Consider the following 57671-nt stretch of genomic DNA (forward strand, 5'->3'; position numbering starts at 1 on the left):
GCCGGTCGCCGGGGCGGTGCCCATGCAGCCGATCATCGGCCGCGGTGCGAACACGTGCCGGTCGGTCACGTGCACCCCCTCGTCGTCGATGGGCACGCGGCGCGTGAACATCTCGTCGCCCATCACGTGCTGCAGTGCGCCCGACCCGGGCAATGCGACGGACCAGCCGTGCGCCACGAGCCGGATCTCGTGCACGGTCACGGCGAGCGCGTCGCCGGGCATCGCACCTTCGACGTAGACGGGGCCGGTGACGGGGTTGATCGGCACCGACAGCTTCGCGAGGTCGCGGTGCTCGTGCAGCTCGGCGTAGACGGCGTCACTGGTCTCGAAGCCGATGCGCTCGCCCGTGCCGGGGGTGATCCGCAGGGCGGGCTCGACGTCGGCGGTGAAGCCGGGGCGCCCATGCTCCTTGCCCAGGAAGTGGTCGACACCGTCGACACGTCCCGCCGAGGAGGCGCGGGTCGGGTCGCCCGCGCCCCCGCCGGCCCCCGAGGCGGTCGCCTCCACCCCGCTCATGCGTCGTGCCGTTCGGAGTCGGCGGCGGGTGCGGCCGTGGCCGGCGTCGCACCGTGGTCGGCACCGGACGGGATGACCGGCGCCGCGCCTCCTCGGCTCCGGTAGTAGAGGAACACGCCTGCGCCGAGCACGAGCCAGACGAGTCCGCCGATCTTGGCCTCGGGGGCGGCGTTCACGAGCACGTAGCCGATGATGAGGAACCCGATGACGGGCACGACGAGGTGCAGCAGCCAGTTGCGCGACTTCCTCTTGACGACGTAGTGCACGACGACCGAGACGTGCAGCAGCATGAAGCCGAACAGGGCGCCGAAGTTCACCAGTGACGCGATGAGGTCGATCTGTCCGACGAAGAACAGCACGAGCACGGCCGACAGCGCCGAGACGAGCAGGATGGCGGCCTGCGGCACCTGGCGGCTGTTGATGGTGGACAGGAACGCGGGCAGCTGACGGTCGCGGCTCATCGAGAAGAGCAGACGCGAGGTGGCGGCCTGCGCGGCCATCGCGTTGGCGATGCCGATCGCGAGCACGTTGACGACCAGGAACGCCGTCGACCAGCCGCTGCTCGACGCCGCCTCGACCAGCGAGAAGAACGCGTTGCCGACCTCGTCCTTCCCGAAGGAGTCGCGACCGGCGGCGAGGGCGCTGGCGAGCCAGGTCTGCACGACGAAGAGCGTGGCGACGATCACCAGGGCGATGATCATGGCCTTGCCCGCTCCGCCGCGCTTGCCGGTGCTCTCCTCCGACAGCGTCGAGATGCCGTCGAAGCCCAGGAAGCTCAGCACCGCGATCGACAGCGCCGACGCGAGGAGCGGCGCGGTGACCTTGCTGGAGTCCCAGATCGGGTCGGCGGTGAACTCGGCGCCGGGGATCGTGCCGTCGTTCAGCGCGATGACCGCGATGATGACGAAGATCACGACGAAGACGACCTCGATGGCCAGGAACACCCGGTTCATCAGCTTGATCGAGCTGATGCCGAGCAGGTTGATCGCGGTGTTGATCGCGACGAAGATCAGCGCCCACATCCACCGGGCGCTCCCGGGGAAGATCCCGATCATCGACTCGGCGGCGAAGACGTAGAGCAGCGTCGGCACGAGCAGGTAGTCGAGCAGGATCGCCCAGCCGGCGAAGAACCCGGCGATGGGGTGGATGCCGCGACCGACGTACGAGAACACCGAACCGGCCAGCGGGATCGACTTCGCCATCTGCGCGTAGGCGAGCGCCGTGAAGATCATCGCGATGAGGCCGATCAGGTAGACCAGCGGCACCATGCCCGACGACGCGTTGTAGACGGTGCCGAAGATGGCCCAGGGCGCGATCGGCACCATGAAGATCAGGCCGTAGATGAGCAGATCGACGGTCGTGACCGACCGCTTCAGCTCCTGCTTGTAGCCGTACTGCTCGAGTTGCTGCTGGTTGCTCAGCTCGCCGCCGGGGGCGCCGGTCGTCGTTCCAGTGGACATGGTGTGCTCTCTCGCTCGGGTGGGATGCGGGGGTGGAGCCGGGGAGGTGCGGGTCGGGTCGGTCAGGAGGCGCGGGCCGGGAAGCGCGGCGCGGGAGGCGCGGTGCCGGTCAGGCCGCGTCGTGCGCCGCGAGGAACTGGCCGACGACGGCTCGGAACTCCTCGGGCTGCTCGAGGTGCGAGCAGTGGCTCGCGCCGGCGAAGACGTGCGAGCGCACGTCGGCGATGCCGTCGACGAACGGCTGCCAGGTGGCCGGGGTCGCCTCGTCGTGCTCGCCGGCGACCACGAGGGTGGGGGCGGTGACGCGGGGTAGCCGGTCGACGATGCTCCAGTCGCGCATCGTGCCGATGACGTGGAACTCGTTGGGCCCGTTCATCGTGTGATAGACGGTGGGCTCGGCCTCCATCTGCGCCTCGCTGTCGACGAAGTCCTGAGGCATGGGGACGACGCGGCAGACGTGCCGCTCGTAGAACACCTGCGTCGCGGCGAGGTACTCCGGGTCCGTGGTGGTGCCCGCATCCTCGTGACGCTCCAGCGCCTCCTGCACGTCGACCGGCAGCAGCGCCCGCAGCTCGGCCGCGCCCTCGACCCAGAGCTGCATGGAGGCGGGCGAGTTGCAGATCGCGAGACCCGCGAGACCCGCGGGCTGGCGCACGGCGATCTCGGCGCCGAGCATGCCTCCCCACGACTGGCCGAGCACGTGGAACCGCTCGAACCCGAGGTGCGCGACGACCGCGTCGAACTCGGCGACGAACAGGGCGGGGCTCCAGGTCTCGACGGGGGCGTCGGGGCGGTGGCTGCTGCGGCCGCAGCCGAACTGGTCGTAGTGCACGACGGTGCGACCGGTCTCGTCGGCGAGCGCCGCGAGGTTGCGGAGGTAGTCGTGGGCCATGCCCGGGCCGCCGTGCAGCACGATCAGGGGCAGCGCGCCCGGCGTCGGGCGGTCGGGGGTCGTGACCTGGTACCAGGTGACGCCGTCGCGGAACGGGAGGGTGGAGGAGGTGCTCGTCGACATGCGGGACAGTGTGCGTCACGTAAAGGTCTCGCGCCTAGACCTTTGCCGATGACTTAACGTGGGTGTAACAAACGCCGCTCGGGAGGGTCGACGCATGACGCCACGCGAGGCCGCCGACGCCGGGGCGCCCGGGGCGTCCGGGGCGTCCGACAGCGCCCCCTCCGCCCCCGCCGGCGCCCTCGCCGCGCCCGTCGAGTCGTCGAGCCGCGTCGACGACGTGACCGACCGGCTGGTGACCGCCATCGCGACCGGCGAGTACCTGCCCGGCCAGCGCCTCCCTCCCGAGCGCGACCTCGCCGCATCGCTGCGCGCCGGGCGCATGACCGTCCGGGCCGCGCTCGCCCGACTCGTCGAGCAGGGCATGATCGAGACCCAGCGCGGGCGCGGTGGCGGGTCGTTCGTCCGCGAGCAGCACACGACGTCGTCCGACGCCATCGCGCAGCGGACCCTCGGGGCGCGCTGGGCGGACCTCAGCGACACGAGCGAGGCGATCGGGCGACTGCACGGGACGATCGCCGAGGCCGCCGCCGAGAACCACACGCCCGCCGACGCCGCCGAGCTGCGCGAGCGCCTCGAGGGCTACCGCGAAGCCGAGTCGGGCCGGGCGTCGCAGCGGGCCGACGCCCTGCTGCACGTGGCGATCGCCGAGGCGGCGCACAACACGACGCTGCGCGAGGTCCTCTTCGCCCTGGAGGCGCGGGTCAGCATCGCGGCGCCGGCCCACCTCTGGGGCGGCCCCGACGGCATGCGCGAGATGGAGCTGCGGGCGCTCGGCGATCACGAGGCGCTGGTCGACGCGATCTGCGGCGGTCGGGCGACGGAGGCGGCGGGCATCGCGCGCGAGCACGTCAAGATCGACCTCGAGCTGCTCGAGCGGGTGCTGCACCGCCGCGACTGACGCCCGCCTCTCGCGGGCTCGCAGCGTCGAGTGAGGGTGTGCGGCGCCGCCGAGCGGGTGGGTAAGGCCCTTCTCGGCGGCGACCGCCACGGACGGCGAGTGCCCGTCGATCCGAACTCACGACCTCGCGGGGGTTCGAGGGTCGTGCAGATCGTCGGGCGGGCGTCACGCAGGGGGAGGACATCCGGTTCGGGCCGGATATCCGCGTGGCTACACCGCCGTCGGTTCAGAAGATAGCAGTCGATACTCACGAGTATCGAGTCCCCCTTATGGGGGACGAGACGTGCGACGAACCTGCCCTCGTGACTTGACACGCCTATTCGTTTCGCCATAGAAATAATCCATGCGACGACGCGACGACGACTCGACCCCTGCCCTGCACCTCCGGCTCGGCGGCACGAGCGTCGTGCTCGACGTCCCCCGTGGCGCCTTGCCCGGCTTCGTCTACTGGGGCCCCGATCTCGGCGACATCTCGGAGGAGGCGCTGGTCGGCCTGGTCGCAGCGGCCCGCCCCCAGCGCGTCTCGGGTGGTCTCGACCACCCCGCGCGCCTGACGGTGCTGCCGCTCGAGCACGAGGGCTGGCAGGGCACTCCGGGCCTGATCGGCAGTCGCGCGGGTGCGGCGTTCGCTCCGGCCTTCACCGTCACCGAGACCGCCACCGACACCGACGCCGACGCCGCCTCCGTCGGCGCGGCGCCCACCGTCACCGCGCTCACCATCACCGCCGACGACGACGACGCGGGCCTCCGTCTGGGCGTCGATCTGCGGCTCGACGAGCACGGCCTGCTGCACCAGACCCTCCGCCTGACGAACACCGGCGACGACGTCTACGACCTGCACGAGCTCGCCGCGAGCTTCCCGCTGCCGCACAACGCCAGCGAAGTGCTCGACACCACGGGTCGGCACCTGCGCGAGCGCACCCCCCAGCGCCACGCGCTGACCGTCGGGCGCTACGACCGCGAGAGCCGCCGCGGTCGCCCCGGGGCCGACGCCACCCTCGTGCTCGCCGCCGGCACCCCCGGCTTCGGCTTCGAGCGCGGTCTCGTCCACGCCGTCCACCTCGCCTGGAGCGGCAACCACCGTGTCGGCGTCGAGAAGACGATCGCCGGCGCGGTCGTCACCCGGGTGTCCGAGCTGCTCGCCCCCGGCGAGGTCCGACTCGGCCCGGGCGAGAGCTACGAGACCCCCGAGGCGCTCGGCTCGTGGGGCGACGGGCTGACCGAGCTCTCGGGTCGGTACCACCGCCTCCTGCGCTCCCGTCCGCAGCATCCGTCGTCGACGCGGCCCGTCACCCTAAACACCTGGGAGGCCGTCTACTTCGACCACGACCTCGCCCGCCTGAGCGCCCTGGCCGACGCCGGGGCGCGGGTCGGCGCCGAGCGCTTCGTGCTCGACGACGGCTGGTTCCGCGGTCGCCGCGACGACACGTCGGCGCTCGGCGACTGGTACGTCGACGACGAGGTCTGGCCCGACGGCCTCGCCCCGATCATCGAGCACGTCACCGGACTCGGTCTGCAGTTCGGCCTGTGGGTCGAGCCCGAGATGGTCAGCCCCGACTCCGACCTGGCCCGTGCGCACCCCGAGTGGATCCTCGGGCCGGGCCCGCGCCTCCCGATGTCCGGGCGCCAGCAGCAGGTGCTCGACCTGTCGAACCCCGACGTGTCGGCCTACCTGCTCGAGCGCCTCGACTCGCTGCTGCGCGAGAACGACATCGCCTACCTGAAGTGGGATCACAACCGGGACCTGATGGAGGCGGGGGCCGGGTCGCCCGCGCACCCCGCGGTCCACGAGAACGTCGTCGCGCTGTACGCACTGCTCGACGAGCTGCGCCGCCGGCACCCTGCGGTCGAGATCGAGAGCTGCGCATCGGGTGGAGCGCGGGTCGACCTCGGGATCCTCGCCCGGACCGATCGGATCTGGGCGAGCGACTGCATCGACCCGATCGAGCGCCTGACGATCCAGAAGTACACGAACCTGCTGGTGCCCTACGAGCTGATGGGCGCCCATGTCAGCGGCCCCAGGTCGCACTCGACCGGACGCCGCCACGACCTGTCGCTGCGCGCGGGCGTCGCGCTGCCCGGGCACTTCGGCATCGAGTGGGACATCTCGAGCCTCGACCCCGAGGTCGAGGCGGAGCTGACGAGCTGGGTGGCGACCCACAAGCGCCACCGCGAGCTGCTGCACCACGGCACCGCCGTGCACGCCGACCTGCCCGACGCGTCGATGGACCTGCGCGGCGTCGTGTCGCCCGACCGGCGGCATGCGCTCTACACGTTCACGCAGGTGACGGCGAGCGCCAGCTACCCGCCCGGGCCGATGACCCTGCCCGGCCTCGACGACGAGCGGATGTACCGCGTCGCGCTGGCCGAGCCGACCGGAGCCCTCGGCGGGCCCGGGCAGTCGGCGCTGACGTGGGCCGTCGAGGGCGTGGTCGTGCCGGGGCGCGCCCTCCGCCTCGGCGGGGTGCAGGCGCCGGTGCTGTTCCCCGAGAGCCTCGTGCTGCTGGAGGTCACAGCCGTCTGACCCCGTGCGCACCCCTTCGTCGCCCTTTCGGAGGACATCACCTGAACCCCTGATCATGAGCCGGTTTCATCATCCCGCGACACGCCGCAGCAGCCGCACCCCGCGCTTGACACTTAGGTGAGCCTTACCTAACCTGGGCGGCGCCGTCAGAGAGCCTGGCGGCGTCCACGCACCACCGGGAGCCCCGTGTCCGATCTGCTGAACGCCTCCACCGCCGATGCCTACGCCGCCGAGACGACCGCCGTCGTCGACCGTCTCGCGCACCGCTTCCGCACGACCCGGCAGCCCTTCTCGGGCGAGAGCCGCGCCGAGCTGCAGAGCCGCGTCGACGCGGTCGACCTCGACGCCCCCGGCACCGGCACGGCCGACGCCCTCCGCGAGGTCGACGAGCTCTTCGCCGCGAACGCCGTCTGGTTCCACGACCCGGCCTACCAGTCGCATCTCAACTGCCCGGTCGCGATCCCCGCGGTCGCCGCCGAGGCGGTGCTCGCCGCGATCAACCCGTCGGTCGACACCTACGACCAGTCCGCCGTCGGCACCCTGATCGAGCGCCGACTCGTCGACTGGACCGCGGGCCGCATCGGCTTCGACCCGGCGACCCGAGACGGCGTCTTCACCTCGGGGGGCACGCAGTCGAACCTGCACGCGCTCCTCCTCGCCCGTGAGCGCGCCACCGCGACGGCCCGAGCCGAGGCCCGAGCCGAGGAGGCGCGGGTCCAGCAGCAGGAGGCCCCCGGCCGCCGCTCCGCCCCGCGCTCCCCGTCGCTGCACGATCTGCTGGCCCGCATGGTCGTGATCGCCACGGCCGAGAGCCACTTCAGCGTGCAGAAGTCGACGCGTCTGCTCGGTCTCGGCGACGACGCCGTGGTCACCGTCCCCACCGATGGAGCCGGGCGGATGCGCCCCGACGCCCTCGACGTCACGGTCGATGCGCTCGTGCAGGCCGGGCATCTGCCGATCGCCGTCGTCGCGACGGCCGGCACCACCGACCGCGGCTGCATCGACCCGCTCGCGGCCATCGCCGACGTCTGCGACCGCACCGGCGTCTGGCTGCACGTCGACGCCGCCTACGGCGGGGGCCTGCTGGTGTCGCCCACCCGTCGGCGGCTGCTCGACGGCATCGAGCGCGCCCGCTCGGTGACGGTCGACTTCCACAAGACGTTCTTCCAGCCGGTGTCGTCGAGCGCGATCGTCGTGCGAGACGGCCGCGACCTCGACCCGGTCGCCTGGCACGCCGACTACCTCAACCCGCTCGCCGACCCCGAGCCGAACCAGGTCGCGAAGTCTCTGCAGACCACCCGTCGCTTCGACGCGCTGAAGCTCTGGGCGACCCTCCGTGCCCTCGGCGCCGACGAGGTCGGCGCGCTGGTCGATCGCGTCGTCGACCTGGCCGCCGAGGTGCACGGGGTCCTCCGCGACGACGACGAGTTCGATCTGCTCGCCGAGACCCAGCTCAGCACGGTGCTGTTCCGCTGGCAGCCGTCGCACGTCGACGACGAGACCGCCGACCGGCTCGTGCCGCTCGTCCGTCGGGTGCTGTTCGAGTCGGGTCGGGCCGTCGCCGCCAAGACCGTCGTCGACGGGCGCCCCTGCCTCAAGCTGACGCTGCTGGATCCCGAGTCGCGTCTCACCGACGTGACGGACGTGCTCGACCTGATCCGCGCCTCCTCGGCCGCCCTGCTCGAGAGCGACGACCTCGCCGCCACCGCGCCGACCACCGAGGGGTCGGCCCGATGACCGCCGCACGCACCGCCGACCGAGCACAGGCCGACGCCGCACGCACCCCCGACCACGTCCACGACCTCGTCGGCATCGGCATCGGCCCCTTCGGTCTCGGTCTCGCCGCGCTCACCGATCCGCTCGACGATCTCGACGCGGTCTTCGTCGACGCCGCCGACGGGTTCCGCTGGCATCCCGGGATGATGATCGAGGGCGCGACGATCCAGGTGCCGTTCCTGGCCGATCTCGTGACGATGGCCGATCCGACCTCGCGCTTCTCGTTCCTGGCGTTCCTCAAGGCGACCGGCCGCCTCTACGCGTTCTACATCCGCGAGAGCTTCTACCCGCTGCGTGCCGAGTACGACGCCTACTGCCGCTGGGTCGCCGATCAGCTCGACACCCTGCGCTGGGGGCGGCGCGTCACCGCGGTCACCGAGCTCGACGACGGCACCCTGCTGGTCGAGGCCGAGCGCACCGCGACCGGAGAGCGCGAGGCGTGGCGCACCCGGCACGTCGTGCTCGGCATCGGCACCGAGCCGCGCCTCCCCGACGCCGTCCGCGGGCTGGAGGGCCCCGTCGTGCACAGCGCCGGCTACCTCCGCGAGCGCGAGCGGCTGCGCGACGCCGACTCGGTCACGATCGTCGGCAGCGGGCAGTCCGCCGCCGAGATCTACCGCGACCTCCTCGACACGACCCGAGGAGGCGCGGCGTCCGCGCCGCAGACCGGTCACCGCCTCGACTGGGTCACCCGCTCGCCCCGGTTCTTCCCGATGGAGTACACGAAGCTCACGCTCGAGCTGACCAGCCCCGAGTACACCGACCACTTCCACGCCCTGCCGGCCGACGAGCGCGAGCGGCTGGGTCGCGAGCAGCGCAGCCTCTACAAGGGCATCAGCGGCGAGCTGGTCGACGACATCCACGAGACGCTCTACCGGCTCACCCTCGACGGCCCGCTCGACACGACCCTGCTGACCGAGACCGAGCTCGTCGCCGCCGAGTGGCACGCCGACCGCGAGGTCTTCACCCTGACCCTGCGGCACGCCCAGCTCGGCACGACGACCCTGCGCGAGACCGCCGCGCTCGTGCTCGCGACGGGGTACGCGCCGCGCGTGCCGGGGTTCCTTGATCCGCTCGGCGACCGGGTGGCCCGCGACGGGCGGGGCCGCCTCGCCGTCGCCCGCGACTACTCGATCGACGCCAGCGGCGCCGGTCGCCTCCTCGTCATGAACGCCGAGGAGCACACGCACGGCCTCACCGCCCCCGACCTCGGCTTCGCGGCCTGGCGCGCCTCGAGCATCATCGAGTCGATCACCGGTCGCGAGGTCTACGCCGTCGAACGCCGCACGGTCTTCCAGACCTTCGGCCTGCCCACCGGGGAGGTCGCCCGATGAGCGCCCTCACCGCCCCGCCCGTCGTCGCCGAGGAGGCGCGGGTCGCGCCGTTCTCGCACCGCGCCTCCTGCGGTCTGGTCACCCTCGAGCCGTTCGACCCCGAGCCGTTCGCCGTGCCGCTGCGTCGCTGGCTGTCGCACCCGGCGTCGGAGTCGTGGGGCATGGTCGGGGTCAGCACCGACGAGGTGCGCCGGTACGTCGCCGCGGTGACCGCCGACCCGCACCAGGACGCCTGGCTCGGCCGCGTCGACGGCGAGCCGATGTTCTTCGTCGAGACCTACGATCCGGCCCACGTGCTGCTGACCGAGGTGCATGACGCCGAGCCGGGCGATGTGGGGATGCACCTGCTCGTCGCACCGGCGCCGCCGCCCGAGCAGCGGGTGCCGGGTCTCACGTCGGCGATCATGGCGACGGTGGTGCGCTTCGTCTTCGAGCGGCTCGACGCGCGGCGCATCGTGGTGGAGCCCGACGTCGAGAACATCCGCATCGCCGCCAAGAACGACGAGGTCGGATTCCGCGCGGTCGGCGACGTCGATCTGCCCGACAAGCGCGCACGGCTGTCGGTGCTCACCCGCGACGACGCCGCGGCCGCCCACCTCGCACCCGGGCCGATGGGCTGGGCCCACCGGCATCTGGTCGCCAAGTCGCTGTCGGAGTTCTCGCACGAGCGACTCGTCGCCCCGCACGACGAGGGCGGCGGGTGGTGGTCGCTGACCGTCGAGGGGGTGGGCGGCCCCGGCGACCCGACCCGCGCCTCCTCGGTGGGGGCGGCGTCGACGCGCCCGGTCGTCGTCTACCGGTTCCGCGCCCGGGTGCACGAGCTCGAGCACTGGGTGGTCGACGAGCCGAGCGTCGCGCGCGAGATCGACGGAGCACCCGCCGAGCTCGACGCGCTCGAGCTGATCGCCGAGCTGCAGAGCGTGCTGGGGCTGCCCGACGAGCTGATGGCCGTCTACCTCGAGGAGCTCTCGTCGACGCTCACGAGCGCGGCCGCGAAGCGCCTGCAGGGCGGCCCCACGGCCGAGCAGCTGACCACGGCCGACTTCCAGACCATCGAGGCGGCGATGACGGAGGGCCACCCGGCGTTCGTCGCCGCGAACGGCCGGATCGGCTTCGGGCTCGACGAGTTCCGCGCCTACGCCCCCGAGACCGCGGCCCCGATCCGCCTCGTCTGGCTGGCCGCCCGCCGGTCGGGCACGCATCTCGCGCTCGGCGACGGGCTCGACGAGCAGACGCTGCTCGGCGCCGAGCTCGGCGAGCGGACCCTCGCGCGGTTCGCCGCGACCCTGGCCGCCAAGGGCCTCGATCCGGTCGACTACCACTACCTGCCGGTGCACCCGTGGCAGTGGCAGCACCGCGTCGCGATCACGTTCGCGCCCGACGTCGCCCGGCGCGACCTCGTGCTGCTCGGCGAAGGCGACGACGACTACCAGGCGCAGCAGTCGATCCGCACGCTCGCGAACCGGTCGCACCCCGAGCGGGCCTACGTGAAGACGGCGCTGGCGATCCAGAACATGGGGTTCCTCCGGGGGCTGTCGCCCGCCTACATGCGGCCGACGCCCGCGATCAACGACTGGGTGCACGGGCTCGTCGCCGACGATGCGACCCTGCAGGAGGCGCGGTTCCGGATCCTGAGGGAGCGCGCCTCCGTCGGCTACACCGGCGACGCCTACCACCGCACCACGACCCCGTCGCCGCAGCGCAAGATGATCGCGGCGCTCTGGCGGGAGAGCCCGGTGCCGCTGACCGCCCCGGGCGAGAGGCTCATGACGATGGCGGGGCTGCTGCACCGCGATGCGGCGGGCGGGCTGCTGGCGTCGGCGCTCGTCCGGGCGTCGGGGATGCGCGCCGCGGACTGGGTGCGCTCGTATCTGCACGCGTACCTGCGACCGGTCGTGCACTGCCTCCGCGCCCACGAGCTGGCGTTCATGCCGCACGGCGAGAATCTCATCCTGGTGCTCGAGAGGCACGTGCCGACGGCGGTGTTCATGAAGGACATCGGCGAGGAGGTCGTGCTGCTGGCTCCCCGCGACGTGCCGCCCCTGGTCGAGCGCATCGTGCAGCCCGTCGACGACCGCGAGAAGGCGCTGGCCGTGTTCACCGACGTCTTCGACGGGGTGTTCCGCTACCTAGCGGCGGCCCTCGACGACGACGGGGTGCTGCCGGCCCGCGAGTTCTGGCGGCTCGTCGCGGAGTGCGTCGACCGGCACGCCGACGAGCACCCGGCGCTGGCCGACGCGCTCGACCTGCGCGTCGACCGGTTCGACCACTCGTGCCTCAACCGGCTGCAGCTGCGCGACGCCCGGCAGATGGTCGATCTGGCGGCGCAGTCGTCGTCGCTGATCTACGCGGGCACGCTGGCGAACCCGATCGCTCGGTGAGGCGGGGCGGGTGCGGAGGCGGGGCGCGGTGAGGTGGGGGCGGCGCCCGGGTCGACGCATAGGGGTCGTGATGTTATAGCCTGACGGGATGCACGTCTCCGCCGCACACCCTCGTCGCGCCGACATCCAGGGGCTCCGGGCGGTGGCCGTCATCGCGGTGCTCCTGTACCACTTCGGGGTGCCCGGGCTCTCGGGCGGGTACGCGGGGGTCGACGTGTTCTTCGTCGTCTCGGGGTTCCTCATCACCGGCAATCTGCTGCGCGAGCACGCCCGGACGGGCCGGGTGTCGCTCGCGAAGTTCTGGTCGCGGCGGGTGGCCCGGCTCGCGCCGCCGGCTCTGCTGGTGGTCGCGGCCACGGTCGCCGCGTGCGTCGTCTGGATGCCGCCGCTGCTCTGGCGGTCGACCGCCCGCGAGGCGCTCCTGGCGACCGTCGGGGTCGCGAACATCGACTTCGCCCGCTCGGGCACCCGGTACCTGAGCGCGAGCGAGCCCTCGGTCTTCCAGCACTTCTGGTCGCTCGGCGTCGAAGAGCAGTTCTACCTGGTCTGGCCCCTGGCGCTCGTCGCCGTGCTCGCGGTGGCGGGGCGGCGCCTGCTCGCCGTCGTCCTGGGGGTGGCGACCGCCGCCTCCTTCGTGCTCTGCCTCTGGCTGGTCACGGTGTCGCAGCCCTGGGCCTTCTTCGCGCTGCCGTCGCGCGCGTGGGAGCTCGGGGCCGGGGCGCTGCTCGCCGTCGGCGCCGGACGGCTGGGCGGGGTGCCCCGGTTGGGCGGGATGCCCCGACTGGGCGCGGTACCCCGGTTGGGCGGGGTGCCCCGGTTGCTCGCGACGGTCACGGGGTGGCTCGGGCTCGCCGCGATCGCCTCGGCCGTCGTGCTGCTCGACGAGTCGACGGTGTTCCCCGGGGCGGCGGCGCTGCTGCCGGTGCTGGGCACGGCCGCGGTGATCGCCGCGGGCTCGGTCGGGGCGGGCTCGGTCGCCGCCGCGGACTCGGACGCGGCGGACTCGGTCGCGGCGGATCGTCTGCCGATGGTCTCGAGCGTGCTCTCGTGGCGGCCGCTGACCAGGGTCGGCGACATCTCCTATCCGCTCTATCTATGGCACTGGCCGCTGCTCGTCGTCCCGACTCTCGCGCTCGGACGCGACATCCGCCCGGGCGAGGTCGTCGCGGCCGCGGTCTGCTCCGTCGTCCTGGCGGCGCTCACCCACGTCACCCTCGAGAACCGTCTGACTCCCCGCCTGGCGACCCGCCGCCCACGGACCATCGCCGTCGCGGGCCTGACCACCGCCGCCCTGGTCGCCGGAGTCTCGGGTGCGGCTCTGGCGGACCCGGTGCTGTCCACGGACGTCGTGCTGGCCTCCCCGACGGCCGACGACGTCCGGGCCGGGCCGGTCGCGGCGACGGTCGTGCCCGCCGATCTCTCCCCCGGGCTCGCGGACGTCGACGAGTCGATCCCGACGATCTACGCCGACGGCTGCCACGCCGACTACCAGGTCGTCGCGGCGCTCGGCTGCTCGTTCGGCGACCCCGACGGGCCGACGACGGCCCTGGTCGGCGACTCGCACGCCGCGCAGTGGTTCACGCCGCTGCGCGACCGGGTCGAGCGACGGGGCGAAGAGCTGATCGTGCACACGAAGCTGGCGTGCCCGGTGGTCGAGCTCGTGCTCGAGCATCCGCACGCCGCCCGCGACTACACCGAGTGCGCGAGCTGGCGGGACGACGTCGTGGCGACGCTCGTCGAAGAGCCCGTCGACACGGTCGTGGTCTCGCACGCCGTCAGCGGGTACCGGCTGGTCGCGCGGTCGCCCGACGACTTCGAACGCGAGTGGGCGACGGGGCTCGAACGGTTCGTCGACGCCCTCCCCGACTCGACGCGCGTCGTCGTGCTGGGCGACGTCCCGCGGTGGCCCGATCGCCCCCCGCTCTGCCTCTCGTCCCATCTCGACGACGTCGCCGCCTGTTCGGCACCGGTGGAGGCGCTCGTCGACGCGCCGGCGACGGCGGCGGACCGGGGTGCGGCCGAGCGGTCGCGGGTTCGCTACGTCCCGACGCTCGACTGGATGTGCACCGAGACGTGCTCGCCCGTGGTCTGGAACTCGCTCGCCTTCCGCGACACGAACCACCTCACCGACGGCTTCGCGCGAGTGCTCGGGCCCCGACTCGACGAGGTGCTCGACGCCGCCCGCTGAGAGAGCGGATGCGCTCGCCCGTCCACTCTCGCCCACCACGGGATCGAGTGGTCAGAACATGCTCTTCCTCTCGCGTCGAAGAGCATCTTCCGACCACTCGATCGCGCGACGGGGCGCGAGAGCGCTAGAGCCAGCGCTTCCAGCGGAACGCCCCGAACAGCCCGCCCGCGATGGCGACCATCAGACCCAACGCGAACGGGTACCCCCAGGCCCAGTGCAGCTCGGGCATGACGTCGAAGTTCATGCCGTAGATCGCGCCGACCAGCGTCGGGGCGAACAGGATCGCGGCCCACGCCGAGATGCGCTTCGTGACCTCGTTCGAGTCCTGGGCGACGAGGGTGGCGTTCAGCGCCAGCGCGTTCTGCAGCACGGCACGGAACGTGTCGGCGCGGTCGACGACGCGGATCACGTGGTCCTGCACGTCGCGCAGTCGGCGCTCGAGCTCGGTGCCGACCCGGTACTTCTCGCCGCCGCGCAGCAGCCCGTCGAGCATCGCGATCAGCGGGCGCGACGCCTTCTGGAAGTCGGCGACCTCGCCGAACAGCTCGTAGATGCGCCGCGAGACGCCCGGCTCGCCGGCGAACAGCTGCTGCTCGATCTCGTCGATGTCGTTCTCGAGGCCGTCGATGACGGGCTTGTAGGCGTCGACGACGGCGTCGAGCAGTGCCCACAGCATGGCCTGCGGCCCGGCGCCGAGCAGGTCGGGCTTCGATCGCAGGCGGGCGACCCCGCGGCTGACGTGGCGGGCGTCGATGTGCGACACGTGGTTGATGCCGACGAAGAAGTTCTCGCCGACGAAGCCGTGGATCTCGCCGAACGCCACGGTCTCCTCGTCGTCGAGGTAGACCGCCGGGCGGACGACGACGAAGAGCGTCGCCCCGTACCGCTCGAGCTTGGCGCGCTGATGCCCAGACCCGGCGTCCTCGATGGCGAGCTCGTGCAGGTCGAACTGGCGGGCCAGCGAGTCGAGCTCGGCGGCGTCCGGCTCCGAGAGGACGACCCATGCCGTGCCGCCGGTGTCGGCGAGTGCGGCGTACGTGTCGTCGAGCGTCTCGGGCGAGACGTGCAGGCGGCCGTCGACGTAGACGTCGTTGATCTGAAGGGGCATGCGTCGAGTCTCGCAGGGTGGGGCGAGGCGGCGCGTCAGTGCCCGGCGGCGAACCGGGACTGCACGGTCGCGGCCGTCTGGGCCGAGTTGTTGTAGATCGTGGTGCCGTCGACCTGCCCTGCGAAGAACGCGCTGGTCGGGGCTCCCGTGTAGTTGCCGAGCGGGCCGTAGCCGACACGCCAGAAACCCGTCGCGCTCTGCGCCGTGCGCGACGTCGAGTCGCTGGCGACGGCGGTGCCGTCGACGTACACGACCGCACCCGTGCTGCTCGAGAGGGTGGCGACGACGTGGTGCCAGGCGCCGTCGTTGTACGCGGCGGGGGTCGTCAGCGTCTTGACCGTCGAGGTCGTGGGGCGGACGCCGAAGGCGATCCTGCCCGCGTTCGTCACGAACAGCGCGCGGTCGGCGCTGGTGGCCGTGCCGGTCTGGTTGGGCGTGAACGAGGCGAGCGCACCGCCACGGGTCGAGGTCGTCTTGAACCAGGTCTCGACGGTGAACGACGCCTGACCGGTGAGGTTCACGGCCGTGGTGACCTGGCCGGCCGATCCGTCGAGCAGCAGCGAGGGGCTGTCGTTCCTCGCGCACGAGCCGGTCACGAACGAGGCACCCGAGGTCAGCGTGCCGACACGGGCGAAGGTGCTGCCGTCGGTGGTGGTCGTGCCCGAGAGCTCGTTGTACGGGAACCCGTACGAGGTCTCGCTGCTGTACGACTCCTTGAGGCAGTCGTAGCTGCTGCCCGCGGTGTAGCTCGAGGTCGGGTTCGCGACGGGCGCCGAGTACGCGGCACCGGCGCCGCCGCCGACCACGAGGGTGAGGGCGAGACCCGAGGCCGCACCCACGACGGCGAGCGCACCGGCGGCACCGCGCAGTCGGCGGAGACGACGCTCGCGGCGGCGGACGGCCCGACGGGTCGCCGCAGAAGAGGACGCGGCAGGCACGGAGGCGCCGACCGGGTGCACGGCCACCGAGGAGGCGCTGGTGGCGGACCCGGAAGCCGGGAACCACCTGCGGGTGGCCGTGATCGACGGGACCCGCGCCTCCTTGGCGTCACGGTGCAGGTCGCGGTCGAGACGCGAGGCTCCGACGAGCAGGAGCAGCAGGCTGCCGACGACGATCAGGTGACCGTACTGCCCGCCGGCCGCCCAGACGAACGGCATGCCGAGGTACGGCACGCGGAGGAACCCCACGCCGACGACGGCGCTCCGAGCGATCGGGGTCGAGTCGGCCGCCGGGTTGGCGTCGCCCTTCGTGACGATCTCGGCACCCGTGCCGTTCTCGAGGTAGCGGTGCAGACGCAGGTGGTCGGCCTTGTCGGGGTCGTCGAACAGCAGCACCTGGCCGCGGTGGATGTCGGTCTCGGCGACCGGCTTGGCCACGACGATGTCGCCGGGGCTGATGCGGGGCTCCATGCTGCCGGTCATCACGGTGGTGGGGGTCCAGCCGATGATGGCGGGGCCGGCGGCCCAGAGCAGCAGGCCGATCAGCGTGCCGAGCACGGTGCGCGCCAGCGTCGCGAGCAGGAGTCGGACCCAGTGCGGCCACGAGCCGGAGGCGCCCCGGGGGACCGTCATCGACGCGGCCGCCGCGGCCCGGGAGGGGCGCAGCTTCAGGTCGATCGAGGTCACGGGGCGCCTCTCTCGGCGGGACTGTCGGGTGGGGGTGGTGGTGCGGTGGTGCGGTGGTGCGGGTGGAGCGGATGGTGCAGGAGGTGCGGTGCGGGTGGAACGGTGCGGGTAGCGGTGGTGCCGGAGCGGGTCGTGCCTGGTGCGGGTGGTGCGTGTGGTGCTGCGGCGCGGCGGTTCGGGCCGCCGCGCTCGGGGTGGTGCTGCGGCGCGGCGGTTCGGGCCGCCGCGCTCGGGGTGGTCTCGGCGGTTCGGGCCGCCGTGACCGGAGTGGCCTCGGCGGTTCGGGCCGCCGTGGCCGGGGTCGATCCGACCGGTTCGGGGTGTCGGATCGTGTGCCCCGCCGTCGACCTACCCGGGGGGGGGGAGGTCGGTCGGCGGCGGGAGCCTGACGAGCTCGGGAGAGCTCGGAGATCAGCTGTTCTGGGCTTCCCAGGTCAGGCCGAGGGCCGCGGTGCCGCCCTGGGTGCTGTTGGGGGCCGACGGGCTGACCGTGTAGGTCACCTGGTAGACGCGGGTCTCGGCGGCGGTGCCGGTGGGGGCCCAGTTGCCGACTCCGTTGGAGAAGTTGGTCGACGAGGTGCCGAACGCGGCGAGCGTGCCCGAGTAGAGCGACGAACCGGCGGCCGAGGGGGTGAAGCCGGCGCAGGTGCCGAAGCCGCCGCCCGTGCCCTGGACGACGCTCAGCGTGATGTTCGAGGCGAGGTTGTTGGTGGTGCTGGCGTTCGTGCCGTAGAGCTTGACGGTCGAGGCGAGCGATCCGGACGACGTGACGGCGATGCAGTTGCTGCCCGTCGAGCCCGGCTTCAGGTTCGAGGCGGTGAACAGCGCGGTGTTGCTGTCGTCGTCGGTGAGGGCGACGCTGCCCGCGGTCCAGTTGCTGGTGGGGTTGACGGTGGTCGACGAGAAGGCCGAGTACGAGGCCTGCGAGACGACGACGCCGCTGGCGACGAGGGCGGCGGGGATGGCGATCCAGGCGGCGAGGCGGGTCATGCGGGGGGTGGGACGGGACATCGTGTGCTCCAAGTGGTCAGCGGGAAGTGTCGGTGTGAGTCGGGGTGGGATGTGCTCGGAATCCGAGTAATACGAGATTCGAGTAGTTCGTTACCCGAGTTGTTCGCTTCCCAAGTGGTACGACAATCAAGATACTTGCGCATCAAAGCGTGTGCAAGTCGCGTGCCGACCCCAGAGCGGGGGGTATCTTGATGAGTGAGATACTTGACCTCCGTACCAACGACCCGACGAGCGGCGCACGACCATGACCGATGTCTCTCCCCAGCCCGAGCGCGGCTCGACGCCGCCGCGCGACGACGACGGCCGGGTCGACGTGACCGCAGCCGTCCGCGCCTTCAGTCGACTCGAGCAGAGCAACACCGCGGTGATCAAGCTCGTGGCGGCCCAGCTCGGTCTCGGCGTCACCGACATCCGCGCCCTCGTGTTCCTCGCGAGCACCGATGAGGTCACGCCCAAGATGGTCACCGAGTACGTCGATCTCTCGACAGGCGCGACCACGAGCCTCATCGACCGGCTCGACACGGGCGGTTACGTGCGACGTGTCGCGCACCCCACCGACCGGCGCAGCACCGTCCTCGAGCTGGCGCCGCGGGGCGAGAAGGCCATCGCCGACGTCGCGCAGGTCTACCGGCTCGCCTTCCGCGAGGCGATCGACCCCCACTTCCTCGAGTTCTACGCGACCGTGACGAACGCCCTCGCCGACTCGCTGCGCAACCGCGCGAGCACCGGGCTCGACGAACTGCACTGACCGCGGTCCGCCCTCGGCTCGTAGCCTGGGGCGATGACTCCGTCCGACGTCCTCATCGAAGCCTTCGACCGCCTCCCCGCAATCGCCCGTGAGGCGGTGACCGGGCTCACCGTCGACGACCTGGCGTGGCGCCCCGACGCGGAGGCGAACTCGATCGCCTGGCTCGTCTGGCACACCGCCCGCGGGCAGGACGTCCAGATCGCCGACCTCGCCGCGGGCGAGCAGGTCTGGGCGGTCGACGGCTGGGTCGACGCCTTCGCGCTGCCCTTCGCGCCCGGCGAGATGGGCTACGGGCAGAGCGCAGCCGAGGCGGGCGAGGTCCGTGTCGAGGCCGAGCTGCTGGTGGGCTACCTCGAGGCGGTGACGCTGCGGACCCGCGGCTACCTCGAGGGCCTCGACGCCGCGTCGTACACCGACGTGGTCGACGACCAGTGGGATCCCCCCGTCACCGCCGGAGCCCGCCTCGTCAGCATCCTCGGCGACTGCAGCCAGCACATCGGGCAGGCCTCGTACGTGCGCGGCCTCCTCGACCGCCGCTGACCCGGCCCCCGTGGCTCCGGCCCCAGGGTGCGGCGGGTTCCCGTCATCCCGGGCGGGTCAGCGCTGACCCGCCGCCGATGACGCGGACCCGCCGCAGGGGGCGCCGTGACGCAGAAGAGCCGAGGAGGCGCGGGTACCTGCCCCGCGCCTCCTCGGCTCCGTGCGCTCCTCTTACGCCTGCGCGGCGGCGAGCTGGTCGATCAGACGGTCGCCGGGGCGCGTCTCGATCATCTCGGCCTCGATCTCGGCACGATCGAGCAGCTCCTCCATGCGGCGACGGCGCGGACGCGTGATGAGCGTCACGACGGTGCCCTGCTTGCCCGCGCGACCCGTGCGACCGGAGCGGTGCATGTAGGTCTTGTACTCGTCGGGCATGTCCGCCTGAACGACGAGGCTGATGTCGTCGACGTGGATGCCGCGGGCGGCGACGTCGGTCGCGACGAGCACGTTGACCCGGCCGCTCGTGAGCATCTGCAGGTTGCGCGTGCGGCGGGCCTGGTTCAGGTCGCCGTGCAGGCTCGTCGAGCGGATGCCCGCGTCTTCGAGCTGGTCGGCGAGCTGCTCGGCGAAGGCGCGCGTTCGGGCGAAGACCAGGGTCTTGCCCTCGCCCGAGGCGAGCTGCTCGATGACGGCCGTCTTGTCGCGCTGCTCGATGACGAGCACGCGGTGGTCGATGGTGGCGCTGGCCTGGTCCTCGCCGGCGACCTCGTGCACGGCGGGGTTCACCAGGAACTCGTCGACGAGCTTCGCGACGCCCTTGTCGAGCGTGGCGCTGAAGAGCAGCTTCTGAGCGCGGGTGCCGTCGCGCTTGACCGTGGCGGTCTCGCGGATGATGCGCTGCACCGGCTCGAGGAACCCGAGGTCGCACATGTGGTCGGCCTCGTCGAGCACCGTGATGACGACCTCGCTGAGGTCGAGTCGGCCCTGGTCGATGAGGTCCTCGATGCGGCCGGGCGTGCCGATGATGATGTCGACGCCGCGGTTGATCGCACCGACCTGACGGGCCTGGGGCACACCGCCGTAGACCTGCGTGGTGAAGAGGCCGACCGAGCGGGCGATGGGCTGCACGGTGCGGTCGATCTGCATCGCGAGCTCGCGCGTCGGGGCGAGGATGAGCGCGCGGGGCTTGCGACCCGGCTTGCGACCCTTGGCGCCGTTGTTCTCCATCAGCTTCTCGACGAGCGGGGCGCCGAAGGCGATGGTCTTGCCCGAGCCGGTGCGACCGCGGCCGAGGACGTCGCGGCCCTTCAGCACGTCGGGGATCGTCGCCGCCTGGATGGCGAACGGCGCCGCGGCGCCCATCGACGCGAGCTGGCGCTCGATGTTGTCGCCGAGACCGAGGTCGCCGAAGCTCACACCCTCGACGTCGGCCGCCGTGACGACCTCGGCCTGCAGCTTCTCGAGCTTGACGTCGTCTTCGGGCGAGTAGTGCGGGCCCGCCGCGGAGTTCCGCTTGGGGTAGAAGTCGCTGGGACGCTCGGAGCGCGAGTCGCGGTCGGCGCGGTCGAACGAGCGCGGGGCGCGATCGGTGCGCGTGGGGCGGTCGCCGCGGTCGTTGCGCGTGGGGCGGTCGCTGCGGTCGTACGAACGAGGAGCGCGATCGTCGCGAGCCGGGCGGTCGCTACGGTCGTACGAGCGGGGTGCGCGATCGTCGCGGTCGTACGAACGGGGGGCGCGATCGTCACGCGCCGGTCGGTCGCTGCGGGTCGGACGGTCGTACGAACGGGGTGCACGATCGTCGCGGGCGGGGCGGTCGCCGCGGTCGTACGAACGGGGCGCTCGATCGTCGCGAGCCGGGCGGTCGTCGCGGTCGTACGAGCGGGGGGCGCGGTCGTAGCCGCGCGAGGGGCGGTTGTCGCGCCCGGCGCGGGCGGCCTCCTTGCCCCCGTCACGGCCCCAGCCGCGGGCGGCGTCGCGTCCGCCGTCACGACCGCGCTCACCGTTGCGGGCGTCGTGGTCGCGGGGGGCGAAGCGGCTGTTGCCGGTCTTCTCGCGGGGCTCCCAGTTGGGGCGGCCGGCGCCGGCGCCGCGGGGGGCGTCGCCGAGTCGTTCGGCGCGGGAGTCGGCGTTCCAGCGCTGCTTGCGCTCGGGGGCGCCGGCCTCGTCGGCGCGGTGGCCGCGGTGCTTGGGGCTCTTCGAGCCGGTGCCGCGCGAGTCGTTGCTCTTGCCGCGCGAGGGGGTCTTGTCGTAAGGGGGCATGGGTTTCTTTCCGGGCTTGCGGATGACGCGAAGAAATACCCGGGCAGCCGTTGACCAGGACCGTTCACCATCGTGAATTCATCCCGTCGAGATCCGACGGGAATCCGGCCCACAAGACTTACAAACCCTCATGCGCACCCCCGTCGTGACGAGCGGGTGGTGCAGTCGCGCCACAGGCGCGGTGTCTTGAGCCGACCGGTCTACGATACCCGACCCGCGCCTCCGGCAAAAGCCCCCTCTACGCGCCGCCGCGCGCCCCGTTTCGAGAAGACGGGCCCCGTGGGTCAAGACACCGTGCGCCCGCAGCGCGTCTCCCCCGCACCAGGGCGGTGGCGGTGCTTCGCGGCCCACTCCGGGCGACTCCGTCGCCACCGGACGCCCCCGCACGCCCACCCCCGCCGAACACGCCCGCAAACACCGAACCGCCCACCCTGACCCCACACACAACGCGCCCCCACCCGCCGAGCGCATCTCCTCCACACCACAGCAACGGCGCTTCGCGGCCCACTCCGGGCGACTCCGTCGCCACCGGACGCCCCCACACGCCCACCCCCGCCGAACACGCCCGCAAACGCCGAACCGCCCACCCCGACCCCACACACAACGCGCCCCACCCGCCGAGCGCATCTCCCCCGCACCAGGGCTGTGGCGGCGCTTCGCGGCCCACTCCGGGCGACTCCGTCGCCACCGGGCGCCCCCACACGCCCACCCCCGCCGAACACGCCCGCAAACGCCGAACCGCCCACCCCGACCCCACACACAACGCGCCCCACCCGCCGAGCGCATCTCCCCCGCACCACAGCAACGGCGCTTCGCGGCCCACTCCGGGCGACTCCGTCGCCACCGGGCGCCCCCGCACGCCCACCCCCGCCGAACACGCCCGCAAACACCGAACCGCCCACCCCAGCGCAGGCGCCTGCGCCTGCGCCCCAGGGCCTGCGTAACTGCACCTACCCCGCGCGCCGCTCCGCCCGGCGCTCGCGCGCACCCTCGACCAGGAAGTACAGCACCGGCAGCACGACCAGCGTCAGCACGGTCGACGACACGAGCCCGCCGATGACGACGATGGCGAGCGGCTGCGAGATGAAGCCGCCGTGCCCCGTGATGCCGAGCGCCATGGGCAGCAGCGCGAAGATCGTCGCGGTCGCCGTCATGAGGATGGGTCGCAGTCGGCGCGACGCGCCTTCGAGCAGCGCCTCGCGCACCCGCAGCCCTCGGGTGCGGTACTGGTTCACGAGGTCGATCAGCACGATCGCGTTGGTGACCACGATGCCCACCAGCATCAGCACGCCGATCAGCGATGCGACGCCCAGCGGGATCCCCGAGGCGATCTGCAGCAGGATCGCACCGGTCGCCGCGAACGGGATCGACACCAGCAGGAGGAACGGCTGCAGCAGGCTGCGGAAGGTCGCCACCATCACGATGTAGACGATGAGGATGGCGATCAGCACGGCCAGACCCAGCTGAGAGAACGCGTTCGCCTGGTCGGCCGTGACGCCGCCGATCTCGGTGTCGGCGCCGGTCGGCAGGTCGATGCCGTCGAGGGCGTCGGTCACCTCGGTGCTGGCCGTCGAGAGGTCGTCGCCCGACGGGGTGACGGTGACGGTCGCCGTGCGGACTGCGTCGGAGGTGGTGACCGAGGTCGGCCCGGTCGTCTCGTCGATCGTGGCGATCGAGTCGAGTCGCACGGGGCCGGTCGGGCCGGGCAGCTCGACGGCGCGGAGCTCGTCGAGACTCGCCGGCGGCGTCGGGGCGACGGTGTAGACGTCGATCGAGCTGTTGTCGATCTCGATCGAGCCGACCTGCAGCGGCTGCACGGCCTGCGACACGATCGCGCCGACGGCGACCTCGCTCAGTCCGAGCGCCGCCGCCTCGTCGCGGTCGATCTGCACGCCGATGATGGGCTGCGCCGAGGCGAGGTTCGAGCTGGCCTCGGCGGTGCCGGGCAGTTCGCGCACGGTCGACAGCACGCTGTCGGTCGCCGTCTGGAGCGTGTCGGGGTCGGGTGCGGAGACGTCGATGGTGATGTCGTTGCTCGTGCCGAACCCGCTCGAGGCGGTCACCTCGATGTCCCCGACGTCGCCGAGCCCGTCGAGACGGTCGCGTACGTCCGTCTGGACGACGTCCTGGTCGGCGCTCTCGTCGGTCGTGATCGAGTAGGTGACGGTGCTGTCGCCCGAGCCGCCGAAGAAGCTGGCGATCGACGTGCCGCTCGAGCCGATGGTCAACTGCACGGTCTCGATGCCGTCGACGCCCTCGAGGGCCTCCTCGACCTGCGTCGCCGCGTCGGACTGCGCGTCGAGACTCGTCGCCGGGGCGAGGGTCTGGGTGACGCTGAAGGTGTTCTGCCCGCTGGCGCCCAGGAAGTTCGTCTTCATGAACGGCACCGCGGCGGCCGTGCCGCCGAGCACCAGCACGGCGACCAGGATCGTGACGACGGGTCGGCGCAGCGTGCCGCGCAGCACCGGCACGTAGATGCGGCGCAGTCGGTCGAGCGGGGCCCCGGCGGTGGGGTCGGAGGCGCGGGTCGTCAGCTCTTCGGCGGGCGCACCTCCCGAGACGGCGCCGTCGGAGCCGTCCGCACCGGCACCCGCAGCCGCGGCACCCCGGGCGCTCCCCGCGTGCTTGTGCGCCTTCGGCGCCCGGAGGAACCAGTACGCCAGCACCGGCACGATCGTCAGCGCGACGAACAGCGACGCGATGAGGGCGATCGTGACCGTCAGGGCGAACGGCCTGAACAGCTCGCCGGTGATGTTGCCCACGAAGGCGAGCGGCAGGAACACGACGACGGTGGTCACGGTCGACGCGGTGATGGCGCCGGCGACCTCGCGCACGCCGGTCGTGATGGCCTGGAGGCGGTCGGCACCCGAGGTCAGGTGCCGCTTGATGTTCTCGATGACGACGATGGAGTCGTCGACCACGCGCCCGATGGCGATGGTCAGGGCGCCGAGCGTGAGGATGTTCAGCGTGTAGCCCGACGCCTGCAACCCGATGAACGTGATGAGCACGCTGGTCGGGATGCTGATCGCCGTGACGATCGTCGAGCGGATCGACAGCAGGAACACCAGGATGACGATCACCGCGAAGGCGAGACCGAGCAGCCCCTCTTCGGCGAGCGCGTCGATCGACTGCTGGATGAAGGGCGCCTGGTCGAAGACGACGGTGAGGTCGACGTCGTCGCCGAGGTCGGTGGCGAGTGCGGGGATGGCGTCGCGGACCGTCTCGGAGACGTCGACCGTGTTGGCGTCGAGCGTCTTCGTCACCGCGACCGTCAGGGCGGGCTCGCCGTTCACCCGGCTGATCGAGGTGACCGGGGCCGAGGTGAGCGCCACGTCGGCGACGTCGTCGATCGTGACGGCGGAGCTGCCGCCGAGCAGGGGCAGCGCGGCGATCTGGTCGGCGCCCGTCAGTCGCGACCCGGCCTGGATCGACAGCGTCTGGCCGTCCTGGGTGATGGTGCCGCCGGGGATCAGCTGCCCGTTGGCGTCGAGCGCGTCCTGGAACGCCTGCGTCGTGAGGCCTGCTGCGGCGAGCGCGTCGCGGTCGGGCGTGATGGTGACGCGCTGACCCGCGTCGCCGAAGACGGAGGCCTCGCGGACGCCGTCGAGCTTCTGCAGGTCGGGGACGGTCGTGTCCGACAGGCGGTCGACGAGCTGCTGCGCCTCGGAGTCGTCGTACCCGGTGACGGCGATCTGGATGATCGGCAGGTCGTCGAGGCTGCCGGTGACGACCTGGGTGTCGACGGCGTCGGGCAGGCTCAGACGGTTGACGGCCGACTGGATCTTCTGCTCGGCGTTGTCGAGGTCGGTGCCGTAGGTGAACTCGGCCGAGACGGTGCTGGTCGAGGTGCTCGAGGTCGCGGTCGTGCCCTCGAGACCCGGGATGATCTGCACCGCCTGCTCGATGGGGGTCGAGACGTCGTCGTTCACGACCTCGGGGGTGGCCCCCGGGTACGAGCTGACGATGGCGATCTGCGGGAACTGGACGTTGGGCGCCAGCTCCTGCTTGAGCGACGTGAGCGCGACCCCGCCGAACACGGCGACGACGATGGTGACGAGGGCGATCAGCGCGCGGTTGCGGAGGCTGAAGACGGACAGCAGATGCACGGGACTCCGGTGGTGACGAGGAGAGCGGAGGAGGCGCGGTGCACGACGTCCACCGCGCCTCCTATTGTCACCACTCTCTCTGGGAACTGGCGGCCCTCTCTCATGCCCTGTGGAGAACCCGCCGAGGAGGCGCGGGTCGGCCCCCTCAGACCACCTCGGCCAGCAGCGGCGAGGCCGGCCCCTGCACGCCGTCGATGCCGTCCCAGGCGGCGCGCAGGGCGGTGAGCGCCCGGTCGGTCTCGTCGTCGCCGTACGAGAACGGCACGCGGAGGAACCGCTCGAACGCCCCGTCGACGCCGAACACGGGGCCGGCGGCGAGCAGCAGCCCCTCGCGCCGGGCGGCGAGGGTCAGCTGCGAGCTGACGGGGGCGCCGAGCCCCACCCAGGTGCTGAGCCCGCCCGCGGGCGACGGGACGTCCCACGAGGGGAACGCGGTGCGGAGGCCGGTCACGACGCGGTCGCGACCCCGTCTCAGGTGGGCGGCCCGCGCCTCCAGCACGCCGTCGAGGTCGGCGAGCAGCTCGGCGACGACCAGCTGCTCGAGCACGGGCGTGCCGAGGTCGCCGGCCGAGCGGGCGCGGACGAGGCGGTCGACGAGGGGGAGGTCGGCGCGGATCCAGCCGATCCGCAGCCCGCCCCAGAGCGACTTGCCCACCGACCCGATCGAGACGGCGGGCCCGTATGCCGCCATCGGCGACGGCCGACCGGCCGCCGCGCCGGCACCCGCGCCCCCGTCGATCGCCAGCTCCGCCATCGTCTCGTCGACGATCACGACGGTCCCCTCCGCCGCGGCCGCGTCCAGCACCCGCGCGCGCTGATCGGCCGGCATGGTCGCGCCCGTCGGGTTGTGGAAGTCGGGCATGAGGTACGCGACCGGCGGGCTCGTGCGCCGCAGCGTCTGCATCAGCGCCGCCTCGTCCCACCCGTCGCCGACGGTCACGCTGACCGGGACCAGCCGAGCGCCGGCGACCCGGAGCGCCTCGAACGCGTGCGGGTACCCGGGCGCCTCGACGACGGCGCGGTCGCCGCGGCCGACCAGCACCCGCGCGAGCAGGGCGATGGCGTGCTGCGCGCCGAGGGTGACGACGATCTGGTCGGCGCTCGTCTCGAGCCCGCGGCGCCGGTACCGTTCGGCGATCGCCTCGCGCAGCACGGGTCGGCCGATCTTGTCGTAGCCCGAGTCGCCGAGGTAGGCGCCCAGTCGTCCGGCCGCGCGCTGGGCCGCCTCGGCGATGCCGTCGGCCGCGGGCAGGGCGGCCTTCGTCAGGTCGAGCAGCCCCTCGGTCGAGGCCGGTCGGGGCAGAGCGACGCGGGTCGGCAGCCGCACGACGCTGCCGCTCCCCCGCACGCTGTCGATGTGTCCGCCGTCGCGCAGCGTCGCGTAGGCGGCCGTGACCGTCGTGCGACTGACCCCGAGGTGGGTGCTGAGATCGCGTTCCGACGGCAGGCGGGTGCCGACCGGCAGTCGTCCGTCGAGCACGAGCAGCCGGATCCGGTCGGCGAGCGCCAGATAACCGGGAGCCGAGGAGGCGCGCCACGAGTCGAGCAGCACCCCCAGCGCTCGCGACGAGACAGCAGTGGCACCGGGGTCGACGTTCGTCACGGTGCCACCCTAGGTCGATTGGCCTCTTGCCACCAGGCCACCTCGACGATTGGATCGGAGTCATGCCCCTGATCCATCGCCTCCTCCGTCTCGCCGTCGGCCTGTTCGCCTACGGCTTCGCCATCGCCCTGATGGTGCGGGCCGGCATCGGGGTCGCACCGTGGGACGTCCTGACGCAGGGGCTCGCGAAGCACACGGGGCTCAGCTTCGGGCTCGTGACGTTCCTGACGAGCCTCGTCGTGCTGCTGCTCTGGATCCCGTTGAAGCAGCGACCGCGCTTCGGCACGGTCGCCAACACCCTGTCGATCGGGCCGGTCGCCGACTTCGGGCTGCATGTGCTGCCGCAGCAGAGCGTGTGGTGGGCGCAGGGGCTGACCTTCGCGGGCGGGCTGCTGCTGCTCGCCGTCGCGAGCGGGCTCTACATCGGCGCCGACTTCGGGCCCGGGCCGCGCGACGGTCTGATGCTCGGCATCCACCGGCGGTTCGGCTGGCGGGTGGGCGTGGCCCGCACCGCCATCGAGGTGTCCGTGCTGGCGGGCGGCTGGCTGCTCGGCGGGCAGGTCGGCATCGGCACGGCCGCCGAGGCTCTGCTGATCGGGCCGCTGGTCGCCGTCACCCTGCCGCTCTTCGCGCGTCGCCGGGCGGTGGCGGCGACCACGGGATCGACGCCTGCAGCCGTCGCGACGTGACCCGCGCCTCCTCGGCTCCCGCCCCGCCCTTGTCCACCTGCAGCACACAGAACGAGACGGTTCGGTGAACACGCGCGTGACCGGGGAATAACCGCGGCGCCGCAGTAGTTGACAGGCCCTCGGCACGGAGTAGAGTCGCCGCTCGTGACCAACGACACCCGGTCGCCGAAGCGGTGGCTGATCGGCGAACCGCTGCCCTCCGAGAAGCTCGACGGGCAGCTCCTCCCCAAGCACCTCGCGCTCCCCATCTTCGCGAGCGACCCGCTCAGCTCCGTGGCCTACGCGCCGCAGGAGCTGCTGATGATCCTGCTGATCGGCGGGCTCGGGTTCCTGACGCTCGCGCCGTGGGTCGCGGTCGCGGTGGTCGTGCTGCTGCTGGTCGTGGTCGCGTCGTACCGTCAGCTGATCAAGGCCTACCCCTCAGGAGGCGGTGATTACGAGGTCGCGCACCGCAACCTCGGCGAGAAGGCCGGCCTGGTCGTCGCGTCCGCCCTGCTGGTCGACTACGTCATGACGGTGGCCGTCTCGGTGGCCTCGGGCGTCGACAACATCATCTCGGCCGTGCCCGAGCTCGCGCCGATCCGGGTCGAGCTGGCCATCTTCTTCGTCATCGCTCTGGCGGCGGTCAACCTGCGCGGCGTCCGCGAGTCGAGCAAGGCGTTCGCGATCCCCACCTACCTCTTCGTGTCGAGCGTCTTCGTGATGATCGTCATCGCGCTGGTGCGCACGGCCCTCGGCGACCCGCCCGTGGCCGAGAGCGCCGACTACACGGTGCAGGCCGATCAGCTGACGCAGGCGGCGTTCATCCTGCTGCTGCTGCGCGCGTTCTCGAGCGGCTGCTCGGCGCTGACCGGCGTCGAGGCGATCGCGAACGGCGTGCCCGCCTTCCGTCGCCCCAAGGTCCAGAACGCTCAGAAGACGCTCGTGCTGATGGGCGGCATCGCGATCGTGCTGTTCGCCGGCCTCGTCGCCGTGGCGCTGATCGCGAAGGTGCACTACGCCGAAGACGCCTGCGATCTGCAGGGCTTCGTCGACTGCGAGGGCACGCCGCAGCGCAGCCTGATCGCGCAGATCGCGGCGTCGGTCTTCGGCGGCGCGCTCTTCGGAATCCCGTTCTATCTCATCCAGGCCTGCACGGCGGCGGTGCTGCTGCTGGCGGCGAACACGGCGTTCAACGGGTTCCCGCTGCTGGGGTCGATCCTCGCCCGCGACCAGTACGCGCCCAAGGCGCTGAACACCCGCGGCGACCGCCTGATCTACTCGAACGGCGTGATCGTGCTGGCCCTGGTCGCCTGCGCCATCCTGCTCGTCTACCAGGCGAGCGTCACCGGGCTGATCCAGCTGTACATCATCGGGGTCTTCGTGTCGTTCACGCTCGGGCAGACCGGCATGGTCGTGCACTGGACGCGGATGCTGCGCGAGGGCTGCGCCGATCGGGGTGCGGTCTACCGTGCGCGCGGCATCAACGCGTTCGGCGCGCTGCTGACGGCCTCGGTGCTGATCGTCGTGACCGTGACGAAGTTCACGCACGGCGCCTGGCTGGTGTTCGTCATCATGCCGATCCTGTTCACGCTGATGCTCGGGGTGAACCGCTACTACCGCGACGTGCTGGTCGAGATCGAGCCCGACGCGACGACGCAGTTCGGCTCGCACGGCGATCACGCGATCGTGCTGGTCGGCACGATGCAGAAGCCGGTGCTGAAGGCCCTCGACTACGCGATCGCGGCGCGGCACGAGTCGCTCGAGGCGATCCACGTGGGCATCGACGACGAGGCGACGGCGCTGCTGCAGCGGCAGTGGGCCGAGCAGAACATCGAGGTGCCGCTGCGGATCGTGCCGTCGCCGTACCGCGACATCAGCATGCCGTTGATCAAGTACATCAAGGCGCATCGCGACGAGCACGGCAGCGAGGTCGTGACGGTCTACACGCCGATCTACATCGTCGGCCACTGGTGGGAGTCGCTGCTGCACAACCACAAGAGCCGGCGCATCCGTCAGCGACTGATGCTCGTGCACGGCGTGACGATCTCGCTCGTGCCGTGGCTGCTCGACTCGTCTGAGGTGCTCTACGGACGCCGCTCGCGGCCGATCCCCGGGCAGGACCGCCGCGGCGAGCCGATCCGTCCCACGCCGGTGCAGCGCCGTCCGCTCGAGCCGGCCGGTCGTCGGTCGGAGGCCGCCGGTGGTTCGCTCGGCGCCGACGCGGGCCCGTCGGGGCGTGCCGGAGCCGCGATCGAAGGAGGCGCGGTGCAGCGCGGACTCGACGCGCAGCCCTCGAAGACGGCCCCGTCGCAGACCCCGGGCGCTCCCGGTTCGGCGAAGAGCAGGCGCGGCGGAGGCTCCGCGGCCCGGAAGGCCCGATCGGCCGCCCGCAACTCGACCGGAGCCGCGCCGCGCAAGCGGAAGTAGCCATCGAGACGACCCGAACGGGGCAGCCCCACCCGCCGAGGGCCCGTTTCGAGTCATCTCGATGCTTGCGACCCGGGTCGCTGCGCGGGGCGCTCGACCCCCGAACAGGGGGCGGCCCGCCTTCTGGCCCCGCACCTCCTCCGGTTAGGCTCATCGGACGCCAACACCGGGCGACCTACCGATCGCCGCCCCTGGGAGCCCCACACATGACCGACATCTTCGACTTCGGCCCTGACGAGCAGAACAAGCGCGGTGACGAGCCCGAGACCCGTCGTGGGCGCAAGAAGCGCATGTCCCGTCCGGTGAAGACGCTGATTGTCGTGGCATCGGTCCTGGTCGGCATCCTTGTGATCGTCGGCGTGGCCGGGGGTCTCTACGCGATGAACCTCGCGCGCACCTTCGACGACCGCACGACGACGCTGCCCGAAGCGTTCCCCGAGGAGTCGACTCGCCCCACGGCCTCGGCCACCGGCGCCATGAACATCCTCCTGATGGGCTCGGACTCCCGAGGCGACGAGACCAACCTCGAAGACGCGTCGTCGTCCGACCAGCGCACCGACACGATGATGCTGATGCACATCGACGCCGACCGGAAGAATGTCTACGTCATGTCGATCATGCGCGACCTCTACGTACCCATCCCGGGCAATGGCGAGAACAAGATCAACGCGGCCTTCGCCTACGGCGGGTCCCCGCTGACCGTGCAGACGATCGAGCAGCTCACCGGCGCCCGCATCGACCACGTCGCGATCATCGACTTCGAGGGCTTCTCGGGCATGACCACGGCCATCGGCGGCGTCGACGTCGTGAGCGACAAGGCCTTCACTGCACGCGGCACGCAGATCCAGGTGGGCACGAACCACCTCGAGGGTGAGGACGCCCTGAACTTCGTGCGCGAGCGCTACTCGTTCACCGACGGCGACTACACCCGCGTCGAGAACCAGCAGCGCTTCCTCCAGGCGGTCGCCGACAAGCTGATCTCGCGCGACACCCTGACCAACCCCGGGGCGATCACGAACTTCGTCGGCTCGGTCTCGGACTACCTCACGATCGACGACACTCTCGATGCAGGGGCAATCGCGTCGCTCGGCGTCAGCCTGCGAGACGTGAAGAACGACAACATCAAGTTCTTCACGATTCCGACGTCGGGCACGGGGATGATCGGCGGACAGTCGGTCGTGCTGCAGGCCGAGGGTCAGATGCCGGGCCTCCGCGACGCGCTGGCCAACGACACCCTCGACGCGTACCTGCCGACGCTGCAGGGCTGATCTCGATGGCCGAGGAAGCGCGCGCGGCCCTTCCGCTCGCGTCCCCCTTTCGCAGGACTGGGAAGCTGTACCCCACTCATGTCGTTGCATGTAAACGACGAGGAATCATTACTATTAGTGACTTAGGGCGTTGATGCCGCTGCCACGACCCGGTGGTTCGCGCGTGCGTCCGGCACTGATCCGTGCTCATACCCGTTTGTGCTGACTCGAAGACTGCCCGAGGGGGACAGGACTGTTGACGACTGCTTCCTCTGAATCGACTTTGCGACATGGGCTCGTAGGTGACGCCCCGGCGCCCTGGGCTCGAAACTACGCTCGGCGCCTGACACTGACCGACACTATCGTCGTCCTCTTCGCCGTCGCGGCGGGCGAGTTGACCTGGTACGCGATGAACGTCGGTTCGCTGGCGGATCGGCTGGCCTGGGGTGACCTCGCCACGAGGCACACCGTGGTGAGCGTCCTCCTGCTCGCCGCTTGGCTGCTCGTCCTCACCGCCTACGGCACCCGTGACTCCCGCATCATCGGGCAGGGCACCCTCGAGTACAAGCGGGTCCTCGAGTCGTCGCTGATGCTCTTCGGCGTGTTCGCGATCTTCGCCGTCGTCTTCCGGCTCGATCTGGGGCGCAGTTTCGTGCTGACGTCGTTCCCGGTCGCCGCGGTCGGCCTCGTGCTCACGCGGTGGGGATGGCGGCAGTGGCTCGTCGCGCAGCGTCGCGTCGGACAGTACTCGGCCAAGGCCCTCCTCGTCGGCTCACGCCACTCCGTCGAGCATCTGGCCGACAATCTCTCGGGCCAGCCGTCCGCCGGCTACCGTCCGGTTCTAGCCTGCGTGCCGCACGGCACGTCAGGCAGCACGATCGGCACGGCGGGCGTCCCCATTGCGGGCGGCCTCAACGATGTGACGGCCGTCCTCGCCCGGCAGCCCGTCGACTGCGTCATCGTCACGAGCAGCGACGAGCTCTCGCCTCTCGCGGTGAGGCAACTCGGATGGTCGCTGGAGGAGTCGGGTACGCAGCTGATCGTGGCCCCCGCACTGACCGATATCGCGGGGCCGCGGATGCACACCCGCCCCGTGGCCGGCCTGCCGTTGATCCACGTGGAGTCACCGGTGTTCGCCGGTCGCAAGGCGTGGACGAAGACGGCCATGGACCGGGTGGCGGCCGGGCTGGCCGTCGTCCTGTTGTCACCTGTCCTGCTGGCGATCACGATCGCAGTGGCGTCGACCTCGAGCGGGCCGATCATCTTCCGTCAGCAACGGGTGGGCCTCGGCGGCGAGACCTTCACGATGTTCAAGTTCCGATCCATGCGGGTGGACGCCGAGGCGCAGTTGGCGAAGCTCCAGGCGGAGCAGCGCGATGCCGGCAACCAGGTCCTCTTCAAGATGAAGAACGATCCGCGGGTCACGCGTGTCGGGGCGTTCCTCCGTCGCTACAGCCTCGACGAGCTGCCGCAGCTGTTCAACGTGCTAAACGGCACGATGTCGCTGGTGGGCCCGCGCCCGCCCCTCGACGCCGAGACGAAGGCCTACGAGAAGCACAACTTCCGCCGATTCCTCGTCCGCCCCGGCATCACCGGGCTGTGGCAGGTCAGTGGCCGGAGCGACCTCTCCTGGGAGGACTCGGTCCGTCTGGACCTCTACTACGTCGAGAACTGGTCCGTCCTCAACGATCTGATCCTACTCGGACGCACGGCACGCGCCGTCTTCCTTGGAAGCGGTGCCTACTAAATGCCTCGGCTAAAATCAACCAATCCCTCCGTCGCAATCATTGGAACCAGGGGGTACCCCAGTTACTACGGGGGCTTCGAGACTGCGGTTCGGAAGCTCGCGCCGTACCTGGTCGACGAGGGGTGGGACGTAACCGTCTACGGACGCTCCGGTTCTACACGCAATGATGATCCTGATCGAGATCTTCGCGTAAGGACCAAGGTGACCCGCGGTCTGGAAACCAAGTCACTCAGCACGCTTTCCTATGGCTTGAGCGCAATTATCGACACCGTCATACAGAAACCAGACGTCGTTCTCATCATGAACGTCGCGAACGGTTTCTGGCTGCCACTCCTTAAACTCCGCGGGATCCCGACCCTCGTCAATGTCGATGGCATCGAATGGGAACGCGCCAAATGGGGACGACTGGCCAAGGCAGTCTTCCGTTGGGGCGCCAAGACGACGGCCTGGTGGGCCACACAGTTGGTCTTCGACGCCCATGAGATCGGAAGAAGGTGGAAAACCGCTTTTGGACGAGACGGTGTGTTCATTCCCTACGGCGGAGACAAAGCGGCCGCGCTTGCCCTCGAGCCAGCTCTCTCGCACCGTGGGTACGCGCTCGTCGTTGCCCGCTTTGTACCGGAGAACACCATCCTGGAATTCATTTCTGCCGCTTCGCAGGTTGCCGAATTGCATGACGTCGTCATCGTCGGCTCGAGCGGCTACGGAGGAGAAATCGACGACCGCGTTGCTGCACTCGCAGAGTCAAATTCACGCGTTCATTGGCTGGGACATGTCAGCGACGACCAGCGTCTTTTCGCGTTGTGGCAGCATGCCGGCGTCTACTTCCACGGTCACAGCGTAGGTGGAACCAATCCTGCCCTCGTCCAGGCAATGAGGCTCGGAGCCCCCGTGGTCGCGCGAGACACGCCATACAACCGCGAAGTGCTCGGGACCGAGGGCCGCTTCGTCCCCGCCGAACCGATTTCGATCGCCGAAACCCTCCTGGCTGTCATGGACTCGGTGCAAGAACAGGAACGCCTCAGTCGGGCCTCCTCACGACGCGCGGACACCGATTACACGTGGGAGAAAGTTCTCGAAAGCTACCGAAACAGTCTCTCCACACTCGTCCACTCAGGCGTTCAAAGGCATTCGACGTATGACTGATCGGCATGCCGACCCCGGCGCGCTCATGGTCATCCCTGAAGCCCGATCGGCACATCTCGAACGCCTCCGAGAGCGCCCAGCGGACAAGATGTTGTATCTTGCCAGCAAACCTGACTTCGACGCTGATCTCGCTACCGGTCAGGCGAACAAGGTGACCCTGCTGTCGGCCTGTTGGAGAGTCGCACTGACGAGGAGCCTCGTGCTCGAAATGCCTGAACCTCTGTGGCTCAGATTCTTCCCCAAGTTCGCCCTGTTGGGGTTGATTTACAAGGCCACGAACCCTCTACGTCGCGGCCGGGGCAGGGTCGTCGTTTACGCCATCGAAAACAACGGACTGGACCAGTTGCTGAGCCCTGACGCGAGCCGAGGTAAGCGAGTCGTCGGTCCGGCTCTCCGCATGGCAATAAGGACCATTTCCAACCTCGTCCTAGACCGGATCTGCTTCGGCAGCCCCGGAAGCGAGGCCACCTACGCGCAACTCCGATTGACGCCTCGGCTCGACAAGACAACAATCCTAGAGCTTCCGGCCGCAGCGGACGAGACCACGACCGGGGCTGACCAGGCGGTACTCTTCGTCGGTGCATTGGAAGAGAGAAAAGGTGTTCGCCAGTTAATGGAGGCCTGGGAAGGCGTAGAACGTCTCTGCTCGGACGCCCACCTGACTATCGTCGGAGACGGCCCCCTCCGCGCCGCTGTCGAGGCGTGGCAGGGCGTCCGCCCGCAGACTCGACGATATGAGGGACAGCTCGACCGGCGTGAACTGGACATCGTCTACAGACGCCATTCTGTCCTGGCCGCCCCGTCGATCCGGGAAGGGCGTTGGCGCGAGCAGATTGGGCTTCCCATCAAGGAGGGGCTCGCGCGAGGCTTGCACGTAGTAACGACGTCGGAGACAGGCCTCGCGCCGTGGCTCTCGCAACACGGACACGGCGTACTCCAAGGATCTCAGGAACCGGATATGCAACTGCGCCTCATGAGCTCTATCTTGAACGCGCTATCAATTACACGAGATCCTCGGCTGATCACGTCTGACCTGCCCCGGCTCGATGGTCGGACAGCCGCTCGAGAATGGCTGCACTACGTATGACTGATCCCTTTTCCAAACCCCGCGTGGCCATCATTAACCCACTTGCGGGTGCACTGTCGCATTACGCTGGCGCCCTGCATGAGACGCTCCAGCGCGAGTCAGAAGTCCGAGTTTACAAGTTTGCCGAGCCATCCGTCAGTGGGCACTCGCGCGTGCGGTGGATTATCGACTACGGAACCACCGCCCTTCGGGCTCGACGGTGGGCAATGTCTGGCCGTTCACAGGACGGGCGCGTGATTGTCACGTGGCCTGTACTTGGGCACGTGGACCGCATCGCTCTAGCCTGGCTCGCGAGTTCACGGTTGCGAACAGCTCTGGTCATCCACGACCCAACCCCACTAGTCAGAGCTCTGGGATACAGCAAATTCACGACACGCGCCGCATCGCTCCTTGGCTCACGGGCTGAAGTCATCGTTCATTCGGCGGCAGCCGAACGCGACTTCCGCGAAAGCACAGGAGATAGCCCGACCCAGTTGCCTCATCCCCTTAGCTCCATAAAACCGGTAAGGCGGGGCCACAAACCGGAAGGACCAATCGTGCGGGTAATCGGGCAGTGGAAGAAGGATCGCGACCTCGACCTAATGGCTAAATTGGCGTCGACAAATCCACGGGTTCAATTCGAGGTCCTTGGCCGCGGTTGGCCCGACGTTCCAGGCTGGCAAACGACCTCTCGGTTCCTCTCAGAAGAAGAGCTTGAGGAGGCTGTCACGTCTAGTTCTGCGGTACTCATCCCATACAAGCGGTTCTACCAGAGCGGCATCGCTATTCGATGCCTTGAGGCCGGCGTCCCCTTTGTGGGGTACAGAGACAGCAGTCTCGAAGATCTCTATGGCGACGAGTCTCCTTACCTGGTCGCCCCTCCGGCTCCTGGCGCCGAGGTGCCCTTGGGCCAATGGCGTGCAGCCCTGGAGAAGGCCTTGTCCTCCGTGCCGCTCGAATTATCGGCCTTACGCACGAAGGCGATCGACACAGCGAAAACCAAATGGTCGTGCTGGGTGCCGGCTGCTGCAAGCCAGACGGACTTTGAGGCTAGATCTTGACGACAGGACGACAAGACCGAGAAGACGCAGCGCACTGCGTCGTGGTTATCGTTAATTACAACTCGTCCGAGTTGATCGGTGAACTCCTCACCGACATTTCCCCCACTTGGTGTGCCCGCGTGGTCATTGTCGACAACAGCGATGACGCTAATGAGTTTGAACGTGTACAAAGGCTCTGCGCATTAGTGAAAGTAGATGCGCTGCAAGCTCCTGGAAACATCGGATTTGGGGCGGGTGTGAACTTAGGCGTTGAGCACGCCCTAGCTGATCGGAACATCGAGTACGTGTGGGTACTAAACCCGGACACTCGTGTTCGAGCCAATGCTCCAACCGTCCTCATCAACCACCTTAGGGCGCACCACTGCGACGTTGTCTCTCCCGCTGTCACAACGGGCGCTCGCGATGAAGTTATCTGGTTCGCCGGCGGCAGCATTGACCCCCGTCACGGGACGGTGAGGCATTGGCGCTACGACGAACCTTCCACAAGCCTGCCTAGCGATCCTTTTGCTACGATCTTCATGTGCGGGGCCGCTCCGCTCTTCAGACGTGAAGCGTGGCAACAACTACACGGCTTCGATGAGTCACTTTTTCTCTACTGGGAAGATGCAGAATTATCTCTACGCGCGGCTGACCTCGGCCTTCGAATGGAAATTCTCCCTACCGCTCGCGTCTGGCACGCCGTCGGCGGAACGAGCGCCGAGACAGGCCAGAGCCGCGCGTTCTATTACTATTCTGCGCGCAATAGAGTTCGGGTCATGAGAAAGCGATCGGGTATATGGGCCATCGCGAGTCCGGTGGGCATACTCGCGACCGCCAAATTTACCCTTCGACCCCTCCGACGGGAATCGGCGAGTCCTGTGGCTAAATCATGGGCGGCCTTACGCGGCCACATCTCAGGACTTCTCTGAGTCAGAGAAACGGCCCTTACGAGAGAAGGATACAACCCCTTTTAGGGTAATTCGTGTGAAGCCAGCCCCTGAGGGCAGCTTCCTCGCCCGAACGGGCGGGCATGCACCCTCTCGCAACGCCCTGCGCAATTTCCACTGCGCTGTGAATGACTAACCCCCTTCCCCCCCAAAATACAGGCAAAAGAGGGTGCTACCACTAACAGCCTGTTTCCCCAAGAGTCACACTCTGCCCGGAAACTTAGATACAACGTGATAAGCGGCACCCACCGAAGCAGACCTGGGTGTCGGTGAGATCGAAACTGGGCAGTTGTGCCGGTCGAAAAGTGAGCACTTGAATCCACGATTGGATGGGTGGTCACTTTCGAGAATTTGGCGTTGATTCATCGGCTTCGCCATAGCGAGAAGGTCACGAAGGCTGTGATCGCCAGACAGCTCGGGATCCCGCGAAACACGGTCGTGAAGGCGTTGGCAGCGAACTTGCCGCAGCGGTATCACCGGCCGTTAGCGGGGACGGCGTTCGACGCCGTCGAGCAGCAAGTCCGGGCGCTGTTGGCCAAGCCGCCGTTGATGCCGGCGACGCTCCTTGCGGAGCGGCTCGGCTGGGTCGGGTCCCCGTCGTGGTTCCTTGGCCAGATCCGGATGGACGGCCCGCATTATGCGCCCAAGGATGCCGCGTCGCGGTTGCGGCATGTTCCGGGTGATCCGTGTGATCAGGTGCAGTGCGATCTCTGGTTCCGCCGCCCGGATTCGCGTGGGTGACGGGCAAGTGGCGTCCCCGCCGGCGCTGGTGATGGTCGCGCCGCATTCGCTGTTCATCACCGGGGTGATGCTGCCGTCGAGAACGACACCGGATCTGCTGGCCGGCATGCGGTTCCTCCCTAGCAGCAGCTGGGGGCGGATCCGCGTAGGCTGGGTTAGGACAGCGAAGTCGGCATCGGTCGGCGTTTTCGTTTGGCTTCCGGGGCGACGGAGTTCGTCGGTGGCCTGGCGAGGCGGTTGGTGCAGTTCAGGCCGTTCGATCCGGAGTTTAAGGGCATCGTCCAACGGGCTAACCAGTTCTTTAAGACATCGTTCATGCCAGGGCGGGCGTTCACCTCGCCGTCGGACTTTAACGCATAACTCGCCTCGCTGCCCCCGCGCGAACGCCAGGACGGTCCGGAGCGTGAAGGCGAGACAGGTCGACCTGATTGGGCGAGACCGAGCCGGAATGCTGCAGCGGCCGCCGGTCGTGCCGACGGCGGGCTTTGCCGACCAGGTTCGATTGCCGCGTGAGTACTACGTCCGCGTTCTCTCGAATGGCTAGTCCGTCGCCCCGGCTGCATGGCGAACATCACAGCCAATCTGCCCCGGCCCGAGGTCACCCCGCGGGGCCGCTTGGTTGTCTCCCACAAACGAACCTCGTCGACCGGCGCCACGATCACTGATCCGGCCCACGTGAACCTAGCCGACGAGATGAGGGAGCTGTTCCAGAACTCGAGGGCCGTTCCGGCGCAGGACGACCCGGTCCGGGACGTGGGCGACTAGGACGCCGCGTTCGGAGACGACTTCAATACTGAGGCCGCCTCGTGACCGCCGCCACCGACACCTTGAAGCACGTCGACTTTCTCGCCCGAGCCTTTATAGCTCCGCGGATGCGTGACGCGTCTAGCGTCTTGGCCACCAGGCCAGGGCCGTCGGGTGGTCGCACAAGCAATACCTCATGCCGTTTGGGACCGGGAACTCCCAGCCGTCGCTGCCTCCGGCAGGCTGCTGCGAATTAAAGCGGCCGGGTTCCCGACGAGGAAGACAATCGAGAATTTCACCTTCGACCACCAACCGTCCCTCAAACGCCACGAGATCGCCCACCTCGCCCAGGGCACCTACCCCCTAACGCGCAGAATGTCGTCCCTGTCGACCCTCCGGGCACCAGGAAAACACATCTCACGACCGGGCTCGGAATCAAAGCTGCCCAGACCGGCCACCGGGTGTTGGTCGCCACCGTGGTCGAGCGGGTCGCCAAGCCGCAAGCGGTCACCAGCACTGCTGGCTCGCGACGGAGTTCATGAGGCTGCGCCGATACGGGCTGATCATCGTCGACGAAGTGGGCTGAATGTCGCTCGAACAGGACGCCGCAAACCTGTTCTTTCAACTCGTCTCGAGTCGTTGCGAGCACACGTCGCTGATCCTCCAGCAACCTGCCCTTCGCTCGCTGGGGCGATGTCTTCGGCGACCAATTCGTCGCATGATCCCAGCCTTGCCTGGTAACCGCATTCTTCTACCTCGGCCAATTCTCGAGCCAGTAGTGAAGATTACAACCGAGAAGAGTAGCTCAAGATCTAATCTCGGCCATTTCCGCGGACAGAAGCGGGGCCAATGTTGCAGTAAAAAGACCGACCATATGAATACCATCGACTCGCACAGGGTGATTTGATATCACTGGCGGGCATTGATTCTCAAAACATACCCAATCGCGGGTGTTAATGTATCGGACATTTGGGCCCTCGAACTCAGATACAGCCCGCTCTTCTGCTTTAGCCACAGCACCCCAGTGCCTGGAGGGTGATTCCGTGCAGAAACTCGGGGTACTTCCCGGCACAACACAGTCATTGAGTTTAGGCCCTCGCGGGGGCACTCCCAGAACTATAGCTTTCGTCTCCGTAGGAAGCTGCTTTAGAAGATCCTGAGCACTACTTCCCCAAGCATCGTAACCCGAAAGCCCTGCAGGCTCGTCCATATACCCGACCGTGTCCAGATTCGAGACGATAATAAGATCGGGCCGCATTGCATCGACTTCCGACAAGGCCCAATCACGATGAGAGTTACAAGCCGCCCTGTTTTCATTTGACAGCGAAACGACAAAGGCAGGACACCCGGACATCGTCAGCATCTGGATGCGGTAGCCATCCGGTTCCAGCGAGGCCCGAATTGCCGGCATCCACGACGCCGCCATGCTGTCACCCAGAACTACGGCACTTTTGTCGGCGTCCATTTCACCGTAGCTGCATGCTGATAGGTTCTCTTGGCTAACAGTCAAGCACTTGTCTTGGTACACCTCTGGCGCCCAAGCAGAATAATCGAGAGCGTCAAGCGAGGGGGTTATACCATCGGGCAAATCCGACAGAGACAAACCAGCGAGAACAGCCGCAGATTGGATACCCGCGGGTGTGTTGTCAGCAATTTTGGGCCCTTCCGCTGCATCCGCATCAAACGTTCCGAGGAAGGCAGAAACAGGTGCGTCCCGCGGAGTCACTGCGATCGCTACGACAGCAAGCGTTCCCACGGCGAGTAGGGCGGTAAAGGGATACACGAACTTTGAGTAGTCGACACGCCTCGCATCTCGATTTCGGACAGCCTGAGACCCAGCAACTTTTCGCGGACGACTCTTGTGAATAGGCTTTTCGTAAAGGTGATAGGCCGTGATAGCAAGCAGGAACATCACGCATATTGCGAAAATGAAAAGGGTTAGACCATCCAGGTAAAGGTCCGCGAAGATGATAACCGGGAAATGCCACAGGTATAGCGAGAAAGAAATGTCACCAATGTAAGAACTTACTCGGTTGGTCAAAATCCCCACGTGCCGCGGTTCGACCCCAACGCCACCCGATATGACGAGTGCGGAACCGAGAACTGGAAGCAGCGCCCATGGTGCGGGGAAGGGTGAGCTTGTTTGGATAGCAAACAATGACCCGAAAATCAAAATGAGACCAACCCACGACAAGACCGTGCGCACATGAGCCCGCATATCCGACAAGATCGGAGTCACGACCGCGAGGAGCGCTCCTACGCCAAGCTCCCAAGCGCGCGAAAAAGTGGAGAAGTATGCCCAAGTCGAGCTCGCTGCGGTTTCATAGAATGCCCAAACAAGCGAAAGCACAATTATGCAAGAAATCGCTATCCCAATGGCTCGACGAGCCTGCTGGCGTCCGCCACTTCGACGGCGATCTACTGTCACGAAAACGAGAGCCATGATGACGGGCCACACGAAGTAAAATTGTTCTCCTACTGCGAGCGACCAGAAGTGTTGCAATGGCGAGGACGGACCCTCGCCTTGTAGATAATCAGTACCAGCTGCTGCAAAATTCCAGTTTGCTGAAAATACGACGGCGAAAAGCGCATCTCGTATTGTGCTCGTCGCCCTCGCTGTTGTGAAGAAGAAAGTAGCTGCAGCTGCTGTCACAACCAGAACAAGCAGGGACGCAGGCAAGATTCTACGAATTCGACGCTGGTAAAACTTCTTGAAAGAGATCCCTCCCGTGTTCTCATACTCCCGCAACAAGAGCCCCGTTATTAGGAATCCGGAGAGAACGAAAAAGACATCGACACCTATGAATCCACCCGTGGGCCAACCAAACAAGTGATCAGCTACTACTGCGAGAACGGCCAGTGCTCGGAGCCCCTGGATGTCGCGTCGTGGGCCTTGTCGGGCAACGGCCGCCAACGGGTTTGTGGTTGAGCCGGAGGCGGCGTCTCTCTTCATATGTAAGGCCCTAGGGTTTTGTGGCTGAACTACTACGGGAAAAAGCCGATAGTTATAGAGTTGTCATATCCTTGAGTTTTTGATGAGCGATAGCCGCGCCTTCCTCAGGACTCCTAGCGAAGTAGACATCATCTAAACTGCCAAGGTAGTCCCGCACTATAGCCTCCACTTTGCCATTTGCATTTGCCAAAGCTACAACCGGAATGCCAAGGAGTCCGGCCATGACTGTTGCGTGCAGGCGGTCGGTAATTACCAAACGCCCCTGACTCAACAGACTAAGGGCGTATCTTACGTTGTTGAAAGCCAGCGCCTTGTAGCATCGCTGCTGAAGGGGCTGAAGAAGTGTGGCGAGTTGCGGGACCCGCTTGTTGAGTGCCCCCGGCGCACGAAGAAGCCGCGCCCAAACTCTTCTCCATCCCGTCAGGCGCCAATCTCTGTCGATTCGCGACCATGGCATCGCCAACTCGAAGACGCCTTTTCCGTGATCGGCCTCAGAGTCCTTTCGACGCAAAACGACGGCATCGACCCGTTCCGCATTCGGTCTCTTTTGCTCGCCCACCCCAAACGCCATGTCCGGACAGAACCTCACGTTGGTGGAAGGGAAGAGAGAACGCGTGCGGTTGACGCCGACAAGGTCCCGGATCAGGACGGTCAGATCGGGATGAGCCCCAAAGATCCTCTGCGCCCGTTCGAGCCTGGCTCCCTCGGTAAAGTCGATCGTTTGAGGAAGTTGAATTACGCGCCTGTCCGGGAAATCTTGAATGACACGCTCTCGGAAATCTTGAAACTCCGTCCATCTGTCCCCCAAATTGCCACCACCGTGAATCAAAACTGGCCCGGCGGGAGCGAGCAGTCTTAGATCCTGGGCACGATAGCGACTCGCGTCTGCAACGTAGCGAATACTCACGCCCAGCTTTTTTAGATATGCGAGTTCGCCAAGATAGATAAGAGAGTCCCCAGCATTCTCATGGTTAGGAAAATCGACGAGCGAAACAGTATCGTTTGGCCCCAGAAACTCACTCAAAATCATTAAGGTTCGGTCTTGAATTAAAGCAATAGACATTGGACTCACTTTCTGATCGCCGGCGCAACGGTTTCCATGGATGCCGCCCCGCGGCAGTCAGATTCGACTTCGAGCACGGTCAGCGGCTCTACCACACTGTCCGCGAGCGAATCATCAATAGGCTTGCCCTGGGCGGCGGCCACACTTGCGCCTAAAGCAAGACCAAAGAGCATGCACGAGGTCGTACCCAAAGGCACTGGGGCCACGAATGAAATCACGACGTAGCTGATTAGGGGTGTCGCTGCGGCCAGGAGGATAACGCTAGAGGTGCGGAGCAACCGAAGAGTTACCATGACAACTGGCAGGAAGAATAGGAGCGCCCCGACAATCCCTGACTTCACGAGGACCCAAAAAGGAAAGTTATGTGAATAGTATGGTGCATAATCTTCCTGGAACGCATTCGCAGTAAGAGAAGGCTTATAGGCGTATCCGAATCCGTGCCCAATGGCAGGCCGCTCTGAGAACGCCAGGCTGAGGTAGCGGGCCTCGAATTCTCGGAACTGAATCGAGCTGTCAGAGGCAAGAGCGTCGGGTCGGAGCCCTCCAACTACGCGTTCGGTGTAACTAGCCACTTGATTATTTACGAATGTCCCTCCAGGAAGGTCGGCTAGAACGGGCGCTGCCACAGACAACAAAAAGGCCAACGAGACCACGCCGACCAGACTGACGAAAGCGACCAGGAATGGCTTGATCCGACGAGAGGAGAGAAGGCCCACGAGCACGGCTACAGCAAGCGCGAGCAGGGCGTTTCGGGAGAAGCTGAGCGTGACAATTATCAGGCTCGGAATCCAAAACATGGCACTCGAACGAATTGTGACACACTGGATGAGAATGAGCACCACCGTCACGCACAAAACTGCCAAGGCTAGGTAGTACGAACTCGTAAGAAGCCTTGTCGCGTTACCCTCGTCGATAGTTGGTGTCAACGACGCCTGCTCGGTCCGACCATTTAGAGCAAGTCCCGTGGTGGCACTGATCAACGTGAGTAGGGCCGACAGAGCGAGACTCCAGCGAATGGTTGCGAGCAATGCTCGAATGACCTTCGGGGACCTGATCACAACAGTTCCCAATACTGCCGCTGCTACAACCCAGACTAGAGGCCGGACGTCGTAAATGATCTTGTCTATGGTGTTTCCGCTGACGAATCCGACGATGCAGCCTAAAGCAGCAAAGACGGCTAAACCAAATATAGGCAGCGCCACGCGCCACGATGTCCGCCACGTCAGTAGACCGTGCACCGCCGCGATGATTAGGAACGGCTCGAACAAGTACAGACTGAAATTGCCCACCGGAATGCGGTCCGGCACAAGCGCGGGTAGTGTCGTTCCGCCTAGGGCGACGGCCAAGATGATCATCCAGGATGGTTTTGCGACCACGAGTGGCACGATAAAAAGAAGCACGAGAAGACTAACAGCAGCGGTGGGTGACTTCGCATTGAGAAGAACGATCGTTGCGCACAGCACGATCGCTGCCGGAAGAAGCAGTTGAAGTCGGGTCTCGGGGGCGAAACGTTCCCATAATGTCGTTGCGTAGTGCCTCACTCGCAATGACATCCGGCTTTCGGCCTGGCCGGCGTATTCATCCTCCGCCGATACCGACCTGGTCACGAGACCTCCCCGTTCATTATGCTGCTTAATTTGGCAGCCATGAGTGCCGATGTGAACCGCTCCTCGACCCGAACACGACCCTTGATCCCGACGTCACGGGCTCCACTCGTGTCCGACAGGAGTCGAAGCGACGCCGCAGCCATAGCGCGTGAGTCGCCAGCTTGAACTAGAGAGCCCGTCACGCCATCGACAATGTAGTCGTCGATTCCTGGCGTCTTCGTCATCACCACCGGTCGAGCTGTTGCCATCGACTCTAGAGAAACCGTCATGCCCGAAGCGTGCTCATTTGGTTGTGTTGCGATTAGGACGACTGATGACTTCGCATACATGTCCTTCAACTCGACGTGGGATAGGTAAGGGACCTTGCGAACACCAGGAGGCGGCGCCAGTTCTGACCTACTCTGAACAACCACCTCGACGTCCGGCCGACTCTGGACAATCTGGGCCAACGCCGCGAAGAGGGTCTCGGGGTCACGATCGCGATCTCCGCCCGCGCTGAATACCAGGGGTTGTTGAGGGTACGGCTGGGGTGCATAGAAGGTGGAGTCAACACCAAAGGGGAGGTAGGACACAGGAGGCGTGCCTCGCCCTAACCACTGTCGGACAAGAGGCACCTGCGTCCTACTCAGACACCAAAGGCCCGACATCCTGCGGAGAACGTGAGCAAGAAGCAGGTCTTTTGCCTTGGCAGGTCGCCCGTGCAAACGGTCCGTTGCCCAGATAACACCAGCGAACTGCCTGGTTGCTCGCGACTGCGTGAACATACGCAAAGCTAGGTCTTCTTCCCAAGCAAGGGCAGTCGACACCTCTCGCGCTGGCAGTTTCTTTGACTTTGCTAAGGCCTTCAGGAGATCGGTACCTCGCAGCAGTGCCGCTTCAACAGCAACGGGAACTTCGCCCGAAGCGCTGACACGGTCTAAGCCGTATGGCCATGAGTCAGGGTGCTTGCCCTCGGCATGCCCCCTTTCCCAACCCGCGACGTCCCGGCCGTGCTGGAAGAAGATTTCGAGACGTGCGTCTAGATGCATCACAGTTCCGCCCTTAACGAGGCCCGAATGGCTGCCCAAGGGGCCTTCCTTCTGGTAATGAATGCTGACGCGACACAGCCCGACAAAAACAGGCCACCAGCCCCCCAACCGTTGATTGCAACGTCCGCCAGCGACGCTCCTACGCTTGCAGATGCCACGAGCATTGCTCCCGCGGCCACCACAAGGGCGGCTGGCAGCAGAGCGAATCGGGCCCAATATGCCAAATCCAGGCCGAGACTACGGCGGGCGATAATCAGGTAGAGAGGCTCCACGACGGCGAGCGGCGCCGTGAGCGCGATCGCGAGTCCGACGATCCCGAAAGTTGTTGCGAGCGCGACTCCGCCACCCACGTATAGAACCAGCCACAGAAGCTGGGCCGGAAAGAAAACACCAGGTCTCCCGGCAGCATCACCGGCGGGTATTAGAGCGAGATGAATTGCGTTGAGCATTAACCCGCCCACGAGAATCTGCATGCACAGAGCGACCTCCCGCGTCGGCACATCACTGCCCAACCAAAGCACGGTCACCTCGTGCGCCGAAAGCAGAAGGACGCCACATCCGACGCCGACCATGGTGAGGCACAGGAATGAAAGGGCTTGGACAACCTGATCCGCCTTGTCTCGAGAACCGACATTGAGCCGGCTGAGGAGAGAGCGGAACGGATCGACGACCCAACCGAGGAGTTGGCGGATGCTGGAGTAGATGCGAAAAGCAGCGTTGAAGTACGTGGCTTGGGCTGGACCGAGCGCCGCACCGGCCATGACCGTTCCACTCTGAAGAATTAACGTCCCCACCAAGCTGACGGCGAACGACTTCGTGCTGTAGCCCAGCATGAAGCGGATATCGCTGACAATTCCTCTGCGAAAAGCGAGACGTGCGATTCGGCGGCGAAACACCTGCACGACGGCGACCAGGAGCGGCACGATGAGCGCAGCGGCCTCGGCCATTGCGACACCAACGACGCCGAACCCTCCCAAGCAGGCCACGAGGGTACCGACGAAGCGCAGCCCGACGCCGACGGCTTGGTTTGCCCGTTCGGTGGGGAGCATGCCCGAACCGATGAGCGCACTGGCGAAAGGTTTAAGCAGAAGGCTCAGGGTCGTGGCGGCGCTCAGCCCAAGGAGGCACGCAGATTCAGTCGCTGACAACGACGCCTGGTCCGAGTGCCAGTCGAGGTACAGAGCAGCTAGGGCGATGAACCCGGGCACAATCACGAGGAACGCAGCCGTGTTCCATGTCATGGCGGCGGACAGCAAATCGGACATGCCCCGGCGTTCACCGCCAGCCCGCGCGCGACTACCGAAATGCACGATGGCCGTGCCCACTCCCAGGTCTGAATAGTTCAGGTAGGAGGCTCCAGCGAAAAGCACCAGCCAAACCCCGTACGGTGCTGCACCAATGGTGTTCAGAATGATCGGCAACAGAACTATTCCAGCGATCAGGCTAACGACGCCGGTACCGCCACTACTCAGGACACCCGAAAGCCCAGACCGCGACTTGTGCACCAGAGGGGGCCTCCCCGTCATAGACTCACCAGGTCACGCCACCGTCGACAGAGACGACCGTCGCATCGCCCGCGGACAGCCAGACGGAACCTGAACTCGCAGCGAGAGTTACGTTCTCACCGGCTGAGGTCGGCAAGGTCTCGTTTCCGGCGCAGCCAATCGGAACACCTTCCTCGTTGGTCACCGAACTCGGGATCTCAGAGATCGCAAGACCCTGGCAGTCGGCAAGTCCCTCAGAGGCTAAGACATACTCGCCACTGGAGTCTGTGATGGCGACAGCGCCTGGTACGGCCAGGCTGTCACTCCAACTGGCACCTGCATCGATTGTCTGGAACAAAGTGCGATCGGCGCACAATACGGCCGCGGACGTGTCACTAGCTGGCGCAAGCGACACGGCTGTGCTCGCCGAACAAGGCGAAACACGATCGCCTGAAGGCGAGTGAATCGTCGTCGGCACTGCGGGGTTCAGATACCACGCTGCCGCTACCCGGTCCGGATACGTTTGAAACCCGGCACCGGACGAGTAAGTAGCAGTAAGACCCGTGTCACAGGTCACGCCACCAGAACCCACAATGAATGCATACGAAGAGTCGATGGCCTGGAGACGGAACGCGCTCACCAAGTCCGTCGTCACTGGGAACGTAGCCCAGGTTGCGCCGCCGTCGATCGTCTTCTCGAGTTCCAACGCCGCCCCGGCTTCACAGACGCCCGCCTTGACGCGAAAAGCTTCCGCCGAGTTCACAGCCGACAGGTATAGGGAGGGCGCTTGCAATGCCGAGGCTTTCCGTTCCGAACTCGCTTCTGCGCTCGGTGCTGCAGTTGCCTCAGGGCTCGGCGAAGGAAGCGGTTGAGTCGACGCCACCGGCTTAGAGCTGGCTGTGGCATCCGGTCTGAGGAGCGCGTAACCCACAAGACCGGCATCGACGATGATGAACGCCGCTAATCCGGCTATCAGGAGAGGACGCTTCGTCCGTGAACCACGCCGACGGCGTCTGTCTGCGGCCATGATTACTGCTCCCCGGTCGGTGCGGTCAGCGCCGCGGCCGATGCTAGAACGCGCACGACTACATCAGCGGCGGGCACTAGCTGACGGCCTGACTCTGCGAAAACGGAGTCGTCGAGGCGGTAGGGGTCAACGACGTCGTCGTCGTCCGCGTGCATAGCTGCGTCGACTAAACCTCGTCGAGAGGCGACCGCGGCCACCGCGGCACGTAAACGGCCGCTCGTGTCGGAGAGAGGAAGGGCAGCAGCTCCGGCAAGATCTAGATCTGTGACACCGTCTGCCAGACGAGCAAACTCACGCAGCGTGAATGAGTATCGAGACGCCCGTGGGTACATCGACACCACGGCCCGGCGGTGCTCCCGCCCCATGCCGAACACGAGGTCTGACCCAGCGACATGACCCTCGAACAGATACCGTGCTTTATGGCCTTCAGGATCGGCGCCGTACTGACGGGCGAGGTTCTGAGCTTGGGGAGGCATCGTCTGCCCGTCTTGAGCCATCGTCCCGGCGCTATCTACACGGATGTCCACTACCCCCCTTTTTTCTAGTTCGGAGCGCAAGTACTGTTCCGCAAATGGGGATCGGCAGATGTTACCCGTGCATACGGTGAGGATCCGGAATGTCGGCGACGCCTGCGGCCGGTCGAAGCTGAAGGCCGTGCTCACCGGGTGCGTACCTGAGTCTTCGGTGCCGAACTCGGCATGTCTCCGGGGCCGTTCACGGTGTCCTGTTCCATACCATAATATGCACCATAGTTACCGTAACCATAGGCGTCCGGTCCCTTGGTGGGCAGCATCGTCATGACTACACCCAGCACACGTCCCCCAATGTGGTCCAAGGTGCGCATGGCGGACTGCAGCTCCTGACGCGTCGTTCTCCCAGCGGCAGCAACGAGAATCGCCCCGCCGGTCAGTTTGGCGAGAATGGCGGCGTCCGTCACAGGCAGAAGGGGCGGCGCATCAATCAGCACATAGTCAAAGCTCGACGTCAGGGACTCGATGAGGGTCACCATGGCCTTTGATCCGAGCAACTCGCTTGGGTTCGGGGGGATGCGGCCCGCGGGCAGCACGAACAGCGTCCCGCGACCCCAAGGCTGCAGGACATCTTGGAGGTCCGCACGTCCGATGAGGACGTCAGTCAACCCCACGACCCCTTCAAGGCCCATCGTGTCAGCCAGACGAGGCAAGCGAAGGTCCCCATCAATGACGGCGACACTGGCGCCGGTCTCGGCAAGCGCGATAGCGAGGTTGGAAGTAGTCGTCGTCTTCCCCTCTCCGGGCAATGATGACGTCATGACGAAGCAACGCGACGTGGACTCGAGGTTGACGAACTGCAGGTTTGTGCGCAGAGACCTGAACGACTCGGCTCGTGGGGAGCGCGGGTCCGCGTGCACGATCAGAGGCCGTTTCTTCGCCCCAGGGTCGTAACTAATGCCGCCCAGGATGGGCGCTTCCGTCACTTGCTCGACATCGTGAGAACCGTGGATACGGGTGTCGAGCGTGCTGCGGAGAACTGCAGCGGCCACTCCGAGAACCAACCCGACGAGAAATCCAAGAACCAGATTGATGGTCGTTCTTGGTGATGAGGGAGATCCTGCCGTCACCGCCGGCTCGATGGTAGCAATTTTGACAAGGCTTGGCCCCCCACCTGTCGGCGATTCAAGGTCGTCCACGACTACGGCGGCAAAGCTCTGGCTCACGGCGTTGGCGATCGCTGCCGCCCGCTGAGGCTCTGAGTCTTCGACCGTGATGTTGATGAGGACGGTACTGGTCGGGGACTCGGCTGTGATCTGCGAGGCGAGTCCCTTCGCGCTCGTGTCAAGACCGAGCTGCTCAATCACCGGCGTCAGAACCGCCGTACTCGTTACCACGTCGATGTATGACCGCACCTTTTGCTGCGCAGCGCTGCTGCCCTGAACGAGGTCTGTCGCGCTGCTGGCATCTGACGACTGCACACTGACAAACAGCTGCGTTGATGAGACGTATTTGGGTGTACTGAGGATCGATGACAGGGCGCCGGCGGCGACTCCCACCAGAGTTACTGCAACGATGAGGATCCATCCCTTACGGAGAATCCGGATGTAGTCACGCAGCTCCACGCGGCGGCCTCTTTCTGTCGTCGGTCGGGTACCCGGCGCCATGGCACGGCCCCCGAGAGCGGCCCAGATACGCAGCGAGAAGCCCTGAAACGGCTCTCGCCCCGCGAAGAATCGTCACGTTGGGCCGTCAACATCCTCACATAGGCGTCGGCCGTTTCCGAACTTTTGCCCGCAAGTGCGGACGCTTGGCCCCGCAACGAGGGCCGCAAGTTCATCCTTCAGGTGTATAACGCCGCTACGCCGACGCTCCCACCCGCTCGCGCGAGCGGCGGCGCTGGAGCCGCGCGCGCCTCCTCGCCATCCGGCTCGAGCGGCGCGCCCACAGGGCGACCACGCCGGCGATCGACCCGAGTAGCGCGCCCGCGGTGTTCGCGATGACGTCGTCGACGGTCGCGAAGCGCGACGGCAGGAAGAAGTGCTGCCCGAGCTCCACGACGACACTGCCCGAGAAGCCGACCAGCACTCCGAGCCACCACCGACGACCGCCGACCAGCAGCACGACGATCAGACCGAACGGCACGAAGAAGGCGATGTTGGCCGCGAACTCGAGCGCGGCGTAGTCGAACGACTCCGGGACGCCTCGGCGGTGGAGCAGCGCCAGGCCGCGCATGATCAGCGGGCGGGCGCCCTGGTCGACGGGCGACGGCCAGAAGGCCACGAGCGCGACACCGAGGCCGTAGAAGACCAGGGCGACGAGCGCGATGGTCCGGCTCGCCCACGAAGCGCGCAGTGTCGCTGGGGTCATGATCACGCCTCTCGTCGGGCGTCGTGAGCTTCGCTGACCCGACGGTGTCTCCTGACATCGTGACAGACCCCGACCGAGCCCACGAGAGCCCCCGCCCGACGCACAGTCGGCTCATGGGGTACATGCTAAGATCGGTCCAGTTTTGCAACTGTCATCAGTCGGCTGTACCCGGTTCGTCCGACACCGCTTCCGGGCCGAATTCAGAGGGGGTCACGCATGGGGCGCGGCCGTCAAAAAGCCAAGCACACCAAGGTCGCCAGAGAGCTGAAGTACTTCAGCCCTGACACCAACTACGGTGCACTCGAAAAAGAGCTGGCTACCAAGAGCGACTCCGGCGACGAATACGTCGACAAGTGGGCCGACGACATCGACGACGAGTACGACGTCGATCACGACCAGAACAAGACCGCCTAGGGTCGCCTGATCATGACGATCGACGGATCCTCGGCGGACGACGGCACGACGCCCGTCGACACGACGGGTTCGCCCGGCGGCACGATCGCGCGCCCGGCGCTCGAATGGGAGCAGGTCGTCGTCGACGCCCTCGAGCCGGCCACGCTCGCCCACTGGTGGGCCGACGCCCTCGGCTGGGTCGTCGTGTCGCCGAGCGGCGACGACGAACCCGAGATCCGCAGCAGCCCCGACTCCCTGCCGGGGCTGCTCTTCGTGCGCGTTCCCGAGGGCAAGACCCTCAAGAACCGCCTGCACCTCGATTTCCGACCCGACGATCAAGACGCCGAGGTCGCCCGCCTGCTCGAGCTCGGGGCCACCCGCTCCGACGTCGGCCAGACGTCCGACGTGTCGTGGGTCGTGCTCGCCGACCCCGAGGGCAACGAGTTCTGCGTGCTCGGCGAGCGCCGCGCCTCCTAGGCTGACCGCTCGCCGCGCCTCCTAGGCTGCCCGGTCGCCGCGTCTCTCCCTCGACACAGCACGACGCCCGCCCCGCATCAGCGGAGCGGGCGTTCGTCGTCCAGCCGAGCGCGAACAGCGCGACCGGCGGGTCGGTCGGCGACCGGCCGGGTCAGCCGGCGTAGGCCCCGACCAGCCGCACCGCGCCTCCGTCGACGCCCTTCGCTCCCTGCTCGAAGCCCGACAGGTCGCGGACGGCCGTCGAGACCGTGCCGATCCGCCACGTGTCGATGCCGTCGGCGACCAGCGCGGCCGAGACCGCGGCCGCCTGCGAGGCCGAGACCACGGCGATCATCCCGATGCCGAGGTTCCAGGTGCCCTCGCTCGACTCGAGGGTCGAACCGGCCAGGTCGCTCAGCACGCGGAACACCGGTGCCGGCGACCAGGTCGCGCGATCGACGTCCGTCCACGAACCGCGGGGCAGCACACGCGCCAGGTTCGCCGCGATGCCGCCGCCGGTCACGTGACTGAGCGAGTGCACGGCCCCGGCGAGCGCCGGGTCGTCGAGCACCCGCAGCAGGGGCGACGTGTAGAGCAGGGTCGGTTCGAGCAGCGCCTCGCCGAGGGTGCCCGAGAGCTCGTCGACCGTGTCGGTGTAGCCGAGATCGCGCGACGCGAGGATGTGCCTGACCAGCGAGAAGCCGTTCGAATGCAGCCCCGACGAGGCGAGGGCGAGCACGACGTCGCCGTCGCCGACCAGGTGCGGGCCGAGCTGGCGGTCGGCCTCGACCGCGCCGACCGCGGCACCCGCGACGTCGTAGTCGTCGGGGCCGAGCAGCCCGGGGTGCTCGGCCGTCTCGCCGCCGACCAGGGCGGTGCCCGTCTCGCTGCAGGCGCGGGCGATGCCCTCGACGATGGCGGCGATGCGGGTGGGGACGACCCGGCCGCAGGCGATGTAGTCGGTCATGATCATGGGGCGGGCGCCGACCACGACGATGTCGTCGACGACCATGCCCACGAGGTCCTGCCCGATGGTGTCGTGCTTGTCGAGGGCCTGCGCGATGGCGACCTTCGTGCCGACGCCGTCGGTCGAGGTGGCGAGCAGCGGGCGGTCGAACGATTTCAGGAACGAGACGTCGAACATGCCGGCGAATCCGCCGACGCCGCCGACCACGCCCGGGCCGTGCGTGGCGCTCACGGCGGCCTTCATCAGCTCGACTGCGCGGTCTCCCGCCGCCGTGTCGACACCTGCCGCGGCGTAGGAGGCGCTGGTCGAGGGGGCTTCGGAGGTCGCCATTCGTTCATCCATTCGGTGTCGCTCTAGACTGACGCGGTAACCCCAACTCTACGGTCTGGAGCCAGATCCGCATGTGCGGCATCGTCGGTCTCGTCGCGCACGAGCCAGCAAATCAACTCGTCTACGATTCGCTCCTCCTGCTGCAGCACCGCGGCCAGGACAGCGCCGGCATCGCCACCGCCGAGCGCGGCATCTTCCACATCCACAAGACCAGGGGGCAGGTGCGCGAGGGCTTCCGCACCCGCGACATGCGCGCCCTGCTCGGCACGATGGGGCTCGGTCACGTGCGCTACGCGACGAAGGGCGCCGCGAGCAACGAGCAAGAGGCGCAGCCGTTCTACGTGAACGCCCCGTACGGCATCGTCCTCATCCACAACGGCAACCTGACGAACACGCGCGAGCTGACCAGCGAGCTGTTCCACGTCGACCGCCGTCACCTCAACACGAACAGCGACACCGAGCTGCTCGTCAACGTGCTGGCGCACGAGCTGCAGGAGCAGGTCAACGGCAGCGACCTCGACCCCGATCAGATCTTCGCCGCGGTGTCGCGGGTGCACGAGCGCGTGCAGGGCTCGTACGCCGCGATCGCGATGATCGCCGGGCACGGTCTGCTCGCCTTCCGCGACCCGTTCGGCATCCGCCCGCTGGTGCTCGGTCGTCGTCTCGCGGCCGACGGCGTCCGCGAAGAGTGGATCACCGCCTCCGAGTCGCTGGTGCTCGAGTCGGGCGGCTACGAGATCGTCCGCGACGTCGCCCCCGGTGAGGCGATCTTCATCTCGCTCGACGGCGAGATGGTGTCGAAGCAGTGCCACGCGAGCCCCCGCCTGATCCCCTGCTCGTTCGAGTACGTCTACCTGGCGCGCCCCGACTCGATCATGAACGGCATCTCGGTCTACGACGCGCGCCTCCGACTCGGCAACCGCCTGGCCGACACGATCGCGACCTACGCGCCCACCGGCGACATCGACGTCGTCATGCCGATCCCCGACTCGTCGCGGCCCGCCGCCATGCAGGTCGCGCAGAAGCTCGGCATCGAGTACCGAGAGGGCTTCTACAAGAACCGCTACGTCGGCCGCACGTTCATCATGCCGGGGCAGGCCGAGCGCAAGCGCTCCGTGCGGCAGAAGCTGAACGCGATGTCGAGCGAGTTCAAGGGCAAGAACATCCTGATCGTCGACGACTCGATCGTGCGCGGCACCACCTCGCGAGAGATCGTCGAGATGGCGCGCGCCGCCGGGGCCAACGAGGTCACGTTCACCTCCGCCGCGCCTCCCGTGCGGTTCCCCCACGTGTACGGCATCAACATGCCGACTCGTCACGAGCTCGTCGCCCACGACCGCAAGATCCCCGAGATCGCGCGCGAGCTCGGCGCCGACCACCTCATCTACCAAGAGGTCGCCGACATGCAGGCCGCGATCATCGAGGGCAGCGACGTCACCGAGCTCGAGATGAGCTGCTTCACCGGCGAGTACGTCACCGGCACGGTCAGCCCCGAGTACCTCGCCTGGGTCGAGGCCAACCAGCTCAGCTAGTCGCCGGTCCCCGATCGCCCGCCCCGCGCCTCCTCCCCCATCGAGGAGGCGCGGGTCGTCTTCACCCGCATCTCCCCCAGGGGAGGCGCGGGTCGTTCACCCCGCATCTCCCCCGGGAGGCGGTGGTCGCGACCCCGTCGGTCTCCCTAGGCTGACCGCATGACGGACGCCGTGCCTCCTCCCGTGCCCGATCCCGCCGTGCCCGCCGCTTCGGCCGTGCCCTCGTCGTCGGCTGTGCCCGCCGCCTCGGCCTCGCCGGGCGATCGGGCTCCGCAGGGCGGGGTCGCGCTGCAGATCAGCGGACTCCGCAAGGCCTTCGGCCAGAAGGTCGCGGTCGACGGCATCGACCTGACCGTGCCGAGGGGCTCGTTCTACGGGCTCGTGGGGCCGAACGGCGCCGGCAAGACCACGACGCTGTCGATGGCGACCGGTCTGCTGCGACCCGACGCCGGCACCATCGAGGTGCTCGGTCACGACGTGTGGAGCGACCCGACGCACGCCAAGGCGCTGGTCGGCGTGCTGAGCGACGGCGTCAAGCTCTTCGACCGCCTGACCGGCGAGCAGCTCGTCACGTACCACGGCCTGCTCAACGGGATGGATCGCGAGACGACCGCTCAGCGCGTCGGCGATCTGCTCGACCTGCTCGACCTCCGCGGCGCCGGGGGCACGCTCGTCGTCGACTACTCCGCGGGCATGACCAAGAAGGTGGCGTTGGCCTGCGCACTGGTGCACGCACCGCGCCTCCTCGTGCTCGACGAGCCGTTCGAGTCGGTCGACCCGATCTCGGCCGCCAACATCCGCGACATCCTGCAGGGCTACGTCGAGGGCGGCGGCACGGTGATCGTGTCGAGCCACTCGATGGACCTCGTGCAGCGCATGTGCGATCACGTCGCCGTCGTCGCGAACGGCCGCGTGCTGGCCGAGGGCACGATCGACGAGGTGCGGGGCGGTTCGACGCTCGAAGACCGTTTCGTCGAGCTCGTCGGCGGACGTCGCCACAACGAGGGGCCGTCGTGGTTGCGCACCTCCTGAGGCTCCGCTGGCGGGTGATGCTGAACGGCTTCAAGCGCAGCACCTGGCAGCTCGTCGCCGCGATCATCGGTCTCCTGTACGGCCTGGGCATCCTCGGCGTGGTCGTGGCCGGGCTCATCGCCCTGTCGTTCGCGCCCGAGGGCGTCGCGTGGACGACCGCGGTGCTCGGCGGCTCGGTGCTCGTGCTCGGCTGGGTGATCGTGCCGCTCGTGCTGCGCGGTCTCGATCAGACCCTCAGCGTCGAGAAGCTGCGCGCGTTCCCGATCCCGGCCGATCGTCTGCTCGTCGCTCTGCTGATCTGCGGCGTGCTGGGTGTGCCGGGTCTCGTGACCGCCATAGCCGGTGTCGCGACCGCCCTCAGCTGGCTGCGCGACCCGGTGGCCCTGATCGCTGCGCCGTTCTGCGCCGTGATCGGCGTGCTGACCTGCATCGCCGCGTCGCGCACCGTCGAGTCGCTGACCTCGTCGCTGGGGTCGAAGCGTCGCTACCGCGAGCTGATGAGCGTGCTGGTCTTCATCCCGCTGATCCTCGCCGGGCCGATCATCGCCCTCGCCGGCACCGGGCTCGCCACCGTCGGCGACGACCTGCCCGAGATCGCGCGCTCCCTGTCGTTCACACCGCTCGGGGCGGCGTGGTCGATCCCGGGCGACCTCGCCGCGGGGCGCGGTCTCGAGGCCCTCGCCAAGGTCGGGATCGCCCTCGCGACGCTGGCCGTGCTCCTCCTGCTCTGGAGGCGCGGGTTGGCCGCGGCCCTCATCGCCCCTCCGGCGTCGGACTCGGGTTCGACCGCGAAGGGTCTCGGGCCCTTCCGCTGGTTCCCGGCCACTCCCACCGGCGCCGTCGCCGCTCGCGCGGCCGTCTACTGGATGCGCGACCCCCGATACGGCGGGTCACTGATCGTCGTACCGCTCATCCCCGTGCTGGCGATCTTCATCTCGGTCACCACCGGCAGCGACTGGCTGCTGCTCGCGACGGGGCCGGCCATCGGCGCCCTGCTGATGATCACCCTCAGCGCCGAGATCTCGTACGACGGCACGGCGTTCGCCGCCCACCTGTCGACGGGCCTCTCGGGTCGGGCGGACCGGGCCGGGCGCGTGCTGACGCTGTCGCTCTTCTCGGTGCCGATGGTGCTGATCGCGACCGTCGTGCCGCTCGCCGTGGTGGGTCGACTCGACCTCGTGCCGGTGATGCTCGGCCTGGGGCTCGGCGTGATGCTGACCGGGTACGGGGTCTCGAGCGTCGCGTCGACGAGGTTCCTGATGCCGGTGCCCGCAGCCGGCGAGAGCCCGTTCAAGTCGCCGCAGGGCTCGACGCTGACGACGGCGCTCATCACCTACCTCGTGTGGATCATCGCGTTCGCCTTCGCCATCCCCGAGATCGCACTCGCCATCGCGGCGCTCGTCACCGGCAGCGCGCTGCTCGGCTGGTTGACGCTCGTGGTCGGGGTCGGGCTCGGCACGGCGCTGCTGTTCGTCGGCATCGACCGCGGGGGCAGGTCACTCGACGCCCGAGGGCCCGAGCTGCTCAGCAGCCTGCGTCGCGCGAGCGGCGGGTAGCGCGGGGCGGGCTGCGCGTGGTGGGCTGACCCGCGCCTCCCGCCCGCCTGTGCAAATCGCGACCTTCTCGCGCAGTTCAGGTCGCGACCGGTTCGTGCCGTGCAGATCGCGACCGGGCCACTGCACCGCGGCGTGCCGAACCCGTCCGACCGGGGCGGGTCAGGACTCGATGTCGCCCTCGACGGCCTCGTCCGGAGCGTCGACCCGGCTGCGCTCGGCGGTGACCGACTTCGCCCGACGGACCGACACGCGGTCGACGATGATCGCCACGAGCGAGCCGATCGCCCCGCCGAAGGTCAGCCCCCAGAGCGAGAAGTAGCCGTAGGTCGATGCGACGCCCTCCCCCTCCTGGAACGGGAAGAGCGAGGTCACGATCAGCGACACGATGACCCCGGCGAGCGCACCCATGATCAGGAAGACCGGGTACTTGGGCGCCCGGCGCACCGTGACCTCGTCATGCGTCGCGACCTCGACGGGCTCGGCGGGCTCGGCAGGCTCGGCGGGCTCGGTCGACCCGGCGGGCTCGGTCGACCCGGCGGGCTCGGCGGGGACGTCGGGCTGCTGCGAGTGGTCGGGAGCGTTGGTCACCCGCCAA

General features: G+C 67.9%; 41 protein-coding genes and 1 pseudogene (1 of these 42 cut by a window edge). 22 read left to right on the top strand and 20 right to left on the bottom strand.

The window, feature by feature from the left end; all coding sequences use genetic code 11:
• The 3 genes from IFT51_RS09395 to IFT51_RS09405 all read right to left on the bottom strand — a co-directional run.
• Positions 1–516, bottom strand: partial view of an acetamidase/formamidase family protein gene (locus IFT51_RS09395; protein WP_192060821.1) — the 5' portion only. It extends 492 nt beyond the left edge of the window; the window shows 516 of its 1008 coding nt (coding positions 1–516); its start codon is at positions 514–516; its stop codon lies off the left edge, out of view.
• Positions 513–1976 (bottom strand): APC family permease, encoded by a 1464-nt coding sequence (locus IFT51_RS09400; protein ID WP_192060822.1) that lies wholly within the window; start codon positions 1974–1976, stop codon positions 513–515. Before IFT51_RS09400 ends, IFT51_RS09395 begins: the two co-directional genes overlap by 4 nt.
• Positions 1977–2085: 109 nt before the next feature.
• On the bottom strand, positions 2086–2991 hold the full coding sequence (locus tag IFT51_RS09405; protein WP_192060823.1) for a proline iminopeptidase-family hydrolase: 906 nt from the start codon (positions 2989–2991) through the stop codon (positions 2086–2088).
• A gap of 94 nt (positions 2992–3085) precedes the next feature.
• Between IFT51_RS09405 and IFT51_RS09410 the strand changes: the two genes are divergently transcribed.
• From IFT51_RS09410 to IFT51_RS09435, 6 genes are all read left to right on the top strand, one after another.
• Positions 3086–3889, top strand: coding sequence for a FadR/GntR family transcriptional regulator (locus IFT51_RS09410; protein WP_192060824.1), 804 nt, complete (start codon positions 3086–3088; stop codon positions 3887–3889).
• Between the two features lie 343 nt (positions 3890–4232).
• Entirely contained in the window at positions 4233–6413 is a 2181-nt protein-coding gene (locus IFT51_RS09415; protein WP_192060825.1) for an alpha-galactosidase, read from the top strand.
• A gap of 186 nt (positions 6414–6599) precedes the next feature.
• The gene (locus IFT51_RS09420; protein ID WP_192060826.1) at positions 6600–8150 is read left to right on the top strand and encodes a pyridoxal-dependent decarboxylase; all 1551 of its coding nucleotides are present in this window, start codon (positions 6600–6602) and stop codon (positions 8148–8150) included.
• Positions 8147–9523, top strand: a complete 1377-nt coding sequence (locus tag IFT51_RS09425) for a lysine N(6)-hydroxylase/L-ornithine N(5)-oxygenase family protein (protein WP_192060827.1) — start codon at positions 8147–8149, stop codon at positions 9521–9523. Before IFT51_RS09420 ends, IFT51_RS09425 begins: the two co-directional genes overlap by 4 nt.
• A complete protein-coding gene (locus IFT51_RS09430; RefSeq protein ID WP_192060828.1) occupies positions 9520–11904 on the top strand; it encodes a GNAT family N-acetyltransferase in 2385 nt (794 codons plus the stop codon). The genes IFT51_RS09425 and IFT51_RS09430 overlap by 4 nt, the downstream gene beginning before the upstream one ends.
• A gap of 88 nt (positions 11905–11992) precedes the next feature.
• Positions 11993–14092, top strand: coding sequence for an acyltransferase family protein (locus IFT51_RS09435; protein WP_192060829.1), 2100 nt, complete (start codon positions 11993–11995; stop codon positions 14090–14092).
• Positions 14093–14216: 124 nt separating this feature from the next.
• On the opposite strand, the gene IFT51_RS09440 is transcribed toward IFT51_RS09435, so the two are convergent.
• The 3 genes from IFT51_RS09440 to IFT51_RS09450 form a co-directional block, all read right to left on the bottom strand.
• Entirely contained in the window at positions 14217–15200 is a 984-nt protein-coding gene (locus IFT51_RS09440; protein ID WP_192060830.1) for a magnesium and cobalt transport protein CorA, read from the bottom strand.
• A 35-nt stretch (positions 15201–15235) separates the two neighbouring features.
• Complete coding sequence (locus tag IFT51_RS09445; RefSeq protein ID WP_192060831.1) at positions 15236–16825, bottom strand: signal peptidase I; 1590 nt, start codon at positions 16823–16825, stop codon at positions 15236–15238.
• 411 nt (positions 16826–17236) lie between these two features.
• The gene (locus IFT51_RS09450) at positions 17237–17836 is read right to left on the bottom strand and encodes a hypothetical protein (RefSeq protein ID WP_192060832.1); all 600 of its coding nucleotides are present in this window, start codon (positions 17834–17836) and stop codon (positions 17237–17239) included.
• A 244-nt stretch (positions 17837–18080) separates the two neighbouring features.
• On the opposite strand from IFT51_RS09450, the gene IFT51_RS09455 reads away from it, so the two are divergent.
• Entirely contained in the window at positions 18081–18584 is a 504-nt protein-coding gene (locus tag IFT51_RS09455; RefSeq protein ID WP_192060833.1) for a MarR family winged helix-turn-helix transcriptional regulator, read from the top strand.
• 33 nt (positions 18585–18617) lie between these two features.
• Positions 18618–19124 carry a DinB family protein gene (locus tag IFT51_RS09460; protein WP_192060834.1) on the top strand — a complete coding sequence of 169 codons (507 nt, stop codon included), beginning with the start codon at positions 18618–18620 and terminating at the stop codon, positions 19122–19124.
• A 171-nt stretch (positions 19125–19295) separates the two neighbouring features.
• Here IFT51_RS09460 and IFT51_RS09465 read toward each other — a convergent pair whose 3' ends face one another.
• From IFT51_RS09465 to IFT51_RS09475, 3 genes are all read right to left on the bottom strand, one after another.
• Entirely contained in the window at positions 19296–21323 is a 2028-nt protein-coding gene (locus IFT51_RS09465) for a DEAD/DEAH box helicase (protein WP_192060835.1), read from the bottom strand.
• A gap of 950 nt (positions 21324–22273) precedes the next feature.
• Complete coding sequence (locus tag IFT51_RS09470) at positions 22274–25429, bottom strand: efflux RND transporter permease subunit (protein ID WP_192060836.1); 3156 nt, start codon at positions 25427–25429, stop codon at positions 22274–22276.
• A 145-nt stretch (positions 25430–25574) separates the two neighbouring features.
• Positions 25575–27032: a PLP-dependent aminotransferase family protein gene (locus IFT51_RS09475; protein ID WP_192060837.1), complete on the bottom strand. Its 1458-nt coding sequence runs from the start codon at positions 27030–27032 to the stop codon at positions 25575–25577.
• Between the two features lie 62 nt (positions 27033–27094).
• Between IFT51_RS09475 and IFT51_RS09480 the strand changes: the two genes are divergently transcribed.
• The 9 genes and pseudogenes from IFT51_RS09480 to IFT51_RS15595 all read left to right on the top strand — a co-directional run.
• Positions 27095–27721 carry a YitT family protein gene (locus IFT51_RS09480; protein WP_192060838.1) on the top strand — a complete coding sequence of 209 codons (627 nt, stop codon included), beginning with the start codon at positions 27095–27097 and terminating at the stop codon, positions 27719–27721.
• Positions 27722–27865: 144 nt separating this feature from the next.
• Entirely contained in the window at positions 27866–30130 is a 2265-nt protein-coding gene (locus IFT51_RS09485) for an amino acid permease (protein WP_371740751.1), read from the top strand.
• A 206-nt stretch (positions 30131–30336) separates the two neighbouring features.
• On the top strand, positions 30337–31398 hold the full coding sequence (locus IFT51_RS09490) for an LCP family protein (protein WP_192060839.1): 1062 nt from the start codon (positions 30337–30339) through the stop codon (positions 31396–31398).
• A 262-nt stretch (positions 31399–31660) separates the two neighbouring features.
• The gene (locus IFT51_RS09495; RefSeq protein WP_192060840.1) at positions 31661–33124 is read left to right on the top strand and encodes a sugar transferase; all 1464 of its coding nucleotides are present in this window, start codon (positions 31661–31663) and stop codon (positions 33122–33124) included.
• The gene (locus IFT51_RS09500; RefSeq protein ID WP_192060841.1) at positions 33125–34270 is read left to right on the top strand and encodes a glycosyltransferase; all 1146 of its coding nucleotides are present in this window, start codon (positions 33125–33127) and stop codon (positions 34268–34270) included. It begins immediately after the preceding gene.
• Positions 34263–35357 (top strand): glycosyltransferase family 4 protein, encoded by a 1095-nt coding sequence (locus IFT51_RS09505; protein ID WP_192060842.1) that lies wholly within the window; start codon positions 34263–34265, stop codon positions 35355–35357. Before IFT51_RS09500 ends, IFT51_RS09505 begins: the two co-directional genes overlap by 8 nt.
• 1081 nt (positions 35358–36438) lie before the next feature.
• On the top strand, positions 36439–37305 hold the full coding sequence (locus IFT51_RS15590; protein ID WP_371740752.1) for a glycosyltransferase family 2 protein: 867 nt from the start codon (positions 36439–36441) through the stop codon (positions 37303–37305).
• Positions 37306–37656: 351 nt separating this feature from the next.
• A complete protein-coding gene (locus IFT51_RS09515) occupies positions 37657–38064 on the top strand; it encodes a hypothetical protein (RefSeq protein ID WP_192060844.1) in 408 nt (135 codons plus the stop codon).
• 1121 nt (positions 38065–39185) lie between these two features.
• Positions 39186–39350: pseudogene (locus IFT51_RS15595) on the top strand (hypothetical protein); the annotation flags it as partial.
• A gap of 263 nt (positions 39351–39613) precedes the next feature.
• On the opposite strand, the gene IFT51_RS09525 reads toward IFT51_RS15595, so the two are convergent.
• From IFT51_RS09525 to IFT51_RS09565, 9 genes are all read right to left on the bottom strand, one after another.
• Positions 39614–41761, bottom strand: a complete 2148-nt coding sequence (locus IFT51_RS09525) for an acyltransferase family protein (RefSeq protein ID WP_192060845.1) — start codon at positions 41759–41761, stop codon at positions 39614–39616.
• 52 nt (positions 41762–41813) lie between these two features.
• Entirely contained in the window at positions 41814–42824 is a 1011-nt protein-coding gene (locus tag IFT51_RS09530) for a polysaccharide pyruvyl transferase family protein (protein ID WP_192060846.1), read from the bottom strand.
• 5 nt (positions 42825–42829) lie between these two features.
• Entirely contained in the window at positions 42830–44431 is a 1602-nt protein-coding gene (locus IFT51_RS15600; protein WP_192060847.1) for an O-antigen ligase family protein, read from the bottom strand.
• Positions 44428–45003, bottom strand: a complete 576-nt coding sequence (locus tag IFT51_RS09540) for a glycosyltransferase family 4 protein (RefSeq protein ID WP_192060848.1) — start codon at positions 45001–45003, stop codon at positions 44428–44430. Before IFT51_RS09540 ends, IFT51_RS15600 begins: the two co-directional genes overlap by 4 nt.
• Before the next feature lie 455 nt (positions 45004–45458).
• Positions 45459–46985 carry a lipopolysaccharide biosynthesis protein gene (locus tag IFT51_RS09545; RefSeq protein ID WP_256415642.1) on the bottom strand — a complete coding sequence of 509 codons (1527 nt, stop codon included), beginning with the start codon at positions 46983–46985 and terminating at the stop codon, positions 45459–45461.
• 4 nt (positions 46986–46989) lie between these two features.
• The gene (locus IFT51_RS09550) at positions 46990–47706 is read right to left on the bottom strand and encodes a hypothetical protein (protein WP_192060850.1); all 717 of its coding nucleotides are present in this window, start codon (positions 47704–47706) and stop codon (positions 46990–46992) included.
• A 266-nt stretch (positions 47707–47972) separates the two neighbouring features.
• On the bottom strand, positions 47973–48632 hold the full coding sequence (locus IFT51_RS15605) for a low molecular weight phosphatase family protein (RefSeq protein WP_192060851.1): 660 nt from the start codon (positions 48630–48632) through the stop codon (positions 47973–47975).
• Positions 48629–50065, bottom strand: coding sequence for a polysaccharide biosynthesis tyrosine autokinase (locus IFT51_RS09560; RefSeq protein ID WP_192060852.1), 1437 nt, complete (start codon positions 50063–50065; stop codon positions 48629–48631). Before IFT51_RS09560 ends, IFT51_RS15605 begins: the two co-directional genes overlap by 4 nt.
• Before the next feature lie 235 nt (positions 50066–50300).
• Positions 50301–50810, bottom strand: a complete 510-nt coding sequence (locus IFT51_RS09565; protein WP_192060853.1) for a VanZ family protein — start codon at positions 50808–50810, stop codon at positions 50301–50303.
• 216 nt (positions 50811–51026) lie between these two features.
• Here IFT51_RS09565 and IFT51_RS09570 point away from each other — a divergent pair, with 216 nt between their 5' ends.
• Together IFT51_RS09570 and IFT51_RS09575 are read left to right on the top strand one after the other, a co-directional pair.
• Complete coding sequence (locus IFT51_RS09570) at positions 51027–51224, top strand: DUF3073 domain-containing protein (protein WP_192060854.1); 198 nt, start codon at positions 51027–51029, stop codon at positions 51222–51224.
• A gap of 12 nt (positions 51225–51236) precedes the next feature.
• Positions 51237–51680, top strand: a complete 444-nt coding sequence (locus IFT51_RS09575; protein ID WP_192060855.1) for a VOC family protein — start codon at positions 51237–51239, stop codon at positions 51678–51680.
• A gap of 151 nt (positions 51681–51831) precedes the next feature.
• Here IFT51_RS09575 and purM read toward each other — a convergent pair whose 3' ends face one another.
• Positions 51832–52956: a phosphoribosylformylglycinamidine cyclo-ligase gene (gene purM, locus IFT51_RS09580; protein ID WP_192060856.1), complete on the bottom strand. Its 1125-nt coding sequence runs from the start codon at positions 52954–52956 to the stop codon at positions 51832–51834.
• Between the two features lie 71 nt (positions 52957–53027).
• Here purM and purF point away from each other — a divergent pair, with 71 nt between their 5' ends.
• The 3 genes from purF (at position 53028) to IFT51_RS09595 (ending at position 57076) form a co-directional block, all read left to right on the top strand.
• Positions 53028–54488 carry an amidophosphoribosyltransferase gene (purF, locus tag IFT51_RS09585; protein ID WP_192060857.1) on the top strand — a complete coding sequence of 487 codons (1461 nt, stop codon included), beginning with the start codon at positions 53028–53030 and terminating at the stop codon, positions 54486–54488.
• 159 nt (positions 54489–54647) lie between these two features.
• Positions 54648–55520 (top strand): ABC transporter ATP-binding protein, encoded by an 873-nt coding sequence (locus IFT51_RS09590; protein ID WP_192060858.1) that lies wholly within the window; start codon positions 54648–54650, stop codon positions 55518–55520.
• Entirely contained in the window at positions 55502–57076 is a 1575-nt protein-coding gene (locus IFT51_RS09595) for a transporter (RefSeq protein ID WP_192060859.1), read from the top strand. Before IFT51_RS09590 ends, IFT51_RS09595 begins: the two co-directional genes overlap by 19 nt.
• Before the next feature lie 159 nt (positions 57077–57235).
• Here IFT51_RS09595 and IFT51_RS09600 read toward each other — a convergent pair whose 3' ends face one another.
• Positions 57236–57664, bottom strand: coding sequence for a hypothetical protein (locus tag IFT51_RS09600; protein WP_192060860.1), 429 nt, complete (start codon positions 57662–57664; stop codon positions 57236–57238).
• Positions 57665–57671: the final 7 nt, after the last annotated feature.

Source organism: Frigoribacterium sp. CFBP 13712 (genome assembly GCF_014842255.1).
Lineage (GTDB): Bacteria > Actinomycetota > Actinomycetes > Actinomycetales > Microbacteriaceae > Frigoribacterium.

What these genes read in the sequence shown, in the direction of transcription:
- IFT51_RS09400 (WP_192060822.1), bottom strand. Translation starts at nt 1,976, where the DNA reads ATGTCCACTGGAACGACGACCGGCGCCCCCGGCGGCGAGCTGAGCAAC.
- IFT51_RS09405 (WP_192060823.1), bottom strand. Translation starts at nt 2,991, where the DNA reads ATGTCGACGAGCACCTCCTCCACCCTCCCGTTCCGCGACGGCGTCACC.
- IFT51_RS09410 (WP_192060824.1), top strand. Translation starts at nt 3,086, where the DNA reads ATGACGCCACGCGAGGCCGCCGACGCCGGGGCGCCCGGGGCGTCCGGG.
- IFT51_RS09415 (WP_192060825.1), top strand. Translation starts at nt 4,233, where the DNA reads ATGCGACGACGCGACGACGACTCGACCCCTGCCCTGCACCTCCGGCTC.
- IFT51_RS09425 (WP_192060827.1), top strand. Translation starts at nt 8,147, where the DNA reads ATGACCGCCGCACGCACCGCCGACCGAGCACAGGCCGACGCCGCACGC.
- IFT51_RS09430 (WP_192060828.1), top strand. Translation starts at nt 9,520, where the DNA reads ATGAGCGCCCTCACCGCCCCGCCCGTCGTCGCCGAGGAGGCGCGGGTC.
- IFT51_RS09435 (WP_192060829.1), top strand. Translation starts at nt 11,993, where the DNA reads ATGCACGTCTCCGCCGCACACCCTCGTCGCGCCGACATCCAGGGGCTC.
- IFT51_RS09440 (WP_192060830.1), bottom strand. Translation starts at nt 15,200, where the DNA reads ATGCCCCTTCAGATCAACGACGTCTACGTCGACGGCCGCCTGCACGTC.
- IFT51_RS09450 (WP_192060832.1), bottom strand. Translation starts at nt 17,836, where the DNA reads ATGTCCCGTCCCACCCCCCGCATGACCCGCCTCGCCGCCTGGATCGCC.
- IFT51_RS09455 (WP_192060833.1), top strand. Translation starts at nt 18,081, where the DNA reads ATGACCGATGTCTCTCCCCAGCCCGAGCGCGGCTCGACGCCGCCGCGC.
- IFT51_RS09460 (WP_192060834.1), top strand. Translation starts at nt 18,618, where the DNA reads ATGACTCCGTCCGACGTCCTCATCGAAGCCTTCGACCGCCTCCCCGCA.
- IFT51_RS09465 (WP_192060835.1), bottom strand. Translation starts at nt 21,323, where the DNA reads ATGCCCCCTTACGACAAGACCCCCTCGCGCGGCAAGAGCAACGACTCG.
- IFT51_RS09480 (WP_192060838.1), top strand. Translation starts at nt 27,095, where the DNA reads ATGCCCCTGATCCATCGCCTCCTCCGTCTCGCCGTCGGCCTGTTCGCC.
- IFT51_RS09490 (WP_192060839.1), top strand. Translation starts at nt 30,337, where the DNA reads ATGACCGACATCTTCGACTTCGGCCCTGACGAGCAGAACAAGCGCGGT.
- IFT51_RS09500 (WP_192060841.1), top strand. Translation starts at nt 33,125, where the DNA reads ATGCCTCGGCTAAAATCAACCAATCCCTCCGTCGCAATCATTGGAACC.
- IFT51_RS09505 (WP_192060842.1), top strand. Translation starts at nt 34,263, where the DNA reads ATGACTGATCGGCATGCCGACCCCGGCGCGCTCATGGTCATCCCTGAA.
- IFT51_RS09525 (WP_192060845.1), bottom strand. Translation starts at nt 41,761, where the DNA reads ATGAAGAGAGACGCCGCCTCCGGCTCAACCACAAACCCGTTGGCGGCC.
- IFT51_RS09530 (WP_192060846.1), bottom strand. Translation starts at nt 42,824, where the DNA reads ATGTCTATTGCTTTAATTCAAGACCGAACCTTAATGATTTTGAGTGAG.
- IFT51_RS09545 (WP_256415642.1), bottom strand. Translation starts at nt 46,985, where the DNA reads ATGACGGGGAGGCCCCCTCTGGTGCACAAGTCGCGGTCTGGGCTTTCG.
- IFT51_RS09565 (WP_192060853.1), bottom strand. Translation starts at nt 50,810, where the DNA reads ATGACCCCAGCGACACTGCGCGCTTCGTGGGCGAGCCGGACCATCGCG.
- IFT51_RS09570 (WP_192060854.1), top strand. Translation starts at nt 51,027, where the DNA reads ATGGGGCGCGGCCGTCAAAAAGCCAAGCACACCAAGGTCGCCAGAGAG.
- IFT51_RS09575 (WP_192060855.1), top strand. Translation starts at nt 51,237, where the DNA reads ATGACGATCGACGGATCCTCGGCGGACGACGGCACGACGCCCGTCGAC.
- purM (WP_192060856.1), bottom strand. Translation starts at nt 52,956, where the DNA reads ATGGCGACCTCCGAAGCCCCCTCGACCAGCGCCTCCTACGCCGCGGCA.
- purF (WP_192060857.1), top strand. Translation starts at nt 53,028, where the DNA reads ATGTGCGGCATCGTCGGTCTCGTCGCGCACGAGCCAGCAAATCAACTC.
- IFT51_RS09590 (WP_192060858.1), top strand. Translation starts at nt 54,648, where the DNA reads ATGACGGACGCCGTGCCTCCTCCCGTGCCCGATCCCGCCGTGCCCGCC.